The sequence below is a fragment of the Paenibacillus lentimorbus NRRL B-30488 genome, from assembly GCF_000411595.1.
Taxonomy (GTDB): Bacteria; Bacillota; Bacilli; order Bacillales; family Bacillaceae; genus Bacillus; species Bacillus velezensis.
Genome location: NZ_ANAT01000032.1, coordinates 57672 through 115342, shown reverse-complemented (window position 1 = coordinate 115342; position 57671 = coordinate 57672). Strand labels below are relative to the sequence as shown.

The 57671-nt window shown below is 45.3% G+C and carries 49 protein-coding genes and 7 pseudogenes (2 of these 56 cut by a window edge); 39 read left to right on the top strand and 17 right to left on the bottom strand.

What is annotated here, in order from left to right:
* From tcyC to bsdA, 4 genes and pseudogenes are all read right to left on the bottom strand, one after another.
* Nucleotides 1-525: pseudogene (tcyC, locus tag D368_RS16490) on the bottom strand (cystine ABC transporter ATP-binding protein TcyC); it reaches 218 nt to the left of the window's first position.
* Between the two features lie 12 nt (nt 526-537).
* A complete protein-coding gene (locus D368_RS16485; protein ID WP_003156375.1) occupies nt 538-1242 on the bottom strand; it encodes an amino acid ABC transporter permease in 705 nt (234 codons plus the stop codon).
* Nucleotides 1229-2027 (bottom strand): annotated as a pseudogene (gene tcyA / locus D368_RS16480) (cystine ABC transporter substrate-binding lipoprotein TcyA). The gene D368_RS16485 and the pseudogene tcyA overlap by 14 nt, the downstream one beginning before the upstream one ends.
* Nucleotides 2028-2154: 127 nt before the next feature.
* Nucleotides 2155-3027, bottom strand: coding sequence for a transcriptional regulator BsdA (gene bsdA, locus D368_RS16475; protein ID WP_077721781.1), 873 nt, complete (start codon nt 3025-3027; stop codon nt 2155-2157).
* A 91-nt stretch (nt 3028-3118) separates the two neighbouring features.
* Here bsdA and D368_RS16470 point away from each other — a divergent pair, with 91 nt between their 5' ends.
* Genes D368_RS16470 through D368_RS16455 form a run of 4 tightly spaced genes read left to right on the top strand, consistent with a single transcriptional unit; the run spans nt 3119 to nt 5863 of the window.
* Entirely contained in the window at nt 3119-3733 is a 615-nt protein-coding gene (locus D368_RS16470; RefSeq protein ID WP_088005476.1) for a non-oxidative hydroxyarylic acid decarboxylases subunit B, read from the top strand.
* Nucleotides 3734-3735: 2 nt separating this feature from the next.
* Nucleotides 3736-5157, top strand: a complete 1422-nt coding sequence (gene bsdC / locus D368_RS16465) for a phenolic acid decarboxylase BsdC (protein WP_063174350.1) — start codon at nt 3736-3738, stop codon at nt 5155-5157.
* A gap of 17 nt (nt 5158-5174) precedes the next feature.
* Nucleotides 5175-5402 carry a non-oxidative hydroxyarylic acid decarboxylases subunit D gene (locus D368_RS16460; RefSeq protein WP_003156368.1) on the top strand — a complete coding sequence of 76 codons (228 nt, stop codon included), beginning with the start codon at nt 5175-5177 and terminating at the stop codon, nt 5400-5402.
* Entirely contained in the window at nt 5402-5863 is a 462-nt protein-coding gene (locus D368_RS16455) for a hypothetical protein (RefSeq protein WP_058906559.1), read from the top strand. The genes D368_RS16460 and D368_RS16455 overlap by 1 nt, the downstream gene beginning before the upstream one ends.
* Nucleotides 5864-5903: 40 nt before the next feature.
* Here D368_RS16455 and D368_RS16450 read toward each other — a convergent pair whose 3' ends face one another.
* Nucleotides 5904-7382 (bottom strand): peptide MFS transporter, encoded by a 1479-nt coding sequence (locus tag D368_RS16450; RefSeq protein WP_003156366.1) that lies wholly within the window; start codon nt 7380-7382, stop codon nt 5904-5906.
* Nucleotides 7383-7660: 278 nt separating this feature from the next.
* On the opposite strand from D368_RS16450, the gene D368_RS16445 reads away from it, so the two are divergent.
* On the top strand, nt 7661-9406 hold the full coding sequence (locus tag D368_RS16445; RefSeq protein WP_029974321.1) for a right-handed parallel beta-helix repeat-containing protein: 1746 nt from the start codon (nt 7661-7663) through the stop codon (nt 9404-9406).
* A 92-nt stretch (nt 9407-9498) separates the two neighbouring features.
* On the opposite strand, the gene D368_RS16440 is transcribed toward D368_RS16445, so the two are convergent.
* Complete coding sequence (locus tag D368_RS16440) at nt 9499-9720, bottom strand: YczF family membrane protein (protein ID WP_063174352.1); 222 nt, start codon at nt 9718-9720, stop codon at nt 9499-9501.
* A 121-nt stretch (nt 9721-9841) separates the two neighbouring features.
* Between D368_RS16440 and gerKA the strand changes: the two genes are divergently transcribed.
* From gerKA to D368_RS16390, 10 genes and pseudogenes are all read left to right on the top strand, one after another.
* Complete coding sequence (gene gerKA, locus D368_RS16435; RefSeq protein WP_025853770.1) at nt 9842-11482, top strand: spore germination protein GerKA; 1641 nt, start codon at nt 9842-9844, stop codon at nt 11480-11482.
* On the top strand, nt 11469-12695 hold the full coding sequence (locus D368_RS16430) for a Ger(x)C family spore germination protein (protein WP_063174353.1): 1227 nt from the start codon (nt 11469-11471) through the stop codon (nt 12693-12695). The genes gerKA and D368_RS16430 overlap by 14 nt, the downstream gene beginning before the upstream one ends.
* Before the next feature lie 24 nt (nt 12696-12719).
* Entirely contained in the window at nt 12720-13838 is a 1119-nt protein-coding gene (gerKB, locus tag D368_RS16425) for an endospore germination permease GerKB (RefSeq protein ID WP_025853768.1), read from the top strand.
* A 168-nt stretch (nt 13839-14006) separates the two neighbouring features.
* Complete coding sequence (locus tag D368_RS16420) at nt 14007-15332, top strand: LLM class flavin-dependent oxidoreductase (protein ID WP_101562693.1); 1326 nt, start codon at nt 14007-14009, stop codon at nt 15330-15332.
* A gap of 13 nt (nt 15333-15345) precedes the next feature.
* Nucleotides 15346-15831: pseudogene (locus D368_RS16415) on the top strand (GNAT family N-acetyltransferase); the annotation flags it as partial.
* Nucleotides 15832-15864: 33 nt separating this feature from the next.
* A complete protein-coding gene (locus tag D368_RS16410) occupies nt 15865-16656 on the top strand; it encodes an amino acid ABC transporter substrate-binding protein (protein ID WP_025853766.1) in 792 nt (263 codons plus the stop codon).
* Nucleotides 16657-16678: 22 nt separating this feature from the next.
* On the top strand, nt 16679-17353 hold the full coding sequence (locus tag D368_RS16405) for an amino acid ABC transporter permease (protein WP_003156350.1): 675 nt from the start codon (nt 16679-16681) through the stop codon (nt 17351-17353).
* Nucleotides 17354-17366: 13 nt separating this feature from the next.
* A complete protein-coding gene (locus D368_RS16400; protein WP_003156349.1) occupies nt 17367-18116 on the top strand; it encodes an amino acid ABC transporter ATP-binding protein in 750 nt (249 codons plus the stop codon).
* A 17-nt stretch (nt 18117-18133) separates the two neighbouring features.
* Nucleotides 18134-19285: a M20 peptidase aminoacylase family protein gene (locus D368_RS16395; protein ID WP_101562694.1), complete on the top strand. Its 1152-nt coding sequence runs from the start codon at nt 18134-18136 to the stop codon at nt 19283-19285.
* Complete coding sequence (locus D368_RS16390; protein WP_101562695.1) at nt 19282-20628, top strand: MmgE/PrpD family protein; 1347 nt, start codon at nt 19282-19284, stop codon at nt 20626-20628. Before D368_RS16395 ends, D368_RS16390 begins: the two co-directional genes overlap by 4 nt.
* Before the next feature lie 103 nt (nt 20629-20731).
* Here D368_RS16390 and D368_RS16385 read toward each other — a convergent pair whose 3' ends face one another.
* Together D368_RS16385 and D368_RS16380 are read right to left on the bottom strand one after the other, a co-directional pair.
* Nucleotides 20732-21415, bottom strand: a complete 684-nt coding sequence (locus tag D368_RS16385) for an ABC transporter ATP-binding protein (RefSeq protein WP_070081357.1) — start codon at nt 21413-21415, stop codon at nt 20732-20734.
* A 14-nt stretch (nt 21416-21429) separates the two neighbouring features.
* Nucleotides 21430-22865 (bottom strand): annotated as a pseudogene (locus D368_RS16380) (ABC transporter permease).
* Between the two features lie 212 nt (nt 22866-23077).
* Here D368_RS16380 and yclJ point away from each other — a divergent pair.
* From yclJ to phrC, 5 genes and pseudogenes are all read left to right on the top strand, one after another.
* Nucleotides 23078-23761 carry a two-component system response regulator YclJ gene (yclJ, locus tag D368_RS16375; RefSeq protein WP_007410267.1) on the top strand — a complete coding sequence of 228 codons (684 nt, stop codon included), beginning with the start codon at nt 23078-23080 and terminating at the stop codon, nt 23759-23761.
* A complete protein-coding gene (gene yclK / locus D368_RS16370) occupies nt 23751-25181 on the top strand; it encodes a two-component system sensor histidine kinase YclK (RefSeq protein WP_128574986.1) in 1431 nt (476 codons plus the stop codon). Before yclJ ends, yclK begins: the two co-directional genes overlap by 11 nt.
* A complete protein-coding gene (locus tag D368_RS20295; protein WP_003156337.1) occupies nt 25168-25290 on the top strand; it encodes a hypothetical protein in 123 nt (40 codons plus the stop codon). The genes yclK and D368_RS20295 overlap by 14 nt, the downstream gene beginning before the upstream one ends.
* Before the next feature lie 43 nt (nt 25291-25333).
* A pseudogene (locus D368_RS16365) lies at nt 25334-26480 on the top strand (response regulator aspartate phosphatase).
* Nucleotides 26464-26583 (top strand): phosphatase RapC inhibitor PhrC, encoded by a 120-nt coding sequence (gene phrC, locus D368_RS16360; protein WP_003156334.1) that lies wholly within the window; start codon nt 26464-26466, stop codon nt 26581-26583. The pseudogene D368_RS16365 and the gene phrC overlap by 17 nt, the downstream one beginning before the upstream one ends.
* A gap of 150 nt (nt 26584-26733) precedes the next feature.
* On the opposite strand, the gene D368_RS16355 is transcribed toward phrC, so the two are convergent.
* Both D368_RS16355 and D368_RS16350 read right to left on the bottom strand, forming a co-directional pair.
* A complete protein-coding gene (locus D368_RS16355; protein ID WP_369719092.1) occupies nt 26734-26844 on the bottom strand; it encodes a YjcZ family sporulation protein in 111 nt (36 codons plus the stop codon).
* 79 nt (nt 26845-26923) lie between these two features.
* On the bottom strand, nt 26924-28288 hold the full coding sequence (locus D368_RS16350; protein WP_101562697.1) for an aspartate kinase: 1365 nt from the start codon (nt 28286-28288) through the stop codon (nt 26924-26926).
* 414 nt (nt 28289-28702) lie between these two features.
* Here D368_RS16350 and D368_RS16345 point away from each other — a divergent pair, with 414 nt between their 5' ends.
* The 14 genes from D368_RS16345 to D368_RS16280 all read left to right on the top strand — a co-directional run bounded on the left by D368_RS16345 (nt 28703) and on the right by D368_RS16280 (nt 44639).
* Nucleotides 28703-29656 (top strand): ABC transporter permease, encoded by a 954-nt coding sequence (locus D368_RS16345; RefSeq protein WP_003156332.1) that lies wholly within the window; start codon nt 28703-28705, stop codon nt 29654-29656.
* On the top strand, nt 29646-30593 hold the full coding sequence (locus D368_RS16340) for an iron chelate uptake ABC transporter family permease subunit (protein WP_007410274.1): 948 nt from the start codon (nt 29646-29648) through the stop codon (nt 30591-30593). Before D368_RS16345 ends, D368_RS16340 begins: the two co-directional genes overlap by 11 nt.
* A complete protein-coding gene (locus tag D368_RS16335; protein ID WP_071392129.1) occupies nt 30587-31345 on the top strand; it encodes an iron ABC transporter ATP-binding protein in 759 nt (252 codons plus the stop codon). Before D368_RS16340 ends, D368_RS16335 begins: the two co-directional genes overlap by 7 nt.
* Before the next feature lie 21 nt (nt 31346-31366).
* Nucleotides 31367-32311 carry a siderophore ABC transporter substrate-binding protein gene (locus D368_RS16330; RefSeq protein ID WP_003156329.1) on the top strand — a complete coding sequence of 315 codons (945 nt, stop codon included), beginning with the start codon at nt 31367-31369 and terminating at the stop codon, nt 32309-32311.
* Between the two features lie 1351 nt (nt 32312-33662).
* On the top strand, nt 33663-34514 hold the full coding sequence (locus D368_RS16325) for a multinuclear nonheme iron-dependent oxidase (protein WP_101562699.1): 852 nt from the start codon (nt 33663-33665) through the stop codon (nt 34512-34514).
* Entirely contained in the window at nt 34514-35038 is a 525-nt protein-coding gene (locus D368_RS16320; RefSeq protein WP_128574985.1) for a hypothetical protein, read from the top strand. The genes D368_RS16325 and D368_RS16320 overlap by 1 nt, the downstream gene beginning before the upstream one ends.
* A 527-nt stretch (nt 35039-35565) precedes the next feature.
* Nucleotides 35566-36012, top strand: a complete 447-nt coding sequence (locus D368_RS16315) for a gluzincin family metallopeptidase (protein ID WP_128574984.1) — start codon at nt 35566-35568, stop codon at nt 36010-36012.
* A gap of 400 nt (nt 36013-36412) precedes the next feature.
* Nucleotides 36413-37360 (top strand): M3 family metallopeptidase, encoded by a 948-nt coding sequence (locus D368_RS16310; RefSeq protein WP_486129279.1) that lies wholly within the window; start codon nt 36413-36415, stop codon nt 37358-37360.
* 48 nt (nt 37361-37408) lie between these two features.
* Nucleotides 37409-38662, top strand: a complete 1254-nt coding sequence (locus D368_RS16305) for an MFS transporter (RefSeq protein ID WP_101562702.1) — start codon at nt 37409-37411, stop codon at nt 38660-38662.
* Between the two features lie 31 nt (nt 38663-38693).
* Nucleotides 38694-39374 carry a class I SAM-dependent methyltransferase gene (locus tag D368_RS16300; RefSeq protein ID WP_101562703.1) on the top strand — a complete coding sequence of 227 codons (681 nt, stop codon included), beginning with the start codon at nt 38694-38696 and terminating at the stop codon, nt 39372-39374.
* 38 nt (nt 39375-39412) lie between these two features.
* A complete protein-coding gene (gene asnB / locus D368_RS16295; RefSeq protein ID WP_101562704.1) occupies nt 39413-41170 on the top strand; it encodes an asparagine synthase (glutamine-hydrolyzing) in 1758 nt (585 codons plus the stop codon).
* 4 nt (nt 41171-41174) lie between these two features.
* Entirely contained in the window at nt 41175-42068 is an 894-nt protein-coding gene (locus D368_RS16290) for a PrpF domain-containing protein (RefSeq protein ID WP_128574982.1), read from the top strand.
* An 83-nt stretch (nt 42069-42151) separates the two neighbouring features.
* Nucleotides 42152-43330: an acyl-CoA dehydrogenase family protein gene (locus D368_RS16285; protein WP_101562706.1), complete on the top strand. Its 1179-nt coding sequence runs from the start codon at nt 42152-42154 to the stop codon at nt 43328-43330.
* Between the two features lie 4 nt (nt 43331-43334).
* Nucleotides 43335-44639 carry a dihydroorotase gene (locus D368_RS16280; RefSeq protein WP_128574981.1) on the top strand — a complete coding sequence of 435 codons (1305 nt, stop codon included), beginning with the start codon at nt 43335-43337 and terminating at the stop codon, nt 44637-44639.
* Between the two features lie 620 nt (nt 44640-45259).
* On the opposite strand, the gene D368_RS16275 is transcribed toward D368_RS16280, so the two are convergent.
* The 4 genes and pseudogenes from D368_RS16275 to D368_RS16260 form a co-directional block, all read right to left on the bottom strand.
* Nucleotides 45260-46684, bottom strand: coding sequence for an MDR family MFS transporter (locus D368_RS16275; RefSeq protein ID WP_015388705.1), 1425 nt, complete (start codon nt 46682-46684; stop codon nt 45260-45262).
* Between the two features lie 17 nt (nt 46685-46701).
* Complete coding sequence (locus tag D368_RS16270; RefSeq protein ID WP_071392128.1) at nt 46702-47577, bottom strand: TetR/AcrR family transcriptional regulator; 876 nt, start codon at nt 47575-47577, stop codon at nt 46702-46704.
* A gap of 160 nt (nt 47578-47737) precedes the next feature.
* Nucleotides 47738-48483, bottom strand: a pseudogene (locus D368_RS16265) (NADPH-dependent oxidoreductase).
* Between the two features lie 16 nt (nt 48484-48499).
* Nucleotides 48500-48787 carry a putative quinol monooxygenase gene (locus D368_RS16260; protein WP_025649995.1) on the bottom strand — a complete coding sequence of 96 codons (288 nt, stop codon included), beginning with the start codon at nt 48785-48787 and terminating at the stop codon, nt 48500-48502.
* Nucleotides 48788-48928: 141 nt separating this feature from the next.
* Here D368_RS16260 and D368_RS16255 point away from each other — a divergent pair, with 141 nt between their 5' ends.
* Nucleotides 48929-49243: an ArsR/SmtB family transcription factor gene (locus D368_RS16255; RefSeq protein WP_025649994.1), complete on the top strand. Its 315-nt coding sequence runs from the start codon at nt 48929-48931 to the stop codon at nt 49241-49243.
* 26 nt (nt 49244-49269) lie between these two features.
* On the opposite strand, the gene gabR is transcribed toward D368_RS16255, so the two are convergent.
* Nucleotides 49270-50679, bottom strand: a complete 1410-nt coding sequence (gene gabR, locus D368_RS16250) for a MocR-like transcriptional regulator GabR (RefSeq protein ID WP_128574980.1) — start codon at nt 50677-50679, stop codon at nt 49270-49272.
* 107 nt (nt 50680-50786) lie between these two features.
* Here gabR and gabT point away from each other — a divergent pair, with 107 nt between their 5' ends.
* From gabT to gdh, 4 genes are all read left to right on the top strand, one after another.
* A complete protein-coding gene (gabT, locus tag D368_RS16245) occupies nt 50787-52094 on the top strand; it encodes a 4-aminobutyrate--2-oxoglutarate transaminase (protein WP_128574979.1) in 1308 nt (435 codons plus the stop codon).
* Between the two features lie 106 nt (nt 52095-52200).
* A complete protein-coding gene (gene gabD / locus D368_RS16240) occupies nt 52201-53589 on the top strand; it encodes a succinate-semialdehyde dehydrogenase (protein ID WP_007410282.1) in 1389 nt (462 codons plus the stop codon).
* Between the two features lie 154 nt (nt 53590-53743).
* The gene (locus D368_RS16235) at nt 53744-54607 is read left to right on the top strand and encodes a RhaT/GlcU family sugar-proton symporter (protein WP_063174364.1); all 864 of its coding nucleotides are present in this window, start codon (nt 53744-53746) and stop codon (nt 54605-54607) included.
* A 20-nt stretch (nt 54608-54627) separates the two neighbouring features.
* Complete coding sequence (gene gdh / locus D368_RS16230; RefSeq protein ID WP_070081367.1) at nt 54628-55413, top strand: glucose 1-dehydrogenase; 786 nt, start codon at nt 54628-54630, stop codon at nt 55411-55413.
* Between the two features lie 45 nt (nt 55414-55458).
* Here the strand turns inward: gdh and D368_RS16225 are convergent, their stop codons facing one another.
* Entirely contained in the window at nt 55459-56070 is a 612-nt protein-coding gene (locus D368_RS16225) for a YcnI family copper-binding membrane protein (RefSeq protein ID WP_012116813.1), read from the bottom strand.
* A 12-nt stretch (nt 56071-56082) separates the two neighbouring features.
* Nucleotides 56083-57671, bottom strand: a pseudogene (locus D368_RS16220) (copper resistance CopC/CopD family protein) (it continues 39 nt past the right edge of the window).

Sequence of the window (57671 nt, the reverse complement as noted above, 5' to 3'; positions counted from 1 at the left end):
CCAGCTCCGGATCAAGTGCTGACGTCGGTTCGTCAAACAGCATCAGCTCGGGCTGAATCGCAAGCGCGCGGGCGATGCCGACCCGCTGCTGCTGACCGCCGGAAAGCTGGAACGGATATAAATCCATTTTGTCTTTCAGTCCGACTTTTTCCAGAAGCTCCATCGCTTCTTTTCTGACTTGCTCCTTGTCGCGCTTTTGCACTTGAACGGGTCCTTCCATGACGTTTTCAAGCGCCGTGCGGTGAGGAAACAGATGATACGCCTGGAAGACCATGCCTGATTTGCGGCGGAGGCGGAGAATATCAGCCTGCTTCACTTTTTTAGAGAAATCTATTGAAAAATCGGAGAATGCCAGCTCGCCGCGATTGGGGATCTCAAGCGCGTTCAGACAGCGCAGAAGCGTCGTTTTTCCAGAACCGGACGGTCCCAGAATGGCGATGACTTTCCCTTTTTCTATCTCCATATCTATCTTTTTAAAATTTCATTCTGTCCGAATGATTTATTTAATCCTTTGACGGAAAGCATATCGAAACCTCCTTATTTGGCCACATAACGGTCGAGACGCCGTTCGATCACATGCTGTACGATTGACAGCAAGAAGCAGATGATCCAATAAATAAAGGCGGCTTCAATATAGATGACCAAGATTTGATCAAGGTTTTGCGCGCCGATTTCCTGCGCTTTTCTGAACAGCTCCGCGACGAGAATCTGTGACGCGAGAGATGTATCCTTGATCAGGCTGATAAATGTATTTGATAATGGCGGAATGGACACGCGAAACGCCTGCGGCAGGATCACGCGGAACAATGTCTTGCGATAGGTCATGCCGATCGTATAACCGGCTTCCCATTGCCCTTTCGGCACGGATGAAATAGATGCCCGGATGATTTCAGAAGCATAGGCGCCCACGTTTAATGAAAACGCGATGACTGCGCTTGGGAAAGGGTCCAGCGTAATATTAAATGTCGGGAACAGATAAAAAATGATGAACAATTGAACGAGAAGAGGAGTGCCGCGCACCGCTGATACGTATACGCTGAACACCCATCTCAATGGTTTCATATTTGACATTCTGGCGAGCGCCGTAATCAGCGCGATGATCATTCCGAAAATAAAGGAAAGAATGGTAAGGGGAATCGAATAATAGATTCCCCCGGAAAGAATCGGCCAGAATGACTGCTGCACCAAATCCCACGGAATGGCTGTTGCAATCACGGGTTCCGGCATGTTACTTAGAAACATCTTCGCCGAACCATTTTTTTAGCTATTTTAGAAAGAGTCCCGTCCTCTTTCATTTCTTTTAACGCTTTGTTGACGTGAGTCACAAGTTCGCCGCTTCCTTTTCGGAATGCGAAATACGTCTGCTGCGGCTGGCCTGCTTCAAACGCGATTTTCACGTTTTTATTGCCGGACGTTTTTAAGTAGTTCAGTACGGCAAGCTTATCGTTATAAGTCAGATCAGCGCGGCCCTGCTGAATGAGCTGAAGGGATTGCGCCATGCCTTCAACGCCTTCAATTTTCGCGCCGGCTTCTTTCGCTAATTTATTGTAATTGCTTGTTAATGACTGAGCCGCTGTTTTTCCTTTGACATCAGCCTCTTTCGCAATCGTGCTGTCTTTTTTCGTCACGACGACTGCATTTGACGTTGTGTATTTATCAGAAAAATCATATTGGTTCTCACGGCCTGTTTTGCCGACTTGGTTGGCGACGACGTCAAACCGTTTCGCGTTTAAACCGGCAAACATGCTGTCCCATTGTGTTTCTTTAAAGTCAGCTTTCAGACCGAGGCGTTTCGCGACTTCTTGAATCACTTCAACATCATATCCGGTCAGTTTGTCAGTCTTTTTATCATGGAAGGTAAACGGTTCGTACGTTCCTTCTGTACCGACGGTCAGTACGCCTTTTTTCTTGACAGAAGCCCAAAGATCGCCGTCTTTTGACTTAGATCCGCTGTCCTGTGAGTTTCCGCAGGCTGCAAGCATTGCGATGCTGACCATCATGAACAAAGCGAATAATGCTTTTTTCATCTTCTTTATTCCCCACTTTTCTGAGTAGTTTTATTGAGAAAAAATAGCTCCCAATTGTAAAGGATAACTTTTTTTAGTATGAGTCAAGTAATTGGTTTTCATAAGCGGGAATTCATCGTGTTCCGGATCAAAATAATTCCAAAAACTGTCTGACAGGCTTCGGCAGGTAGCTGTCTTTTCTCCAGATGACGGCCGGTGTCATGACAAACGGGTTGTCTTCGATGATAACCGTTTTGACATGCGAGCGCATATGGACGGGAATCATCGTCAAAGGCAGAATCGTGGCACCGAATCCTGATGATACGAGGCTCAAGAGCGTCGCGGAGTCATGGCATTCACAAACAACCTGGAGATCGAGACCGTACTGTTCACAAACTTGGAGGACTTGGTCATACACACCTCTTCCATTGACGGTGCGCAAAAGGATCAGAGGCAAAGAGGCGATGTCACTCAGTTTAATCGTTTCTCCGCACAGTCGTTTTGAATGCTCGGACAGTACCAATACACACGGAATGTCTTCAAGCTCCTTCGATTCAATGCCGTCGTTTTTAATCAAGGTGGTGGTGACGGCGGCGTCAATCTGCCGGGTTTCCAGAAGCTCGAGCAGTGAGACGGGCTCATCTTCCCAAATGTTAAAGGTGAGATGCGGAAACCGCTCTTTCATCTGTGACACTTTCTCAAGCATGAGCGCTGCGCAGTAAATGGTTGACCCGACGGCAAGTGTCCCGGCCACCTCCTCCTTCAGCTCTTGTACCTCGATTATAGCGTCCTCAAACTTATGAAGAATCTCTTTCGCTCTTTTCAAAAAGACATTTCCTTCATATGTGAGGGTCATTTGTTTCTTTTTATTGCGGTCAAACAGAATGACGCCCAATTCTTCTTCGAGCTGTTTCAGCTGTCTGCTTAAAGGCGGCTGTGCCATATGAAGCTTTTTGGCGGCCGTCGTGATTTTCTGCTCTTGGGCAATGGTGATGAAATAACGTAATTGCCGGATATCCATGAGAACGCGCTCCTTTCTATTATACCTTTAAAGTATGATACATAGATTTAACGAATATTTTTCATATGGATATATCAGGAGTATGATGGATTTGACACCACATTTCAAGCGTAAAGGAGGGGTCAATATGAAGCTCGTCATCGGAATGACCGGGGCAACGGGGGCCATATTCGGGATCAGGCTTTTAGAATATTTAAAAGCCGCGGAGATCGAAACCCATCTTGTCGTTTCTCCTTGGGCAAATGTCACCATTACACATGAAACCGATTATACGTTAAAAGATGTCGAGAAACTCGCATCCTATACGTATTCTCACAAAGACCAGGCAGCGGCGATTTCAAGCGGCTCGTTTGAAACGGACGGGATGATCATCGCTCCGTGCAGCATGAAATCACTGGCAAGCATCCGCACCGGAATGGCTGACAATCTGCTGACAAGGGCGGCTGACGTCATCCTGAAGGAGCGGAAAAAACTTGTGCTGCTGACAAGAGAAACGCCGCTCAGCCAAATTCATTTAGAAAATATGCTAGCGCTTACAAAAATGGGTTCCGTCATTCTTCCGCCGATGCCGGCATTTTATAACAAGCCGGCTGACATGGATGAATTGATAGACCATATTGTGTTCCGGACGCTCGATCAGTTCGGCATCCGTCTGCCGGAAGCGAAACGGTGGTACGGAATTGAAAAACAAAAAGGAGGAATCTGATAATGGCCTATCAGGATTTTAGGGAATTTCTCGCCGCTCTTGAAAAAGAAGGGCAGCTCTTAACCGTCAACGAAGAGGTAAAACCGGAGCCGGACCTGGGCGCCGCCGCGCGTGCAGCCAGCAATCTCGGGGATAAAACCCCTGCGCTTTTGTTTAACAATATTTACGGACATCACGATGCTCAGGTGGCTCTGAATGTCATCGGCTCGTGGCCAAATCACGCGATGATGCTCGGCATGCCGAAAGATACGCCTGTAAAAGAACAATTCTTTGAGTTTGCCAAACGGTACGATGCATTTCCGGTGCCGGTCAAACGGGAAGATACCGCGCCGTTTCATGAAAATGAAATAACGGAAGATATCAATCTTTTTGACATCCTTCCGCTATTCAGAATCAACCAGGGGGACGGCGGCTACTATTTGGATAAAGCGTGCGTCATTTCCCGCGATCTTGAAGATCCGGACAATTTCGGCAAGCAGAATGTCGGCATTTACAGAATGCAGGTAAAGGGAAAAGACCGCCTCGGCATTCAGCCCGTGCCTCAGCATGATATTGCGATTCATCTTCGCCAAGCTGAAGAACGCGGCGTGAATCTTCCCGTTACGATCGCGCTCGGCTGTGAGCCGGTGATTACGACGGCTGCATCAACTCCGCTGTTATACGATCAATCCGAGTATGAAATGGCCGGCGCGATTCAAGGGGAGCCCTACAGAATCGTTAAATCTAAATTGTCTGATTTAGACATCCCTTGGGGCGCTGAAGTCGTTCTGGAAGGAGAGATCCTTGCGGGAGAACGGGAATACGAAGGACCTTTCGGTGAGTTCACGGGCCATTATTCAGGCGGCCGCAGCATGCCGGTCATCAAAATCAAACGGGTATATCATAGAAACAATCCGATTTTTGAACATTTATACTTAGGCATGCCGTGGACGGAGTGCGACTATATGATCGGTATTAATACGTGCGTGCCGCTTTACCAGCAGCTCAAGGAAGCTTATCCGAACGAAATCGTCGCCGTGAATGCGATGTATACGCACGGGCTGATCGCCATTATTTCCACGAAAACGCGCTACGGCGGATTTGCCAAGGCGGTCGGCATGCGCGCCCTGACGACGCCGCACGGACTCGGCTACTGCAAAATGGTCATTGTCGTGGATGAGGATGTCGATCCGTTTAACCTGCCGCAAGTCATGTGGGCGCTCTCAACGAAAATGCATCCGAAACACGATGCAGTCATCATTCCTGATCTGTCCGTCCTTCCGCTTGACCCGGGGTCTGATCCGGCAGGGATGACACACAAAATGATTCTTGACGCCACGACGCCTGTCGCGCCGGAAACAAGAGGCCATTATTCGCAGCCGCTTGATTCCCCGCTGACAACGAAAGAGTGGGAACAAAAACTGATGGACTTAATGAATCAATAAGAAAGGATGAGTTTACTATGAAAACATGCCCGCGCTGTGAATCCCAAAAAGGAGAAACCGTCAGCCAATCGCCGGTCAAAGGCGCTTGGGAAATATACCAATGCCAAACCTGCTTTTTCACATGGAGATCCTGTGAACCGGAAAGCATCACGAATCCGGCGGCATTCAACCCGGCATTTAAAATCGATCCGAAAGAAACAGAGACGGCCACACATGTTCCCGCTGTCCCGGAAAGAAAAGCGTAATGCTGACGGAGCACTTGCCGGAGGCGCTTTACGCGCTTTTAGACGGAACGGAGCTTGAAAAAAAGCAGCACGACGCATTTGTGCTCCAATCCGTGACAAAAGAAGGCCGTCCGCACGCGGCCATGATCAGCGCCGGTGAAATCGCGGCCGTGAGCAGAACAAATCTCCGGCTCGCCTTATGGAAAAACACGACGACCGTAAAAAGCCTTCTGCATTCGGGACAAGCTCTTTTCATCGCCTGGCACGGTGGAGCCGCATATTACGTCACATTGGAATGTAAGGCGCTTCCGCCGCTGAAAGAGGCGAAACACGAGCGGGAACGGTTCAGCTGCCGCGTGATCACCGTCAAGGAAGATCGGGCGAAATACGCGGATCTGACATCCGGACCGGCCATCCAGCTCCACGAACCGGAAGATGTCCTGAAGAGATGGAGAGAAACACTTGAGGAGTTAAAACGATAGACGCAAAAAAAGCCTGCGGACGATTCCGCAGGCTTTTCTTTTATTGTACGCCTTTCATCGCCCGTTTAATGACGGGAGACAGAAGAATTAAAATAATACCGAGAATGATCGAAACAAGACCGATTGAGCCGAAGTAGGCCGCTTCAGAAATCTTATCAAACAAACCGACTACTTTTGCGTTCAGGGCTTGACCGCAGGCGTTTGTTAAAAACCACATACTCATCGTCTGCGCTGAGAAAGCTGCAGGCGCAAGTTTCGTTGTGACGGATAAACCGACCGGTGAAAGGCAAAGCTCACCAAGCACAACCAAAAGGAAGCTGAGCACAAGCCAAAGCGGGCTCACAAGCTCGCCGCTTCCGCCCATAACCGGAAGCACCATGACTAAAAATGATAATCCGGCAAGGATAATGCCGATCGCGAATTTAATCGGTGTTGAAGGCTGGCGTTTGCCGAGCTTCATCCAGATCCACGCGAACACCGGCGCGAAAATAACGATGAATAACGGGTTCAGAGACTGGAACCATGAAGACTCAAGATGCATGCCCGCAAAGGAAAGTCTCGTGCGCTGATCCGCATATAAAGCTAGAATCGTCGCGCCCTGCTCCTGAATCGCCCAGAACATTGCCGCTGCAATAAACAGCGGAACATAAGCCGCAAGCCGTGATTTTTCCGTTTTCGTCGCTTTTTTGCTTGTGAACATCACGATAAAGTAAATAACCGGAATGACAATGCCGAGGATACTGACGGTGTCAATCACACGCTGGATCGTCAGCCAGCCGGTTTGAATCAGAACGATAATAACGGCTGCTGCGATGACCACTCCGATTCCCGTGCCGATCACTGATGATTTAGAAATCGGATTCGGTACATTGGAGCCTGCTTTGCCGAGGTATTTCTTTCTCGTAAGAGCGAAAACAATCAGTCCGAGGAACATACCGGCCGCGGCGCATCCGAAGCCTAAGTGGTAGTTGTACTTCTGTCCGAGTGTTCCGACAATTAGCGGCGCAAGCAATCCGCCGAGGTTGATCCCCATGTAAAAGATGCTGAAACCTGAGTCGCGGCGCTCGTCTTCCTTCGTATATAAATCTCCGACAACGCTGGATACGTTTGGTTTAAGCAGGCCGGTTCCGATAATGATCAGAGCCATGCTGGTAAAAAACGCCGCCGTGCTGCCGGGGAAGGCAAGAGCGATGTGCCCGAACATAATTAAAATTCCGCCGTAAAATACGGTGTTTGCCGTGCCGAATACCCGGTCGGCCAGCCATCCGCCGATGACGCTCGACATGTATACGAGAGACCCGTATATGGACATGATGGCAACTGCGGTCGTTTTATCAAAGCCGAGACCGCCATGAGCGACTTCCGTGTATAAATAGTAAAGCAATATGGCTCTCATACCATAGTAGGAGAAACGCTCCCAAAATTCGGTGAAAAACAGTGTGAACAAGCCGCGGGGATGACCGAAAAAGCCTCGTTGCGGCACAGTTTCTGTTATAGATTCCTTATCAATAGATGCCACCTGAGCCAACCCTTTCTTAAAAAAGTGTATTACAAAAATCATATTCTTATATAATACTTGTGTCAATATAATTTATACTGAATTCAAAAAATTCCAGAATGAAAAGATATTAAAACGTTTAATATAGACGAATTTTCCTGATTCCAATGACTTATTTTGTTATATTATCTGACTAAACTATCTTTATAAACTTTTTTAATAAAATTTAAAGTATGTACAGGCGGAGCGGGATATGGCGGAATAAGATGACAATAAGAGAGGAAGGAGGAGATTATCACTTGCCGAATCGTATATTGGATATTACGGATTGCGGTGTGGCGGCAGACGGAAAAACCGATGTGACGGGCGCCATCAACCAATGCTTGGCCAGGGCCGTCAGCGAAGGCTGTCATACGGTGTTTTTTCCGCCCGGAACGTATAAAATCAACGGCACGCTTGGCGGGGACAGAAGCCAGCCGTTTCGGAACGCCGGGATTAACGTGCCGAGCCATCTCACCATCGTTTTAGATCCGGAATGCACGATTAAAGTGGCGCCGAACAGCTCCTGGGGCTACTCGGCTTTCTATATAGGCAGGCGTGAAAATGTCACCATCACCGGCGGCCGGATCATCGGGGAACGGGATGAACACACGTATACCAATGTCCCTTTGCGGTCGACCCATGAATGGGGGTTTGGAATCTGTATTGAAGGCAGCAGCAATGTGCTGATCGAAAATGTGAAGATTTCGGATTTTACGGGAGACGGCATAATTGTCAGCCCGCTCGGGTTAAAAACAAACAGTGATTACGAAACTTCAGAACAGGTGACCATCCGCCGCTGTGAGATCAGGCAGTCAAGGCGGAACAACATTTCAATCACCGGCTGCAATACCGTTACAGTGGAAGAATGCGTGATTGAAGACGCCGGGCAAGGGAACGGAACGGCTCCGAAATTCGGAATCGATATTGAATCGTACGGAGAAGGCGATATTGATTATGAAGAAGCTCTTCATATTACGGTCCGCAACAACTTCTTTTCCGGAAACGCCGCAAGCTCAGTCACCAATTTTAACGGATATAATGTGTTAATTGAAGGAAATCATTCCGATAACACAATCAGCTACGGGTATGGGGCACATACCGTCATTTCGGGGAATGTCTTCTTTCGGTCAGACGGCGGCTCAAGGACCGCAGTCGCCGGACAAGGTGTGTCACAAGGACAGGACAGCAGCAATGCCGTCATTTCCAACAATCTGATTACCGGGTTTTCCACCGGAATAGATGTAAGGGGAAAAAGCGTCCTCGTCACTCACAACAAAATCAATCAATTTGAAAATACGGGCATTTCCGTCTATCAGGCAGAAGATGTGACCGTTGACGGCAATGTCATTGAAAACGGACGTTCCGAAACGAGACGAAGCACGGGGATGCGGGCGACGCTGTCGGAAAACGCCGTCTTTACGAATAACACTCTGAATCAGGTGACAGACGGAATCACCATGTCGGCCGGCAGTATCATTGTAAAGCAAAATGTGCTGAAATCGTTCAGCCGGGGCATATGGGTCACAGGCGGAAATGCCGTTATTGAAGGAAATACGCTCCTTCCGAATGCGTATCAGGGCGCCGCGGAGTCCTATGCCGTATCGGTGACAAATGACGCCAGGGCTGTCATCAAAGGCAATCTCTTTAAGAACTATAAAAACTATCCCGTATTCAGTTCAACATCCTCGGGAACCTCTGTCATCAGCAACCGCTTTGAATCATCACCGCTTATCGTTACCGTGTATCTGAACTCAGGCACGCATGAAGTCATAGACAATACGCTCACGATCAACCGAACAGCGGGCAGCCCGATCGGCATCTATCTGAACGGAGCCTCCAATTCCCTCGTTTCGGGCAATACCATCAACAACCTTTCCGCCGCTTCTGCTTCCGCCATCCAAACCAGCTCCTCCGCAAGTACTAAAATCATCGGCAACCGCATTATCAAAGGCGTCATTGTGAAGCACGCGACAGATACGGAAAGCGGAAATATCGTCATCTGAGAACAATCTGCGCCGGAAAAATAAAAAGAACACATGAACTCCGAGAGAAGGAGGGATGTGTTCTTTTTTGACACAATACAGCCGTGCGCCTGTCAGGCATCTTTTTTACCTGATTTATATAAAGCGATCATTTCTCTGATTAAAAAGAGGGCGAATAAAAACAGCATCAGCCATTCTGAGAAGGTGGTCAATTTAAAAGCGGACAGGTTGTTTTGGACCGCTCCATAGAAACTGAAACCTTGCAGCATATCCATCGTTACTGAAATGATCAGACAGGCAGTCAGCAAAAAAAATGAAACCCCCAATATTTTCATGCGCATCACTCTCCCTTTTTATCCTTTTCGATTACGCAGAACTTATACAGACTTTCCGCCGTGCATAATCTTTTGCCGTACAGGAAGAATATGAAAAAAACGAGGAAAGGTTTTTTGAGATATGCCGCCATTTTTTAAGCAGAGGAAACAAAAAAAAGCCGATCAAAACGACCGTGACAATGAAGGCAGAAAAGAAGCGGACAGCCAGCCGGACAAAGAGCGGGATGAGCCGATCTCCCTCAGCTTAAAGCAAAATATGAAGAAGCTGTCTGAGAGGTTCGGCAACAGTGCCGATGTCGTCATCCGCCGGCTGAAAATCGGAAAAGAAGAGCTTCCGGCCGCAATTGTGTATATCGCCGGTTTGGTAGACGAACAGCTTGTCAGTCAATCCCTTCTGGAGGATTTAATCGACATCCCGTCCGTTCAGCCGGAACAAGCGGTCTGCCTGATATACGATAAAACGCTTGCGATCGGCGGGGTGAAAGAGGAAGAAAAATGGAAAAGCCTTTATGCCGGGCTGGTGGCGGGCAGCACGCTCATTTTTGTCGACGGGGCTGACAAGGCGCTGATCGCCAGCACGGAAGGGGGCGAGCACCGGTCCATTCAAGAGCCGAGCACTCAGGTCTCTTTTCGCGGCCCGCGGCAGGGATTCACTGAATCTCTGCAAACCAATATTTCCATGATCCGCAGGTATGTAAAAACGCCTGATGTATGGGTTGAAAAAATGGAGATCGGACACGAAACGAATACGGATGTCGCGCTGATGTATATTAACGGAATTTGCGATAAAAAGCTGATTAAGGAAGTCCGCAAGCGGCTGAAGCACATTGACATCGACAGCATTCTGGAATCCGGCTACATTGAACAGCTCATTGAAGACGCGCCGTTTTCTGTGTTCCCCACCGTATATCATACGGAGCGGCCGGACGTCGTGGCGGGGAATCTGCTGGAAGGACGATTTGCGATTATCGTGGACGGAACGCCGTTCGTTCTCATCGCGCCGGCTTTATTTATTCAATTTTTTCAATCCGTTGAGGATTATTATTCACGATTTGATATCGCCACAAGCATCAGGGTGCTGCGGGTTTTGATTTTCTTCATTTCACTGGTGGCGCCGGGGATTTATGTGGCGGCGACGACCTTTCACCAGGAAATGATTCCGACGCAGCTGCTGATTGTCATCGCTGCTCAGCGGGAGACGGTGCCGTTCCCGGCCGTGATTGAAGCGCTGACGATGGAAGTGGCCTTTGAGATTCTCAGGGAGGCGGGTGTCCGGCTTCCGAGAGTTGTCGGCTCCGCCGTTTCCATAGTCGGAGCGCTTGTCATCGGCCAGGCCGCCGTACAGGCCGGCATCGTCTCCCCCGCCATGGTTATCGTCGTCGCGCTGACGGCGATTGCCAGCTTTGCGACCCCGGCTTTTGACATGGCGATATCCGCGCGGCTGATCCGGTTTCTCTTTATTCTGTCAGCGGCGGTCATGGGATTTTACGGGCTGATTCTGGGCATTATCATGATGTTCGTCCATCTGTGCGGCCTGCGTTCATTCGGTTTTCCGTATATGTCCCCGCTCGCTCCTTTGACTCCGGGCGGGCTGAAGGATTCCATCCTCCGCGCTCCGTTATGGGCGGATGAAAAAAGGCCGGAACTGCTCGTGCAGGAAAACAACAGGCGCGAAGGGGAACATCAAAGACCGAAACCGGAGACATCCAGAGGAATGGTTAATAAAGATGTAGAAGAGGGCGACGGTAATGAAAAGACGTAAATGGATACTTATCCTTTGTACGATGGTTTCCCTTATGTTTGTATCCGGATGCTGGGATAAAAGGGAGCTGACTGATTTGGCTGTGATCTCCGCCATCGGTATTGACCGGACCGAAACGGGAAAATACGTCCTTCACTTGCAAATTATCAATCCGGGAAACGTGGCCGGCGGTCTGCAGGGCGGCGGAGCGGGAGACCGGCCTCCGGTTTCCGTCTATTCGGTGTCCGGAGACAATATGACGGAAGCTTTGAGAAAAGGCTCGATGAAAGTGTCCAGAAGGCTCTATTTTGCGCATACGAATCTCGTGGTGTTCAGTGAAAAACTGGCGAAAGAGGAAGGGCTCAGTTTTATTCTGGACAATCTTGACCGCGACACCGAATTCAGGACGACCGCAACCGTTGTTATCGCGCATAATTCCAAGGCTGAAGACATTATAAAAGTGCTGACGCCGATTGATAAAATCCCTTCCAATAAAGTGAACAAGACGCTCAGCTTCACGCAGGAACAATACGGCAGAGTCATTAAAACCAGCCTTCAGGACGTTCTGATTGATCTCGCTTCTCCGACCGGGTCGCCGTTTATACCGGGTTATGAAATGCACGGAGATGAAAAAGCCGGCCCTACGATGGAAAATACGCAGACGACTGAACCGAAAGCAGTGCTGTCAGCGGACGGACTGGCGGTGTTCAAAAAGGATGGGAGGCTGGATTACTGGATTGAGGATGACGACAGTGTGGGGGCTGTATGGCTGCTCAATAGGATCAAGCATACGTTCATCAATGCGGATTGGAAGAACGTGAAGCATGCAATCAGTCTGCAGGTCACCCGCCAGAATACAAAGGTGACGGCCACTTTTCCGAACGGAAAACCGCATATTCACGTGCATGCTCAGGTCGAGGGGCTGGTGGACGCTGTCAGATACCCTTTCCATCTGTCTGATCCGCAAGTGCTGATGACGATGCAAAAGGCGCTCAGCGTGCAGCTTGACAAAGATATCACCAAATCAATTGAAGATATAAAAGCCCGTAAGAATGACTTCGTCGGCTTCGGAGACCTGATCTATCGGAAGCATCCGGACAAATGGAAAAAGTTCAAAGGGAAGTGGGAGGAAGAATATTTCCCCAATCTCCCCGTAGATGTCAAAACGGAAGTCATTATCAGAAGAACGGGCTTGCGGAATAATCCTCTCTCAGACAAGCTTGAGCATGATTGATGTGAGGGGAAAGGAGCGAAGCGTATGGAAAATGCGAAAATCGGCACGCGTCAGCTGTTTATTATGATCATTTTGTTTGAATTGGGCAGTTCGTTATTGATCCCGCCGGGCACGATGGCTGGGCGGGATGCGTGGCTGTCCGTGCTTCTCGGGTGCGTTACCGGCCTCGGACTTTTCTACGTTTATCAGGCCCTGTATCAATTTTTTCCTGAGTCTTCACCGAGAGATTACATGAACGAACTGATCGGCAGACATCTGAGCTGGGCGGTCTCGCTTCTTTATATTCTCTATTTTTCTTATATCGCGGCCCGCGTATTGCGGGATTTTGGCGAAATGCTTGTCACCTTCGCCTACCAGGACACGCCGCTTTTAATTGTGAATGCCATGCTGATGATCGCCGCGATATTTGCGGTCAGAAAGGGAATTGAAGTGATAGCGAGGGCCGGCGAGCTGCTGTTTGGCATTATGTATTTTCTGACAGCTGTCGGGCTGATCCTCATTATCAGCTCAGGCACGATCAACCTCAGATTTCTCCAGCCCGTTTTAGCGGAGGGTGCAGGAACGGTCATTTATTCCGTGTTTAAACAGACGATGTTCATCCCGTTCGGTGAATTAATCGTGTTTGTCATGATTTTCCCTTATTTAAAAGATCGGAAAAAGGTGAAGAAAACCGGATTTCTGGCGATTATCATCAGCGGGCTGTTTTTGGCGATGTCAGTGGCGATTAATATTTGTGTGCTGGACGTCAACTTAATGCTCCGCTCTCAATTTCCGCTGCTGAGCACCATACAGACGATTAAAGTGGAAGAGTTTTTAGACCGGCTGGATGTCTTTTTCATGCTCGTGCTCGTCATCGGCGGTTTTTTCAAAGTCAGCCTTTTTACATATGCGGTTGTCGTGGGCGTGTCCACGCTGTTTAAAGAAAAAAACCCGTCCCAGCTGGCCTTTCCGGTCGGATTGGGGGTGCTGATTCTCTCCATCAGCATCGCAAGCAATTTTTCGGAACACATGAATGAAGGCTTAAACATTGTGCCGATCTATATTCATCTTCCGTTTCAAGTGCTGTTCCCCGTTTTGCTGCTTATCATTGCTGTTATTAAGAAAAAGGTCAAAGGGACCGTCTATACAGTTTCGAAGAAATAACCCGGCCGGTGCGCCGGGTTATTTTAAAAATCATGATTTTTGTCTTAATGCATTGACAAACTTGCGTGACAATTGTACATTTTGATTTATTCTTATAAAATTACTAGGAAATATAGGTTTAGTGGTGTTAATATTTTCTGAACCGTATTTCAGAATAGAAGGAGATCCATCATGACAAAGAAAAAAGAAATCAAACTCGGTGTGTTTCTCGCGGGCACCGGCCATCATGTCGCTTCTTGGAGACATCCTCAGGCACCGGCGGACGCGAGCATGAATTTGGATTATTTCAAAGAACTGGCGAAAACGGCTGAGCGTGGGAAATTGGACATGCTGTTTTTGGCGGACAGTTTATCAATAGACGGCAAATCACATCCGAATGTGCTGACGCGCTTTGAGCCGTTTACGCTGCTGTCGGCGCTCGCTCAGGTCACATCCCGCATCGGTCTGGCGGCGACCGCGTCTACCACATACAGCGAACCGTTCCATATCGCGAGACAATTTGCATCGCTTGATCATCTTTCCAACGGCCGCGCGGGCTGGAATGTCGTCACATCTTCGATTGAATCGACCGCGCTTAATTTCAGCGGCGAAAAGCATCTTGAGCACCGTCTCAGATATCAGCGCGCGGAAGAATTCGTGGAAGTCGTCAAAGGATTATGGGATTCGTGGGAGGAAGACGCCTTTATCCGTGACAAAGAGTCAGGAGCATTTTTCGATAAAGACAAAATGCATGAATTGAACCATAAAGGAACATATTTCTCCGTGAGAGGGCCGTTAAATGTCGCCCGCACACCTCAAGGGCGCCCGGTCATTATTCAGGCCGGATCATCAGGAGACGGAAAAGCGCTGGCCGCCAAAACGGCGGAGGTCATTTTCACCGCGCAAAATCATTTGGAGTCCGCGCAGGAATTCTATCAATCTATTAAAGAACAAGCGGCTTCTTTCGGCCGTGATCCTGAAAAAATTGCGATCATGCCGGGGATCTTTCCCGTTATCGCCGATACCGAAGAAGAAGCGCAGGCAAAATATGAAGAGCTCCAAGACCTCATCATTCCGTCTGTCGGCCTGAACATTCTGCAAAACTATCTGGGCGGCGTCGACCTTTCCGCCTGCCCGCTTGACGGCCCGCTGCCTGAATTGGATGCGGATGCGTCGAATGCCGTTAAAAGCCGGTTCAAGCTCGTTCAGGAGATGGCCAAACGCGATAACATGACCATCCGCGAGCTGTACAAATATGTGGCGGGTTCAAGAGGCCATCATATCTTTGTCGGAACGCCAGAACAGCTTGCCGATAAGATGGAAGAATGGGTCGGAAAACAAGCTTGTGACGGCTTCAACATCATGCCTCCGCTTTTGCCTGAAGGTCTCACTCTTTTTGTAGACAAAGTGATTCCGATTTTACAAGAACGGGGCGTGTTCAGAAAAGAGTATGAAGGAACGACGCTGAGAGAACATTTCGGACTGGAAAAACCGGCAAACCGATATGCCGACTAAAGGAGGGCTCATCATGTCAAGACAATACCGGCTCGCAACGGAGGCAGACGCTGATGAGCTGCTTTCACTGACACTGAGGGCGTATGAACCGATCCGCAAGCTCGGCATCAACTTTGCCGCTGCCACGGCGGATAAAGAACTCGTATTAACTAACATACAAAAAAACGCCTGTTACGTTTTGGAGGAAGACGGACGGATTCTGGCGACGATTTCTCTGCGGATGCCGTGGGGGCCGAATCCCGGGCCGTACGGTGTCCCTCATATTTGGTGGTTCGCCGTCGATCCTGAAACCGGAAAAAAAGGGACGGGCTCAGACATGCTGGAGTGGCTGGAGAACACAGTGCTCCGCGATACATTAAAAGCGCCTTTCGTGTCACTGGGCACAGCGGACAAGCATCCGTGGCTGATCGGCATGTACGAGCGGAAAGGCTACGTCCGCGCAGGCGAAAAGGATTTAGGAAAAGGCCACATCACCATCTATTTAAAAAACAATTGCAGGATTAACATTTTAATAGGAAAAGGCGGGATTTCAATGAAGAAGAAAACATGGGCTTTGCTGCTGTCTGCCGCGCTTTTGGCGGTCTTAACAGCATGCGGAAACGGAAAAGAAAGCGAAGGCGGCGATAACGTGCTGCATGTCGGCGCCACGGGACAAAGCTATCCGTTCGCATATAAAGAAAACGGCAAGCTGACAGGCTTTGACGTGGATGTCATGGAAGCCGTTGCGAAAAAAATCAACATGAAACTGGACTGGAAGCTGCTTGAATTCAGCGGACTGATGGGCGAGCTCCAGACCGGCAAACTCGACACCATTTCAAACCAGGTTGCTGTCACGGACGAACGCAAGAAGACGTATAACTTCACAGAACCGTATTCGTATGCGGGCACTCAAATCGTCGTCAAAAACGATAACAAAGACATCAAATCAGTCAATGATCTGAAAGGAAAAACAGTGGCGGCCGTTCTGGGCTCAAACCACGCGAAAAACCTTGAGAGCAAGGACCCGGATAAAAAAATCAACATAAAAACATATGAAACACAAGAAGGTACGCTGAAAGACGTGGCTTACGGACGGGTTGACGCCTATGTAAACAGCCGCAGCGTCCTGATCGCCCAGATCAAAAAGACCGGTCTGCCTCTGAAATTAGCAGGAGACCCGATTGTCTATGAAAAAGTCGCTTTCCCGTTTGCGAAAGATGCGGCTCACGATAAAATCCGCAAAAAAGTAAACAAAGCCATTGAAGACCTGCGGAAAGACGGCACGCTGAAAAAGCTGTCTGAAAAGTACTTTAACGAAGATATCACAAAGGAAGCAAAGCATTAAGAAACGGCGGTGAAATTCGAGAATGAACAGCATTGATTGGGGATTTATGTTTTCAGCTTTTCCCGCGTTAATTGAAGCCTTGCCGATCACATTACTAATGGCCGTCGCGGCCATGGTATTTGCCGTGATCGGCGGCCTTATATTAGCGCTTATCACAAAAAATCGTATTCCTGTGCTTCACCAGCTGTCAAAGGTGTATATTTCATTTTTCCGGGGCGTGCCGACGCTCGTGCAGCTTTTCTTAATTTATTACGGCCTGCCTCAGCTCTTTCCCGGAATGAGCAAGATGACGGCGTTAACTGCGGCGATTATCGGGCTAAGCCTGAAAAATGCCGCCTACTTGGCTGAAATCTTCCGCGCTGCGCTCAACTCAGTCGATGAGGGGCAGCTTGAAGCCTGTCTGTCTGTCGGAATGACAAAATCCCAGGCGTACAGACGGATCATTTTCCCGCAAGCCGTCAGAAACGCGCTTCCCGCGACGGGAAATACATTTATCGGCCTGTTAAAAGAAACATCGCTCGCCTTTACATTAGGAGTGATGGAGATGTTCGCCCAAGGAAAAATGTACGCATCAGGCAACCTCAAATATTTTGAGACGTATTTAGCCGTCGCGGTCATGTACTGGATTCTTACGATTATTTACAGTGTGCTGCAGGATCTGCTCGAACGGGCGATCAGCAAGCCTTATCGCACATAGGAGGAGGCTCAGGATGATACAAGTCAGACATATTCGAAAAGCATTTAAAGACCTTACCGTACTTGACGGGATCGATCTTGAGATCAAAAGCGGCGAAGTCACGGCCATCATCGGCCCGTCAGGCTCGGGAAAATCAACGCTCCTCCGCTGTCTGAATCTGCTGGAGCGCCCGGATGACGGCATCATTGAAATCGGCGATGCAAAGCTGAATGCAGCGTCCTATTCGCGCAAAGACGTACACAAGCTTCGCCAGCAGACGGCGATGGTGTTTCAGAATTACAACCTGTTCAAAAACAAAACCGCCCTGCAAAATGTGACAGAGGCGCTGATCACCGCGCAAAAGAAACCGAAAAAAGAAGCGGAACAGATCGGTATGGACCTGCTGCGGCAAGTCGGTTTAGAACACAAAGCGGACAGCTACCCGATTACGATGTCAGGCGGGCAGCAGCAGCGGATCGGGATTGCGAGAGCCTTGGCCGTTGATCCTCACGCGATTTTACTGGATGAACCGACTTCAGCCCTTGACCCTGAGCTTGTAGCCGGGGTGCTCCAAGTCATCAAATCAATCGCCGAAAAACAGACAACCATGATCATCGTCACGCATGAGATGGCTTTTGCGCGTGAAGTAGCCGACAAAGTTATTTTTATGGCGGACGGACGCATCATCGAACAGGGAACGCCGGAGGAGCTGTTTGACAATCCGCAGAACGAACGGACGAAAAAATTCATTAAGCAAGTGGGAGAGCCTGCCGAACTTGTCTAAGAAGGGAAGAAGAAGAAATGGCAAATGAAACGTATGAATCATTAAACAAACGTTTAATCAATATCCGCCGCGACCTTCATGAACACCCTGAGCTGTCAGGCGAGGAATTCGAAACGACGAATAAAATCCGCCGCTGGCTGGAGGAAGAAGGAATCACGGTTCTTGATGTGCCGAAACTTCAAACCGGAGTGATCGCTGAAATCAAAGGAGATAAAAGCGGCCCCGTCATCGCCGTCAGAGCGGACATCGACGCACTGCCGATCGAAGAGAAAACAAACCTTCCGTTTGCTTCGCGAAACAGCGGCGTGATGCACGCATGCGGCCATGATTTCCATACGGCATCTATTCTCGGCACGGCTTTCTTATTAAATGAGAGAAAGCATGAGCTGAAAGGAACGGTGCGGTTTATTTTTCAGCCCGCGGAAGAAATCGCCGCCGGAGCAAGACAGGTCTTTGAAGCCGGCGCGCTTGACGGTGTATCGGCGATATTCGGCATGCATAACAAACCTGACCTCCCCGTCGGCACGGTCGGTCTGAAAGAAGGCCCGCTGATGGCGAGTGTCGACCGCTTTGAAATCACCGTGAAAGGAAAAGGCGGCCACGCCGGAATCCCCGACAACAGCATTGACCCGATTCAGGCGGCAGGACAGATCATCGGCGGCCTGCAATCGGTTGTCAGCAGAAACATCAGCTCGCTTCACAATGCAGTCGTCAGCATCACAAGAGTTCAAGGCGGCAGCTCTTGGAATGTCATCCCGGACCATGTTGAAATGGAAGGCACCGTCCGGACGTTTCAAAAGGAAGCGCGTGACGCTGTTCCGAAACATATGAAGCGGGTTGCCGAAGGAATCGCGGCCGGATTCGGGGCAGAGGCTGACTTCCGCTGGTTTCCTTACCTGCCGTCAGTGATGAACGACGCCCGTTTCATACAGGCGGCGGAACAAACGGCTGAAGATCTCGGGCTTCAAACCGTTCGGGCAGAACAGTCGCCCGGCGGCGAAGACTTCGCGTTATATCAAGAAAAAATCCCCGGCTTCTTCGTCTGGATGGGAACAAACGGAACAGAAGAATGGCACCATCCCGCCTTCACACTCGACGAAAAAGCGCTCCCGAAAGCGGCTGAGTTTTTCGCCCGGCTTGCCGTCAATGTATTGGAGCAGACGGAATGAATACGGAAAATCTGACGGCCGGACTTGCTCAGGCCGTCATGTCGTCTGTACCGGAAACATCCGCCGAAGCGATGAAAGAAGCGCGCAAAGGACTGCTTGATTTTACAGCGGCGGCTTTTGCGGGGAGACGGGATAAAGGAGTTGAAAAGCTGGTAAAACTGGCCGAAGAAGAAGGCGGGGTGCCGATAGCGCCGCTTATCGGCAGAAATCAAAAAACCACGCCGTCCCAATCCGCGCTCATTAACGGATTCATCGCACATGCGCTTGATTTTGACGATGTTCATTCTGATGTAAGAGGACATCCGAGCGCGGTCATCCTTCCGGCTTTGATTGCAGCCGCATCAGCCGGCCGGATAGACAAGAGCCGTTTTCTCGGCGCTTATGTGACGGGAATCGAAGTGATGGCGCGGCTCGGCGAGTCAGCTGGAAGGCATCATTACGAGAAAGGCTGGCACAATACAGGAACGTTAGGTGCCATTGCGGCCGCATGCGCCGTCGGATTCGCGGAGAATCTGAATCAAACCCAATTGCAGAAAGCAATCGGGTTTGCGGCTGCCCGTTCCGGAGGCATGAGAGTGCAATTCGGGACAGAAATGAAGCCGCTCCACGCCGGACTGGCCGCCCAAGCCGGGTTGTTCGCCGTAAAGCTTGCAAAGGCCGGTTTCGGCGGCTCAGCTCATGCGCTTGACGGGGAGAAAGGTTTTTTCGGACTGTACGGCGATCTTGAACGGGCAGAAACCCTGCTTGTAAACGGGTGGGGAAACCCTTGGCGGATTGTGAGTCCGGGACTTTGGTTTAAGGTTTATCCGTTTTGCTCGGCGGCCCATCATGCGGCGGACGCCATTCTCAAGCTGAAGGCCGAACATGGTCTCACTTTCGGCCAAACGGAACGGATTGACGTGATTTATCCGCCGGGAGGGGACGCCGCATTGACAGAACGGCGTCCGAAAACAGGCGAAGCGGGACGGTTCAGCGTAGAATATGTGATCACCTTGGCTTTGCACGGTAAGGATTTTTCAGTTGAACATTTCACATCCGAGCCGATCCCGGAATCCCTTCAAAAAGGATTTGAGCGGATTCACCGCAGCTGCGATGACCAAATTCAGCCGGCTGACAACGCCGTTCCGAAGGGCCGTTTTACAATTGTACGGGTCACGGCTTCCGGCGGTCATATCTATGAAGCACGTATCGACTGTCCGAAGGGAGCGCCGGGAAACGGTCTTTCTGAAAAAGACATTCAAGACAAGCTCCGGCTCGCTTTGCCGGGGGAAGAGGAAAAGGCGGAAGAATTGATCAAAGCAGCCGGACAATCAAATATGGACCGTTATTTACAGCTGATATAAATAAAAAGAGCGAGGGGATGCAGCCCACGCTCTTTTTACGTTCACTTCTATTGAATAGGGGGATATAGGGTGCGCCCCCGTCTGCGCTGGCAGGGGCGCGGTATCAGGAAACGGCCGTGCCGTTTTCTTTGGCCGTGAAACTTCCTCTTGATAAGCGGATGTTGATATCAGACACTTTGGCAATTTGTTCGTCGTGCGTAACCATGATGACGCATTTGCCGTCTTTATGCGCCAGATCCTGAAAGAGCCGGACGATTTCCTTTGACGTATCCTCGTCGAGATTTCCCGTCGGCTCGTCCGCGCAAATCAAATCCGTGTCACAGCAGAAAGCCCGCGCAATTGAAACGCGCTGCTGCTGTCCGCCGCTTAATGTCAGCACCCGCTGACGGGCCTGCTGTTCGGTGATGCCGACTTTATCCAGCATGCTGAGCGCGGACGCATCTTTGTTGTTCTCCTTAGATCCGGTAATCTCCATCGCGGTTGTGACGTTCTGGAGCGCCGTCATATACGGGATCAGATGATAAGATTGAAAGACGATAGAGACATATTGATTTCTGAATTTGGTTAATCCGATTTTGGAGATGTCTTCTCCGTTATAAAGGATGCTTCCCTCTTTAGGTGTGTCAAGGCCGCCCGCCAGAGACAGAAACGTGGTTTTTCCCGTCCCGGAGGCGCCGGCAATTGTATAAAACTTCCCTTTTTCAAAGCTGATCGTTATATCCTGAAACAGCGGCTGGGATTTATCTTGGTACCAGTAGCCGGTCTGTTGAAAGGTTAATAGGCTCATTATGCTGCCTCCTCTTATTCCTGCTTGGTCAGGATCGTTTTAGGGTGAAGCCGCATGACTGATACAGACGGCAGTAATGTGGCGATGACGGCAATTGCGACGCCGATCCCGCCGAGAATCAGAAGGTCATTCAGCGAAACGTTTACCTGCATTGTACTGATGACATCTGCACCGGATGAATGCTGACCGAACATGCCGCCTCCCCGCGGCATTTCTCCTCCGCCCCAGCCGCTTGTTTGCTGCTGTGAATCATCGGCTGAGCTGACCTGCTGGGAAAGAAGCTGATTTCCGAGCTGATTCGCCACAAGGCTGCCCGTGACGGATGCGATCCCGATGGCGATAACCGCGACAATCAGAATTTCCGTTAAGAATTGTCCGATGAGCTTCCAGCGCTTTTCGCCGATCGCCATCAAGACACCCATTTCATACTTGCGTTCCCTGATCGACATCATCACGATCAATCCGAGAATGACCGCGCCCGCGATGGATACAAGGTACACCACGTTTTTAGAAAATGACGCGACATTTTCAATCGGGCCGACCATTTGCTGATACACCTGATCATTTGTCGTCAGCGTGTAGGTTTTATCATCTATAGATGTTTTTTTCGCAGCCGCAACGAATGAGCCAATATATTTTGCATCATCCATATAATAAACGGCTGAGCTGATTTTGTTTTTGTTATCAGACCCTTTTAACGCCGCAGCTGCGGTGTAAGGCGTATAGATTTTATTGTCAGGGTTTAAGAATGAAAAATGCTCTGCCTGATCGTCTCCTGATGATGTTGTTTTATAAATTCCCACAATTTTAAGCTTTGTACTCACAGAATCATCCGCTGCTGAGGAAACTGTAATGGAGCCTCCGACCTTCAGCTTGTTTTGATCTGCCAGCGTTTCATTGATCACGGCGACTTTTGCGTCCGCATCTGTTTTTGTGATGGCGCGGCCGTCAGTGATTTTTGAGCTCCCGCCTGTGAAATCATCAAGCAGCGCCGTAGAGAGCACGCCTTCGACCGAAATGTCCGCTGAAATCATCTGTCTTCCGCCGCCTTGAAAACGGCTTCCGCCGGAACTGTTATCGGCTGATTCGCCTGAGCTTTTTATCGCGTCAAAGCTTTCTGCGTTTGCTGACGCTGTCGTGAGGAAGTTGTAATTTTTAACGTGCTGTAAAGATGTAAGTTTCTTGGCATCCGAGACGGAAATCGGCGCTGATTCAAACGTCCTCTTTTCACCGTCTTTTTGCTGCTGCGACATTTGCTTTTGGCGGTCAGCCTGGAGTGTGACGCTCCCGCCGAGCTGCTGCCTTGCCAGTTCGCTTGATTTCTTTGCCGCTGACTGGATCGTAAGACCGGACAGGACAAAAATGCAAATCACTGAAAACACAACCAGCTGCAAAAACGTTTTTCCCTTTTTGCCTTCATGCTCCAAAAGGCTCTTTTTATAAAGTTCATGTCTGTTCCTCCGTGTGGGTGTCAGATCTTGTAAAACCAGCCTTCTTTAGGATCGGTTATCCGATATGTATATAGTAGGAGAAATGTATGAAAAAAATATGAACAAACTATTTCCGGGTGATGAAATAAAAACTAACAATTGTGAAACCCGAAAATATCCGGGTAAAATGGTGCTATTATAAGTAAAAGCGTCAAGATAAGCGGAGGAACCAATGAAGATATTAATGATAGAAGACAATATAAGCGTATGCACCATGACGGAAATGTTCTTTTTTAAAGAAGGATTTGAAGCAGAATTTGTCCATGACGGAGTGGAAGGCTATCAGCGGTTCACGGAAGAGGACTGGGATTTGGTCATTCTGGATATTATGCTTCCATCTATGGACGGAGTGACGATCTGTCGGAAAATAAGAGAGACGAGCAGTGTGCCGATTATTATGCTGACCGCAAAGGACACGGAGTCAGATCAGGTGATCGGGTTTGAAATGGGGGCCGACGACTATGTCACCAAGCCGTTCAGCCCGCTGACGCTAGTAGCGCGGATTAAAGCGGTGATCAGAAGATATCGGGCGACGGGGCAGGCCGTAAAAAGCGACGACTTGATCGAAACGGCGTGTTTTTCAATCAATAAGAAGACGCGGGAAGTGTTTCTGCACGGAAAGCCTGTCGAGAATCTGACGCCGAAGGAATTCGATCTGCTCTTTTATCTCGCACAAAATCCGCGCCAGGTCTTTTCGAGAGAGCAGCTGCTTGAGCAGGTGTGGGGCTATCAATTTTACGGCGATGAACGTACGGTTGATGTTCATATTAAACGGCTGCGCAAAAAACTGTCCAGTGAGGAAAAACCGTTTTTATACACGGTGTGGGGGGTAGGATACAAATTTGATGAGGATTAAATACTTATATCAGCTGCTGTTAAGCCATGTCAGCATTTTGATTTTGGCCTTTTTCATCATCATTTCCCTGTTTTCGCATTTTGTGAAAGATTTTGCGTATCAAAATAAAGTGGATGAGCTGTCTTCTTACGCCCGGCAGATCACAAGTGAGCTGAACGGACGCGATCTTGATCTGCGCCGCCTGTATCCGTATCAGGATATGTTAAAAACGCGCGAGACCAGGTTTATTATTTTTGATGAACATCAGCGGCCGTACTTTTTTCCTGACGATATGCCCCCGCGCGAGAAGCTGAAAAGTAAAGAGTGGCACTTGCTGAAGCAAGGGAAAACCGTTCAGATCAGAGCGGAGATGAACCGTTTTAATACGGAAGGCTTGGAAGTATCGCTTGTCGCAAAACCGCTGTTTATCAACGATCAATTTAAAGGCGCGGTGCTGCTCGTGTCTCCCGTCAGAGGGGTCGAGGAGATGATCAGCCAGGTCAACCGCTATATGATTTACGCGATCATCAGCACCCTTATCATCACGATTCTGCTGAGCTGGCTTTTATCTAAATTTCACGTCAAGCGGATTCAGACATTGCGGGATGCGACCGGAAAAGTGGCGTCCGGTGATTACGATATTTCGCTCAAGAACAGCGGCGGCGATGAAATCGGCATGCTGGCGTCCGATTTCAACACCATGGCCAAAAATCTGAAGCAATCGAGAGAGCAGATTGACCGCCTGGAAAAACGGAGGCGCCAATTTATCGCCGATGTCTCCCATGAGCTGAGAACGCCTTTGACGACCATTAACGGACTTGTGGAGGGGCTTAACAGCAACACCATCCCGGAAAAAGATAAAGAGAAATGCTTCTCTCTGATCAGCGAAGAAACGAAGCGGATGCTCAGGCTCGTGAAAGAAAACCTGGATTATGAAAAAATCAGATCCCAGCAAATCAAACTGGACAAGCTCAGTCTGCCGCTCATCGAGGTGTTTGAAATTATTAAAGAGCATCTCAATCAGCAGGCGGAGGAAAAACAAAATCAGCTGCGGATTCAGGCGGAGGACGGCGTCAAAGTGTTCGCCGATTATGACAGGCTGATCCAGATTCTCGTCAATATCACGAAAAACAGCATTCAATTTACGCAAAACGGAGACATCACGCTGCGCGGGTATGAAGGCTATAAAGAAACGGTGATTGAGATCGAAGACACCGGAATCGGCATCTCCAAAGAGGAAATTGAGCATATATGGGAGCGGTTTTATAAGGCGGACGTGTCCCGGACGAATACGGCATACGGCGAATACGGACTCGGCCTGTCCATCGTCAGGCAGCTCGTCGAAATGCACAAGGGCACGATAGATATTGACAGCGAAAAAGGAAAAGGCACGACCTTTACAATCCGCCTTCCGCTGAATACGAAACATGAATCATCTTGAAACCGGCAGTCCCGTCTGGCTGCCGGCTGTTTTATCTTCACTCGGAAAATTGCGCTCTGCCGAAACAAAGTTTGCGTGTTTTTCGGGATGGAAAGACACGGAAACGTGATAAAATAACTGGTAAACAGGTCTTGGATGGGGAGGGTGAAGGAATGAAGAGCGGGTTAATTCCTTCTTCAGCAGTCGGGCAGAAAATTAACGAGTGGTATCGATACATCAGAACATTCAGCGTGCCGGATGCGGAGATCTTGAAGGCCGAGATCAAACAAGAGCTTGACCGTATGGAGCCTGATTCAAACTTAGTGCTTTATTATTCCCTCATGGAATTTCGCCATCAGCTGATGCTGGACTACTTGGAGCCGCTGGAAAAACTGAAGATAGAAGACCAGCCGACCCTGTCGGAAATTCTTGATAACATTGATAACAGCCAGGCCGGCCTCAAAGGGCTTCTCGATTATTACGTCAACTTTTTCAAAGGCATGTTTGAATTTGATAAAAGAGAATTTATCTCAGCGATTACGTATTATAAACAAGCTGAGAAAAAACTGGCCTTCGTATCGGACCACGTGGAACGGGCGGAGTTTTATTTTAAAGTGGCCGAAGCTTATTATCATATGAAACAAACGTATTTTCTTTGATACATATAAAAAACGCTTATGAAATTTACGTAGAGCAGGACACATATAACGTCCGGATCATTCAATGCCATTTTGTATTCGGCGTCAATTTAATGGATGAAAGGCGCTTTGAACAGGCGGCCAAACATTTTCAGCACGCTCTGCAAATGGCCGAAAAAGAACAAAAAGCGCAGCTTGTCGGGAGGGCGCTGTATAACCTCGGACTGTGCTACTACAATCAGGACCGCATCGGCGAAGCGATTCCGTACTTTGAACGGGCGGTTGATACATTTGAATCACAAAGAATCGTCAATTCTCTTCCTCAAGCATATTTTCTAATCACACTCATTTACTTTAAACTCGGAAAAAAGAAAAAGCGTCGGAATATCACAAGCGGGGATATGAATATGCTAAAGAAACAGACGATCCCGTTTACACGGTAAAATTCGAATGGCTGCAGGCTCTGTATCAGGCGAAACCGGATGAGGAAAAAATCAGCGCATGTTTCCGTTACCTGGAAGATAAAAATTTATACGCCGATATAGAGGATTTAGCACTAGAAGCAGCTAAATATTACTATGAACAAAATTGCTTTAAGATTTCTTCTGACTATTTTCTGAAAGTCGAAGAGGCAAGGAAACAAATACAAAGGAGTGAGGGTTTGTATGAAATTGAAATCTAAATGGTTTGTTATTTGTTTAGCAGCCGCCGCGATTTTTACAGTGACAGGTGCAGGCCAGACAGATCAGGCTGAATTCCATGTAGCTGAAAGAGGAATGACGTGAGAAGAAAATAACCTGAACAAAGGAAAAGACTGCCCGGGAATGTTCCCGGCAGTCTTTTTTTTTGCGGGGCCGGACTTGGACAGCGGCGGAAAACAAAAGAAAACGCCGCAGGTCAAAACCCGCAGCGTCCTCATATAGACGGAGTGATGCTTAGAAACCGCCAACATAGGCAGTACCTACAATAACCAACAGGATAAATAAAACAACGATCAAAGCGAAAGAGCTGATTCCAGAATATCCTGACATGAGCTTCACCTCCATATTGTCTATACCATACAATATGTAAAAGAAGCTGCTTTGTAAGGGATATTAGTGGACAAGAGAAAAAAGAGGCGGTGTCCTATGAGAGTAAGACTCCGGCGAAAAACTCGTCATACAGCGCCCGCACCGCGTGTTTTTCCTGTTCTTCTTTCACCCCGAACATCATGCTGACTTCCGATGACCCCTGATTGATCATCTCGATGTTGACGCCGGCTTCGGACAGTGCTTTGGATGCCCTGGCGGTTGTGCCGACATTATGGCGCATCGCTTCCCCGACGACCATAATCAGCGCCAGATTGTGCCTGACTGTGACTTCATCTGCTTGAAGTTCCTGCTTCAGACGGGTGACGAGCCTGTGTTCCAGTTCTGAGTCCATCTGATTGTGCCGAAGGATGATCGTGATGTCGTCAATGCCGGATGGAACGTGTTCATACGTCAATCCTTCTTCCTCCAAAATGTGAAGGGCTTTGCGGCCGAAACCGATTTCCCGGTTCATTAAATATTTGCTTATGTAAATGCTGCAAAAGCCCGTGTCGCTTGCGATGCCGATGACTGGCCCGTTCGTATTGTCACGGCTGCTGACGACGCGCGTTCCTTTCGCATCCGGATTATTCGTATTCTTAATCTGAACGGGGATGCCGGCCCGAAATGCGGGAATCAGCGCTTCATCATGAAAAACGGAAAACCCGGCATAGGAGAGCTCACGCATTTCCCGATACGTCAGTTCGTTAATTTCTTTCGGATGCCGCACGATTGACGGGTTGACGGAATAGACGGCGTCCACATCAGTAAAGTTTTCGTACAGGTCGGCTTTTAAGCCGCTGGCGAGAATGGAGCCGGTAATATCAGAACCGCTCCGGGAAAACGTCACAATCTCATGCTCCTTCGTGTAACCGAAAAATCCCGGAAAAATGATCAAGCCTTCACGGTTTCTCAGACGGTACAAATGATCATAAGATTCAGGGAGCACCTGCGCGCTTCCGGGTTCATTCGTCACAAACAGCCCCGCTTCTTTCGGACTTACGTATTCCGCTTTCACGCCCTGCCGGCGGAAGTAGGCTGCGATCAGCTTCGCGTTGTTGTCCTCGCCGCTCGCTTTCACCGCATCCATATATTGTTCGGGATTGGTTTTGCTGCTGTTTAAGAGAGCGAATAGGTCACTGCGGATTCTTTCTATAATAGAGAAATCCAGGTTCAGATCACGCGCGATGGCGGCGTACCGTTCAATGACCGGTTCGGCAAGCTCAGGCGCTGCACCTTTTTGCAAATAATGCTCCGCACAGCTGATTAACAGATCCGTCACCTTTGTATCGTCCGAGAAGCGTTTTCCCGGCGCCGATACGACGACGGCTTTCCGCGAGGGGTCAGCCGTCACGATTTGAAACACTTTCTCAAGCTGGGCTCCTGACGCAAGAGAGCTGCCTCCGAATTTTACAACTTTCATGATTTACATCCCCTAATATTTAAATTTTCTCACAAATTTAATTTTTATTATCTCTCTTTCAAACATGTAAATCAAGGATTTTTTCTACGCAGGGAGAACATTTGTATTTTCGTGGAGGAATTTTACCGCAGTTTGTCAGATTTGTTTCCCTCAAGCGTGTCATCATGTGCAAAAAATGATAAGCAGCCAAATGAAGGTTATAGAAAATCCTGCAAATTCTTGATAGACTGATTGTAAGACAATTTAGTGTACGGCCCGCGGATGACCGCTTTTGAAAGCAAAACTGTATTGACTGCGCTTGGAAAGATGATAAGATTATAGTTGTCGTTGATAATGATAATCATTACGAGTGGGGATATATGGGAGTTGTTTGGCAATCAGTCATACCGTTTGTGATGGGTGCAGGGAGGCAGCATGAAGCTACGTTACTTACTTTTGCTACTGGCGGTTTTGGCGTGTACTTCTATATTTATCGGTGTAGAAGATTTGTCGCCGCTGGATATTTTTCATTTAAATAAAGAACAGGCAGGTACATTGTTTGACAGCCGGCTGCCGCGTTTGGTGAGCATTATCATCGCCGGCATGAGCCTGAGCATCTGCGGATTAATCATGCAGCAGATCAGCCGGAATAAATTTGTATCGCCGACGACTGCGGGAACGATGGACTGGGCAAGGCTCGGAATTTTGATTTCATTAATGCTTTTTACGTCAGCGAGTCCGCTTGTGAAAATGTCTATCGCTTTTATTTTCGCGTTGGCGGGAAATTTCCTTTTCATGAAAATCCTCGAGAGAATCAAGTTCAATGATGCGATTTTTATTCCTCTCGTCGGTTTAATGCTTGGGAATATCGTCAGCTCAATCGCCACGTTTATCGCATATAAATACGACCTGATCCAAAACCTGTCATCTTGGCTGCAGGGAGATTTCTCACTGGTTGTCAAAGGCAGGTATGAGCTTTTATATCTGAGTATCCCGCTGGTGATCATCGCTTATGTCTATGCGGATAAATTTACGGTGGCGGGAATGGGAGAGAGCTTTTCCGTCAATCTCGGCCTGAAATACAAACGCGTCGTCAATATCGGTCTGATTATCGTGTCTCTCATCGCTTCACTGGTGATCCTGACCGTCGGGATGCTGCCGTTTCTCGGTTTGATCATTCCCAATATGGTGTCGATTTACAAAGGGGACAACCTGAGGAGCAGCCTGCCTCACACCGCTCTCTTGGGCGCTGTTTTTGTGCTGTTTTGCGACATTTTGGGAAGGGTGATCATCTTCCCGTACGAAATTTCCATCGGCCTGATGGTCGGTGTTATCGGCAGCGGCATCTTCCTGTATATGCTGTTAAGGAGAAAAGCATATGAGTCATAATAAAAAAATTACGCTGCTGGCGGCGCTCGCCATGATATGTATCGGATTCTTTCTGTTCTACGGACTGGGCAATTGGGAATACTCCCTGCCGAGACGATGCTTCAAAGTGCTTGCCATGATGCTCACCGGAGGAGCGATCGCGTTTTCAACGGTCATCTTCCAGACGATTACAAATAACCGCATACTGACACCGGGCATTTTAGGCCTTGATTCCCTGTATATGCTCATTCAGACCGTCATCGTGTTCCTGTTCGGTTCAATGAATATCGTCATGATGAACAAAAATCTTAATTTCGTCATCTCCGTCGGGCTGATGGTGCTCTTGTCACTCGTTTTGTATCAGCTCATGTTTAAAGGCGAGGGGCGGAACGTGTTTTTCCTTCTGCTTGTCGGCGTCGTGTTCGGCACGCTGTTCAACAGTCTGTCATCCTTTATGCAGATGCTGATTGATCCGAATGAGTTCCAGGTTGTTCAGGACAAAATGTTTGCCAGCTTTAACAATATTAACACCGATCTTTTAGGATTTGCCGGTGCTGTCTTTCTTCTGACAGGCATTTATGTCTGGCGGTTCACGCGGTTTTTTGACGTGCTGTCGCTCGGCAGGGAGCACGCCGTCAACCTTGGGATTGATTACGATAAGCTTGTGAAACAGATGCTCATCGTCGTCGCCATTCTTGTGTCTGTCTCTACAGCTCTTGTCGGGCCGATTATGTTTTTAGGACTGCTTGTCGTCAATCTGGCGAGAGAGTTTTTAAAAACCTACAGGCACACGTATTTAATCGCGGGTTCCGTCCTGATCAGCATCGTCGCGCTCGTCGGGGGCCAGTTCGTCGTGGAGAAAGTGTTCACGTTTTCCACGACGCTGAGCGTCATCATTAATTTTGCCGGCGGGATTTATTTTATCTATCTGCTGTTAAAGGAGAATAAATCATGGTAGAGGTCAAAAATGTAAGCAAACAATACGGAGGGAAAGTCGTCCTTGAGAAAACGTCTCTATCCATCCAAAAGGGCAGGCTCACCTCGTTTATCGGTCCGAACGGCGCGGGAAAAAGCACGCTGCTGTCTATCATGAGCCGGCTGATTAAGACGGATTCCGGAGAAATCACGGTCGACGGGCAAGAGATCGGGTCCTGTAAAAGCAACGATCTGGCGAAAAAAATCAGCATCCTGAAGCAGACGAACCAAATCAATATCAGACTGACAATTAAAGACCTGGTCAGCTTCGGCAGATTTCCGTATTCCCAGGGGAAACTGACGGATGAAGATTGGGTGCATATCAATCAGGCCCTCAGTTATATGAAGCTGGATGACTTAAAGGATAAATACCTCGATCAGCTCAGCGGAGGCCAGTGTCAGAGGGCGTTTATCGCGATGATCATCGCTCAGGATACGGACTATATTTTTCTCGATGAGCCGCTGAACAATTTAGATATGAAGCATTCCGTTGAAATGATGAAGCTGTTGAAGCGGCTTGTGGAAGACTTCGGAAAAACGGTCGTCGTAGTGATTCACGATATCAACTTCGCATCCGTCTATTCAGACCATATTGTCGCACTGAAAAACGGCCGGATCGTCAAAGAAGGGCCGGCGGAGGAGATCATTGAAACCTCCGTGCTTGAAGATATTTATGATATGACCATCCCGATTCAAGAGATTGACAGTCAGCGGATCGGTGTGTACTTTTCTTAAAAACCAGATGAGGTGAAAGTCATGAAAAAATTCGCATTGCTATTCATTGCGCTAGTTACGATTTTTGTTGTTTCTGCATGCGGAAACGGGGACAAAACATCAGGCAAATCAAAAGAAACAATCACAATCAAAGATGATCTGAACAAAGAAGGAGTCAAAGTGCCGAAGAATCCGAAAAAAGTCGTCGTATTCAACTTCGGAATGCTGGATACGATGGATGAACTCGGTTTACAGGATCACGTGGCGGGACTTCCGAAACAAAACCTTCCAAAATATTTATCTTCATATAATAGTGATAAATACGCCAATACCGGCGGTTTAAAAGAACCGGATTTTGAAAAAGTCGCGGATATTGATCCGGATTTAATCATTATCGCCCACAGACAATCTGATTCTTATAAAGAGTTCTCGAAAATCGCGCCGACGATTTATCTTGATGATGACTATACAAACTACGTTGACAGATTCAAGCAAAACACCGAAGTGATCGGCAAAATCTTTAACAAAGAAAATGAAGTGAAAGATAAGCTTGCGAAAATTGACAAATCCATTGCCGATCTGAAGAAAAAGACAAGCAGCACGGATAAAAACGGATTAGTGGTGATGGCGAACGACGGCAAAATCAGCGCGTTCGGATCTAAATCAAGATACGGCTTCATTCATGATGTGTTCGGCGTCAAACCGGCTGACAAAAACATCGAAGCCTCACTGCACGGACAAAGCATTTCCTATGAATATATCGCCAAAACAAACCCTGATTACATGTTTGTCGTTGACCGCGGAACAGCGATCGGCACAAAATCTTCAACAAAACAAGTTGTTGAAAATGATTATGTAAAATCGGTGAAAGCCGTGAAAAACAACCATGTTGTCTACCTTGATTCAGCTACATGGTATTTATCAGGAGGCGGCCTGGAATCCATGGCGCAAATGGTGAAAGAAGTAAAAGACGGAATCGAGAAGTAAATTAAATTTTTATCTTTTTAAAAGGCTTGAGGCTGTCGGACTGCCCTGATCTGAGAGCATCTTTAAACAGCCAGCTGCCGACAGAAGATCGGCGACTGGCTGTTTTGTTGTAGAATTAATATTCAATAGTTACTCTGCAATGACTGTCGTAATGTTGAGATAGAATATTCAAACTTACTGATTTACTGGTTAATGAAATTATATAAAAGAATCAGTTAGAGGCTATTGGAATGCTAACTTCGACTGTTTTCTGATACTCTTGAGTTGGAATTTTTACATGTGTCAGGAATTAACCTTCCTACAGAATAGGCAGCGACCGTTAAAATAAGGAGTGGTTTCACAGTTAGTTCAATCTTTATGAAAAGAAACCTGTCTTGTTACAGTCCTAATCAGCAGGAATTTAAATAATATCGTAGGTATCTCATTCCTCTGTCTTTGTGAACACTACAAAAAGTCTTAATTAAGGGGCAACATTGAAACTCACGTGTTTAGCTCAATGTTCCTTTTTTTGGCTGCCTGTTTGTTGGTTTTTTCTGATAATCATGCTTAATCAAGAGATACCAAGATCCCGATACATGTTGTTGGCATCAATTCAGTTCCTCTTACTAATTCTGCGACTGTAGACGGTACTGTTCCCTCTCCCCATACTTCATACTTTTTTAGAACTTCAGTTTAACCTTTCCGAAGTTATTTCAGATTTCAGTTCCTTTGTTTGTAAATTATCCAAAAGGTATACTAGCTTATCCATCTGATAAGAGTGGATAGGAGCCCACGGATGCTTAATTATTTCATCCATGTTTTGAAATTTTCATGCTTGAATTTTAATTTGATTTTTAATCTTTTTAACAGGCGTGCTGATCGGCCATTCTTGTTGAATTTCTTTAAAGCATCATTGATCATTCTTATTTCATGAAAAATGCTACCAAAATTGTTTTAAATTCTCCGTTTTCAACTAGACGGCATTTTATTTGAGGAAAGCTTCAGGTGCATAATAGAGAAGATTTTTCTTAGTTATGGAAAAAATAAATGTTATTAAAGGCTAAAGGAGAGAAAAGAGAAAGATCAGACTTTTTAAGTTCAAGAATAATTATTAATAGTCCTGTTAAAAGGATAAGACGAGACCTTCAGAAGAAAGCATTAAATTAAACATAAAAGGTTTTTTTCTCTAACTAACTCTGCATATACAAAAAAATGTAGAATAATGTAGTTTTTTGTAAAAATATGAAAAAAAATGTAGTAATAAAAATGTTTAAAAGTGTTAAAATGTGTTATATAATCCAACTAAAGGGTTTTAATGGATTTTTAATTTTGTGAAATTTATTTACAGGAAGTATTGGGAGGCCTGTTTAGAATGAATTACCCGCATTTAGGAGTAGGTATGCTTGTCCATAATTCTGAAGTTTACATGGATTATCTTGAAAAATTGGGGGATGTATCCGAAGTCTATGAATTGTTACTTATTCAATACTTAAATGAACCAGATGAGTTAAACAAAATGGTTGATCGACTAGGGAAGCCTATTATTGCTCATACTACAAGGTTTTCTTTCGGAACAGATACACCTATGGATAGTAAGCTGTTAAATAGTATGAATGATATGATGCTCAGATGTAAAGCAAAATGGTGCGGGGATCACTTATGTTTTACAGGTGTTCCAGGCTTGGCAGCTGGTGGTTTACTTCCTCCTATTGGGAATGAGGAGTCTATTGATATCTTTGTTCGTAATATTCTTGAAGCTAAAAAGGTAATCAATACTCCGCTCCTGATTGAGAATGTTGTAGAGTATTTTCAGGCAGGAACAATAACACATGCGGAGATCCTGAAAGAAGTAGTTGAGAGGGCGGATATTGGAATAGTGCTCAGTATGGAGAATATCAGCAGTTCAAAAATGTATTCCGATTGTGATTATTACGAGTTTATTGACACTATTCCTTCTGACCGGATTGTTCAAATTCACTGTACCATAGGTAACAGTCAGCAACAAAAAGAGATGAAATCTGATATATTTGGCACGGTTTATGATAAACAGTTGATGCAGTATAAGGCTTTGGAGTATCTATCCAAAAAAAGCGGTGTACAACCAAAAGCGTTTATATGGGAGCTAGAAACTGAAACTGATTCTCATCCAGAAGTTGAAGAATTGCGTGAACGGATGAATTGGGCTAAATCATTGTTTTTCAAGAACAAAGAGGTGGTCTCGTAATGAGTACACTACAATTGCAAACCTTTCTAACTTGTTATATCAGGAATAATTCTTTACGGGAAAGAATGAAATCACAATCAACTGAGAATATTCTTTATGAATATGATCTATCAAAAGAAGAGTTAAAATTAATAGAGACCCTAGACTTTACTCAACTTAATCGGACTGCTGATCATTTGGAAGAGGAACGAAAAGGAAAGAGATGTGCTGATTTTTCGGAGTTTACTTCAGTCTTGCAGCAAGCAAATCTATTTGATTCATTCTTCAGCTCATTTACGCAGTCTTATACCGATGGGTTTCTCACATCAGAAATAGAGGCAGAACGCTTTTTAGAGCATGCTCATAAGTATATTAGTGATAATAGTTTACCCGATATTCTTGCAGATCTTGCCACATATTCATATCAAGTATTTAGAATATCTCAAGTTGAGATACAGGATGTATATAATAAAAATAAACTCAACTGGAATAAGCCTCTCTTTCTTAAACGACCATTTAGTAAAAAACTTTTTCTTATAACTTAATGGAAATTATTGATAACGAAAATATTAAAAAAATAGAAGATATAGAAACTATTCAAAAAAAGAGACAACATACTTATTTCAAAAAGATTACTCAAATTTGATTAGTTCAAATATTTTCGAAGTAGATGATTCTGTTTTCTTCAGACTAGTGGAGCAGAACTTAACTGGTTACGAAATTCTGAATAGGGCAAATTCCATTAATGAGAAGAGTAAATGGAGAGATTTAATTTCTGAGTTATATGATTTGGACATAGTCGGAACTACGGATTGAAAGTATTACTTGAAAGGGGGTGAAATCATGAAAAAAGTACAAGTGCGTAAAAATGACGGAAAAGTCGAAAAAAACAGCAATAATGGTAAGCAATAATCTGTAATAACAAAGAAATATGCGGGGGCTGTCCCCCGCATATTTTGTTTAGAATAACATTATGAAAAAAATAATGGTATATTTCAAGAGTTTTAAGGTATTTTACTGCTTATTTTAGTAGTTAATCGTGGGCCACAAAGGTAAGTGAAAGGGTAGTGCTATGACTAATCAATTAAATAAGTATAGCTTAACATGGGATTTGGATGCTTTCTTCTTAGGAGGAAGCTTATCTGAGGATTTTAAAATCTATATGAATCATATTAAAACTGATATAAAGAAATTTGAACTTCTAGTAAGTTCTTCTGAACTAAAAGAAAGTAGAGATCTCACAATTTGGAGAAATATTCTTGATATCTGGCAAGATTTATCATGTCGTTTAGGAGAAGCAGAGGCTTATATTAGTTGTTTGATTGCTCAGGATATGAGAGATAAAGAAGCCCGAAATCTAAAAATGAATTTTTCAGTAATTGAATCAGCTTTCAATGCAGCACTAGAAAAGCTAGATCAATTATTTCTGGAAATGAAAAAGTCTGATTGGGAAAAAATGATGAATGATGATTATTTTAAGCAAGTTTCTTTTCCTTTGAAGGAGAGAAGAGAAAAATAAAAGAGCTTTCATCTTTAGATAAAGAGAATCTAATCAAGGAACTGGCTATTGACGGCTATCATGCTTGGGGAGATTTGTATAGCAATATAATTAGTAAAATAACAATACCTTATACGATAAACGGAAGCAGCAAGCTTCTATCTGTTGGACAGGCAATGAATATATTAGACAGCTCTGATCGATCCATTCGCCAACAAATATTTCATTTATTAAATGATATTTGGGAGAGAGAGGAGGATCTTATAGGATCTATTCTAAATCATTTATGTGGATTCCGTCTTAATGTATATAATCAGCGGGGATGGTCAAATCCTGTTAAAGAATCATTGATTAATAATAGAATTTCTGAGGAAACCCTATTAACAATGTGGGATGTAATTAACAAAAATAAAAAGGTCTAATTCAATTTTTAGAACGCAAGGCGAAAATTATAGGAGTGGACAAGTTGGCTTGGTATGATGTATTTGCACCACTTGGTAAAACCAAAAGCCAAATGAGTTATGAAGATGCTGTAGACACCATAGTTAAAAAATTAGGGGAATTCGACATGGATTTATCAGTTTTTGCGGAAAAAGTGTTTCAAGAAAAATGGATAGAGGCTGAGGATCGTCCCGGAAAACGATCTGGAGCATTTTGTATATATTTTTCTGACAGTGCTCAATCACGTATTTTCACGACGTTTTCTGGTAGTTCATCGATTGTTAGTGTGCTTGCCCATGAAATAGGTCATGCATACCACCAATATACTATGCGTGACTTACCTAAATTGGTGCAAAACTGTGGATTATGCTTATCAGAAACAGCTTCAATGCTGACTGAACTTATTGTTACAGACTCCACAATTTGTGAAACTGTGAGTAAGGAACAAAAAATCTTACTTTTAGAAGAAAAAATAAGGCAGGCAGTATCTTGTTTGCTTGGTATACAAGCTCGCTTTCTTTTTGAGACAAGACTTAATAACGAGCGGAAAAAAGGGATAGTCAGTGCAAAACGGCTCAAAGAGCTAACTGTTCAGGCACAGCAGGATGCCTTTAGTGATTGTCTCTCTGAATACCACCCTTGGCTGTGGGCTTCTAGACTTCATTATTATATTACAGAAGTGCCTTTTTATAATTACCCATATACATTTGGATATTTATTCAGTATTGGGATTTATAAGAGATATTCAGAGAATAAAATAAATTTTTCGAATCAATTTATTGAATTGTTGAAGAGTACAGGAAGTATGACTGCGGAAGAGTTGGCTTTAAAATATTTAGGCGTTGATCTAACAGGCCCTGAGTTTTGGCAGGATGCAATCGAATTAATCAAGGATGATATCAATAACTTTCTAGAATTAACAGAATAGAAAAACAATGTAATAATTTCGAGGTTAACGTTAAAGGTGTGGTAATAAATGGATGAAAAAGGCTTGTTTAAAAAGAATTTAAATTTCCGATATATTTGGTTTGCGCAATCGGGCAGCACTTTAGGTGACTGGTTCAATCAGGTAGCTATCACACAAACAGTGCTAATGTTAACTAATTCTCCCGCAGCAGTAGGTATGTTATTGCTTTGTCGTTCTTTACCAGTTGTTTTTTTAGGACCTATTTTAAGTCCGCTCGTTGACAAATGGCCAAAAAAAGTAATCATGATTGCTACGGATATCCTCAGAGCTTTGCTTGTTTTAAGTTTTATAGGGGCTATTGTCTATAATAACGTATATGTGTTATATATTAATTCATTTTTGTTTGGTGTAATTAGTGTCTTATTTAATCCGACAAAACAAGCGTTGTTGCCACTAATTGTTAACAGAAAGGATTTGCCAGAAGCAAATGCATTTATGTCTAGTACAGATGCAATAGTTAATATCATTGGGGCTGTTTTAGGTGGTATTGTATCCACTGTATTTAGTCCAATAACGTGTTTTCTGGTTAATTCCTTGTCATTTCTTTGGTCGGCTTATTACGTTTTTAAAATAAAATATCAAGAAAATAAGAAATCTGATATTCAAAATCAGCCCTATATACAACTTTTAAAAGAAGGATTATTGGAAAGCAACCAGAACATCTTGATCCGTTATGTAATCTTAATTGGATTAACATGGGGATTGGTTGGTGGAGGATATTATATTCTAATTCCTTTTTTAGGTAACAACATTTACCATTTAGGTGCTGTAGGTATAGGCGCTTTATATGCTATAGACGGACTGGGTATTTTGTTAGGTACTTATATTGTAAAGAAAATAATTAAAAATAATTTTAAACGTGCACTATTTTCTTTTGGAATATCTTACTCAGTTCAATCCATGCTGTTTGTGCTTTTAACACACTCCACAGTGTTCTACTTAGGAAGTCTATTTTTATTTTTAATGAGAGTATGTGGGGGGGTCATTATTCCTCTAAGTAATTATTTTGTGCAAATGGGGACAACCGATGAGATCAGGGGAAGGGTCTTTTCATTATATAATTCAACCTATATGGGTGTAATGCAAATTTCATACTTTATTAGTGGTTATGCTTATGAGAAATATAGTGTGCCTATTGTCGGAGCAATAGGAGGCATGGTATCCATGTTATGCGGATTGATATGGTTATTACAAGTAATGAAGGGGAAATTTGAAGGATACCGGGAAAATAATAGGACTAGCCAAAAATTTATTGATTATTAAATTAACTCGAACTAATTTAGGAGGGGTAAATTTGAAACCTGATTATGTTGATAATCTCGAGGAAATGGAAAAGTTCTTTGATGAAAAAGCGAAAGATTGGGATGAATACGCGAAACACGATCCTTATAATCATTATTTTAAAGCTATTTCTTCTCATGTAAGTGAAACAAAAGAAAAGATTAGAATATTAGAACTTGGTTGCGGTACCGGGTTAACATTACACTCCATTTTAGATAAAGCCCCAAATGCAATAATAACTTGTATTGATTTATCAGAGAATATGCTGGAGGTGCTGAGTAAAAAATTTTCCGAGTATAGCTCACAAATTCAAATAAGACATGGATCGTTTTTTGAATTCCCATTTGGTAAAGAACAATTTAACTATATAATTTCTTCTCAAACATTTCACCACTTTACACCTAACACAAAAAAAGCATTATATGAAAAAATCTACTTATCTTTAGAAAGGGGCGGAAAGTATATTGAAGGGGACTTTTTAGTATCAATAGAAGAGGAGAAAGAGTCACTTAACGAGTACTATAAGTATGTAGCACCTCTTGAAGAAAAGGAAGAGGGAAAATATCATTTCAACATACCGTTAGCCTTAGAGACTCAAAAGCAATTACTATCGGATTCCGGATTTAAATGGGAAAACGATATATATTATGAAGACGAAACTGAATTAGCTGTATATACGGGATTAAAGGAATAGTATAAATGTCATAGACATAAAATAAAGAGGTGAAATTTATGTGTGGGATTTTTGGTTTTTTAAATAACTTTCATGGTGATAAACAAGATCTAATTACAAAACAGCATAATCTTATTAAGCATCGAGGTCCGGACGATTTTAAATATTTTATGAATTCAATAATAACTATGGGGTCAGTACGTCTGAGTATAACAGATATTGATAATGGGTCGCAACCCTTTCAGGATGATATGAAACAGGTTACATGCTTTTATAATGGAGAGATCTATAATTATAAAGAGCTTAAGAATGAATTAGAGGAAAAGGGATATCGCTTTAATACGAATTGTGATGGTGAGGTAATTCCGAGTTTATATTTAGAGTATGGAGAGAAATTTTTTGAAAAGCTGGATGGTATGTATTCTATATGTTTATTTGATAAAAAAAGTGAAGTCTTATTATTAGCTGTAGACCCGTATAGTATTAAATCGATCTATTATTATACAGATGGAGAACACTTTGCTTTTTCTTCAGAAATAAAGGCATTATCCGCTCTCCCGTTTACAAAATTTGAAATAGATGAGAAATTGATTTTTCAATACCTTTTCTACAAGGCTATTTTTCCACCTGAAACGATTTTCAAAAATATCTTCAAATTAAGACCAGGAACCTTTTTGAAGGTTACAAATGGGGTTTTAAGAGAAAACGAATACCATAAAAGCAAGCTTGATAGTCCCTCTCAAGAATCGTTGGAAGAAGCATTGGATAAAGCTCTAAATAAATCAATAAATGAAATGATACCAGAAGAAGTCAGTTATGGTTGCTTGTTAAGCGGTGGCCTTGATTCAAGTATTATAGTTTCTTATTTACATAAAAATAGATATAGTAACTTTAATATTTATAGTATTGGGTATTCAGGCCAGTTAGAAGATGATGAGCGAAAGTTTGCACAGAATCTTACTAAAAAATTAGGATTAACTTTGAATGAAGTTATTCTAAAGCCAGAAGAAATTCCCCTTTTGTTAAATAAGGTTATTTACAGTTTAGAAGAACCAATACAAGATCCTATTACAATACCAACATATAAAGTTATAAAAGAAGCAAGCAAAAAAAATCGAGTACTGCTAACAGGAGACGGGTCAGACGAATTATTTGGAGGTTATTCACGGTATAAATCTATGTTAAAAAATGGATTAAGTGGATATCGTGATTCTATAGGTACTATGACTAAAAGTCAATTTATGAATTTTTTTAAATTAAATCATTGGTTTAATGATGGGTACTCAATATTAAAAAATGATACAAAGTTAGAAGACCTAATGGAATTGGAACAAGTGACCAGACTCCCAGCATATCATTTAGTCAGATTAGATAAACTATCTATGTCCCATAGTATTGAAGCGAGAGTTCCTTTTCTTAGAAATAATATCGCCAATTTGGCTAGACTATCTAGAAAGTTTAAAGATTTTATTACATTAGATAACGAAAAGATTTTTTTGAAAAATGCTGTTCGAAATACAGTTCCAAAAAATATTGTTTCAAGACGGAAAAAGCCTTTCACATTACCTATAAACATATGGATTAAAAATGAGCTTTTTGATTTTGTTGAGTCAATTTTATCTTCCGGTAATGCTTATCATTTATCCTTCTGTGATAAAAAGTCAATCGATCTTCTCTTAAAAGAGCATAGAGAAGGGCTAATAGATCATTCTCATATCATATGGAGCTTAGTAATATTAGAAAATTTTATTCAGTTTACAAAAGATTTAAATTTGAATAAAGCTGCTATTGAAAAAGGAACAATTCTTCTGAGGTGACATAATGGTATTGTTGAAAATCAGTAATAAAATTATTAAGGGTATAGTAAAAAGTGGAGAGAGCCTTATATGCGTTTTAATGGTAGATAAATTGTTGATAAAGGAGAAGTTGGTACAAAATAGTTATGAGTACTGTAACCAAATCATTGAACATTTAGGTGGAAAGGTAAATAAAGTAGCTATTATCTACCCTAGCTTAAAGAAAGATTTAGATTGTGAATGTTTATTTCTTCAATATATACCTCAGTTAAACTCATTTGATATTAGTGGAAATTGCGGTAATGCTATAGTGGCTGCTGCAGTTTATTATATGAATAAAAAGCAAACAAGGAATATTGAAGCTTTAATAGTTGAAAATATTAATACAAATAAACGAATTAAAGTCATGCTTCAAAATTTTGCAGAAGATTTTTTTGAAGTGGAAGTCACTTTTTTTGATCCTGAAGGATCTATAACATCAACTTCGCTTCCAACTGGTAATATAATTGATAAAATTCATGTGAATAATAAAGAATATTTAGCCAGTATTGTTGATACAGGCAACCCTTATATATTTATTGAACGGAGTCAGCTGGATTTAAGTATATCGGAATTCAAAGATCCAAATCTAAAAATTTATAGAGAGTTTGAATTAATAAGGCATAAGGCCAAGTGTTTAATTGGTTTAAATGAAAATTCAGTATTCCCAAAGTTTTCAATTGTCAATAAAGTGGCTATGAACAATTCTATTGAAGCAAGAATGATTTCTGTTCCAACATGGCATAAGGCTTTTGCATTAACTGGGCTGGCCTGTTTAATTAAGGCGGTATTAATATCAGGTAGTGTTGTCAACCAGAATATTTCAATCGATGATGCTAGTAAAGAGATTACAGTTTATTTTATCAACAAAAAAAAATGAAAGTGAAATATCAATGCATTAATCAAAATATTTCAACAATTTGTATTTCACAAACAGTTAAGGTTCTTAAAGGAGGATTTTAAATGGATGTATTGACAGTTGGAACGAATAAACACTTTATTCAATTTAAAGATTGGATTGACAATGAAATTAAGTTGCTAACTCCCGATTTTCTAGAGTATGGAGCATTGATTGATAAACATTGTAAATTTCCAATTGAATTAATAGACGTATTACAACGTAAAGGGTTATTTAAGATTATTATTCCTACTGAATATGGGGGTTTAGGAGGCAGTATTGCCGATGTAGTTTATGCTATTGAATCAATTGCAAGTTTGTGTGCTTCTACAGCCACAATTATGATGTTTCATTATCAAGTGGTGAAGAGAGTGATTGAGTATGGAACCGAAAGGCAAAAAAGAAAATACTTACCACTACTGGCTACTGAGAAATTGGGAGCTTCCTCTTGGACAGAGCCTAATTCTGGTGCTAATAAACATGGGTTATCTGCTTCAATCATAGATGATGGTGATTACTATATTTTGGATGGAAGAAAGAGTTTCTGTACTGGCGCAGGGAAAGCAGGGGTATACACAGTTTTAGTAAAAAGCCAAATGGGAAAAGAAGCGGATATGGAAAACAATAAGAAAGCTTTCGGTCTTACAAACCAATCATTTATAATTATTGAATCTGATGACAAAGGTTTGAGATTTGGTGAAAGTTGGAATGGTATGGGCTTAAAAGGCACTAGTACTGGTGAATTAACATTTGACCAATGCAGAGTACCTAAAAGTCGTTTATTGGGTCATGTGGGAAGTGGAACCGAGATATTTAAATCAAATAGAGACTCTGCAATTCATCCGGGCATTATCGGTCTAGGATTAGCTAGGGCAGTATTTAAGATAGTTTTAGAATATTCTTTAAAAAGAAACTTAACACAATATCAGTCTGTACGATTTCAATTAGTCGAAATGAAAATAAATATTGAGGCTATTCAGTCTGTCATATATAAAGCTGCTTACCTAGCAGATTCAAATGAATTAGATAAAGCGGGTTATTATGCGATGCAATCAAAAGTACTTGCATCACAAAATTCTTTTAATACAATTAATTCTGCTATGCAAATATTTGGTGGAAGAGGCTATCTTAATGAAAATAAAGTTGAAAGATTTCTTAGAGACTCTAGAGCCATTTCTTTAATGGGACCTGTAAGTGAACTTTGTAAAGAGTTAATATTTCAAGATATAAATAGACTGGGGTAAACGTATGAAAAAAATTCTATTTAAAAATGCAAAAATAGTATCACATGAAAAAATATATGAAGGTAATATTATTGTTCAAAATGGTAAAATAATTGATATTGAAATAAATGATGTTAATTTACTTTTAGAGGGTTTTGAAATTATTGATCTTAAAGGCAGCTATGTATTACCAGGGTTAATCGATTCTCATGTTCATTTAAGAGAACCTGGTTTGGCTTATAAGGAGGATATCTTTAGTGGCACATTGGCTGCCCTTAGTGGGGGAATTACCACCATTTGTGATATGCCAAACACCGTTCCTCCTACCGATACCATAAAGAAATTAATCGAAAAGGATCAACTGTTTAAAAAAAGTACTCACGTTGATTATTTTTTTCATTTCCTGGGTACAGAAGATAATTTAGACCAAATAAAAAAGTTATCCAAAAGTATGGTTGTATCTGTTAAAATTTTCATGGCAGGGCATCATACAGCTAAAAACATAGTAACCAATCAATCAACTATTATTAAGATAATGGAAATTTTAAATTCAAAGGGGATTCCGCTGACGGTTCACGCTGAGGATCACTCAATGATAAATTATAGTAACGAATCTGACATTGAAAGTTATACGAATAGCAGATCTCCGTTAATTGCAGTTAGTGCAATAAAAAAAATAATACAATCATGTGAAATAACCGGATGTAAAGTACACATTTTACATGTCAGTTCAAAAAAAGAAGTAGAATTAATTAGAAAAGCTAAAGATAGGGGACTACCTATTACGTTTGAAGCCATACCACCACATTTATATTTTAATTATTTAGATTATTATAAAAATGGAAACTTAATTAAATTAAGTCCGCCTCTCAGAACTGAAAATGATAGGAAGTTCCTTCTAAATGCTTTGGTTAACAAAACTATTGATACAGTAGGATCAGATCATGCTCCGCATACTTTGTTTGAGAAGGAACGATTGTTTCCTGATGCACCGCCTGGGATGCCGGGAGTCCAAGAGATGTTTGTAATATTATTTACTCTTTTAATTGAGATGAATGTATGCATGGAAGATGCACTTAAACTTTGTGTTTATTACCTTGGTTTTATGCCTTCAAAAATCTTCGATATTCCAAATAAGGGGGTTATTTCTAAAGGGTATGATGCCGATATAATTGTTTTTAATCCTTATATAGAAAGACAGGGGTTTGATGAGTTATTTACTAAGAATAAATGGACACCATATTCTAAAAAGAAAATATATGGTGAAGTTCTAAAAGTATATTTAAAAGGTATAAATGTGTATGAGGTAGAAAAAGAGATACTCAAGTAAAGTAAATGAGTATGATTTAATAGGAAAATGCAGACGTTTTGAACAACTGGCGGGCAAACAGTATCCTTCTGAAAGGGCACTGAAGGCGGGAAATAGGTACGTTGTGCCGTAATTATAGATTCTGATAGGGCAACCGTAAAATCACTGCTTTATTGAGACAAGAAATGTCTATTAACTTTAAAACCGAACTGTGCTTGGCAATGCCGAGTGAAAGTAAAAAATGGAGACAAATGAGGCAACCTTATTATATATCCGATGAAAATTGATTTTCAGGCAGGCAAACCTTTTCAAAAGCTTGAGGCAGATATTACGTGCTTACCTCTTGAAAATAAACGGTTGTATCTTTTTCAAGTATACAAGGTTAACCCTATCGACGGCCATCGTAGAGCAAACTGTCAAACCTATATTCACTATTATAAACATACCCTGTTAAAAGCGAAACTAAACAACCCCAGCTGCTGGTAACATACCAAGAACAGCTGGCTGCTTAAGATGTTTGATCTTTATTTCATAATCAGGAGGCGGCCTGGAATCCATGGCGCAAATGGTGAAAGAAGTAAAAGACGGAATCGAGAAGTAAAAAAGAACCCGGTCACATACGTGATCGGGTTCTTTTTGGTTTACCGCGTAACGGCCTGCTGCTGCTCGGGCTGACGCGGTTTTTTCTTCAATGTAAAAGATAGGAGGAAGCCGGCCAGCGCGATGCAGGCGGCTACGACAAATGCCGCATTCATGCCGTGCAGGGCAGCGTTTGCCGGAGTTGACGCATTGGCGTGCGCGGCCTGGCTGCTCATCACGGAAACGAGCAGCGCCGTACCGATAGAACCGCCGACTTGGCGGACGGTATTGTTCATGGCTGTGCCGTGCGGAATTAAGTGGCGCGGCAGGGCATTGATTCCCGCTGTCGTCACCGGCATCATAATCATGGCTGTTCCCAAAAGCCGCGCGGTATAAACGACGACAATCCAAATGAGAGACGTCGAGTCCGTCAGATTCATAAACGGCAGGGACGTGAGCAGGATGATGAAGAATCCGGTCATCGCAAGGCCTTTTCCGCCGATTCTGTCAAACACCCGGCCGATAAACGGAGACATCATCCCCATCACAATCGCGCCCGGCAAAAGCATTAATCCGGTATCAAACGCGGATACGCCCCGGACCTTTTGCGTGTAAAGCGGGAGAATGGTTTCCGTTCCGATCAGCAGCGCGAAAACAAGCGTTCCGAGCAGGGTGGTCAGGCTGAAAATCCCGAAAGAAAACACACGGAATTCCAGCATCGGTTTTTTGAGCTTCATCTGTCTTGCGATAAAGAAAATCAGCGCGGCCGCTCCGACAAGCAGCGAAGTCAGCACTTCAGTACTGGTCCATCCTGAGGAACCGGCGCTTGAGAAGCCGTAAAGCAGCCCGCCGAATCCGAGGGTCGATAAGATCACGGATAAAATATCAATCTGTGTTTCTCGTAATGTCGTGACGTTTTTCATCAGAATAATCGCTAAAAGCAAATCGATGACTGCGATCGGGAAGATGATGTAAAACAAAGACCGCCAAGAGAATGCTTCAACCGCCCATCCGGAAAGCGTCGGGCCGATCGCCGGCGCGAACGAAATAACCAAGCCGACCATACCCATGGCGCGGCCGCGCTTTTCCATCGGGAAAATCGTGAGAAATACCGTCTGCATGAGCGGAAGCATAATTCCGGCGCCGGCCGCCTGAATAATCCGGGCCGTTAAGAGCACCGGAAAGTTCGGGGCGAATGCGCCGACAATGGTGCCCGCCGTGAAAATACTCATAGCGGAAATCAGGAGGGTGCGGCTCGTAAATTTCTCTATTAAAAATGCGGTAATCGGAATCAAAATCCCGTTTGTCAGCATAAACGATGTTGTCAGCCATTGCGCTTTGTTGGCGTCTATATTGAAGTCATTCATAATGTGGGGCAGCGCCGTGATAAGCAGTGTCTGGTTCAAAATGGCGACGAACGCTCCCGCCAAAAGAATCCCGACAATGACAGAGCGGTTGTATGGTGCAGTTTTAATACTCTTATTCAAGCTGATTCCTTCTTTCTTTATAGTTTGAGCAATGTTTTAACGGCTGCAAGCGGCTGGTGCAGCGGTCCGGCCTGCTCCAAATAACCGATGAGCGCTTTTATAAGAAAATCCCGCGGCTGTTTGTCCGCTGATTCTTTCTCCAGCATAACCGCCGCGGAAGCGAGTCCTGCGGCATCATATTTTTCCTCCGGAAGGGCTGAGACAGCTTCTTTCAGTTCCTTCAGGCTTTCAGCCAGCAATACGGTTTTGTCTTTCGGCTCAAATGAGGAAGCGGAGGCGGTATAAAGGTCAATCATCTCCTGAGGCAAAGCCGTTTCGGTTTTCCTGTTTTCGACGATGAGATTGAGATGGCGGATGATAAAGTCCGTGAGCGGCTCCAGAGCGAGCGGTTCTTTTTCCAGCTTAATCAGCGTGATGCATTCTCTCAGGAGCCCCTGCAGGACGATCACCAGCTCCCATACATAAGGAATAATGTCTTCGCCGTACGTCTGAATCAGTGAATCGCGATGCCAGCAGATAAAGGTGGAGCGGGCCCTGTGAATATGCCGTTTTACCCGCTCATTAATGGAAGAGGGGCTTCCGTACATCAGCATATTAAAAAACTGCTGATTGCGCCTGAAGCCTTCAAGCTCAGCCATCAGTTTTTTGGCAAACCGTTCCTCAGGGGAGAGGCTCGTTTCTTCATTCAATAATGAAGCGGCCGCTACCATCTGTTTCTGGTTATAATCGAGCAGCTCCAGGAGCAGGTCTTCCTTTGATTCAAACAGCTTATATAAAGATGCTTTGGAGACTTTGCACTCCTCTGCGATCGCCTGCATCGAAACCGACGAAAAGCTTTTCCCGGAAAAAAGCTTTCTTGCCGCCAGCAGAATATCCGTTTTCTTATCATTCATAAGCCCAGATTCCTTCTTTCGTCACAATAGAAAACCCATCGGTTCACAGAAAACCAATGAGTATATGATGAAAATATTAACAAAAATTTTCACATAGTGTCAACGCTTTTGTTTGAGAAATAGAAAAAACCTGCCGGAGTGTTCCGGCAGGCTGATACGTTTATTTATCCGTCTTAAATCCTTGTTTTTCAAGCATTTCACGAATGTGAGGATAATAAACCTGCTTATAGTAGGAAGTGATGCCTTGTGACCAGTTTCTTGTTTCCTGTCCGTCGGTGCGTTTTTTCATGTATTCGGACATCTGCTTGTCATAGGCCTCGATATGGGTTCTTAAATCTTCTTCTTGATACGTTTCATGATGCAGAACGGCTGCTTGCGGCAGACGCGGTTTTTTCGCGGAGCGGTCTGCCGGATGGCCGATGACGAGACCGGAAACCGGGAAAACGTATTTCGGAAGTTTCAGCAATTCAATGAGTTCGTCAGGCTTGCCGCGCACGGCGCCGATCGGCACAGTGCCGAGTCCCATTGATTCAGCCGCAGCCGTTGCCGTACCCAGCGCAATCCCGACATCTACGGCTCCGACTAGAACGGACTCTAAACCGTTCGTGATCTCAAGCGGTGTATCATTATATTCTTCAAGCGCAATTTTGGCGCGGTTAAAATCAGCGCAGAATAAAAGGAAAACAGGCGCTTGGTCAATCCACGGCTGGCCGCCGGCCAATTCGGATATTTTTTCTTCCGCTCCTTATCTTTCACCGCAATAACGGTAAATTGCTGGCCGTTAATGGAAGTCGGCGCTGCCTGAGTTGCTTGGATGATAAGATCCAGCTGATCATCCGATACGGGTTCATCTGTGTAGCTGCGGATGGAACGGTGGTCTGTTAATATTTGAAGGACTTCGTTCATGTCATTCATCCTTTCGTTACTCTGGCAGTTCTGTGCGGACGACGTCAAGCGGCGCACTCAGCACTTCTTTTGCTTTTGCCACGAATCCTTGGAAATGGTCAGTTGCGTTGTGGAATTTCATCGCTTCTTCATCTTTCCATTGCTCAAGCATAACGAATGTATTTTCCTCACCGACTTTTTCGAAAAGGTCGTATTGCACATTTCCTTCTTCCGCGCGTGAATGCTGAACAAGTGATTGCGCTTCTCCTAAAAATTCCTCGCGTTTATCCGCTTTTACTTTCATGTAAGCCTGTAAGACGATCATTGTTATTCCTCCTGATTGGGTTTATTTGTTATAGTTCGAATATTATCGAACTAACTGTAACATGTTTCGCAGTGAATGGTAAAGGAAAAACCCTCACCGCCTAAATTGTCACCCGCCGCTTTTATGTGTTACATTTGACTTATGAACATTCCAAACCATCCTGAAACCGACCGCTTACAGCTGACAAAGGTTCTTCATGCTCTGAGTGATCCGCTCCGCTTAGAGCTGGTCAAACAATTGGCGGAAACAACAGAAAAAACGTGCGGAACCTGCGCTGATGTCCGGGTCGCTAAATCAACGCTGTCCCATCACTTCAAAGTGCTGCGGGAAGCGGGGATCGCCCAAGTGCGCATAGACGGGAAGCACCGTTATTATTCCCTGCGCAAAGATGATTTACAAGCGGCGTTTCCCGGCCTGCTGGAGGCGATTTTGCAGACAGAACAGGACCGCTGGTAAATAAGTCCCCGAATTCCGGGGGTTTTTTATGCGCCGAAAACCGCCCGGTAAAGCCTGAGGACGCCTTCTTGAATATCGCTCTCCTTCAGGCGGGCGAACCCCAGAATGAGCTGCGGCTTATTTGAATCGCCTCCCGTTTTCAGACGGAACCGGCTCATCGCAAACAGATCGAGCTGTTCTGCATCCGCCCGTGCCAATATCACTTTTTCTGAACGGGCGCAGTCAAACTCAGTGACAAAATGAAGCCCCGCATTGGCGCCCTTTACACTGATTCTTTCTCCGAATGTTTCTTCCAAAGCCGAAATGAGGCGTTCCCGCATGTTCTTATAATGCTGCTTCATCTTTTTAATATGTTTCTGATATTCACCTGAGTCGATAAATTCTTTCAGCGCGAGCTGGGCAAGCGTGCTGCACGTATGCAGGTCATACGTTCTCTCTTTGAACGTCCGCAAAAGCCCGGGCGGCAGAACCATATAGGTGATGCGCAGACCTGGGAAAAGGGATTTTGAAAAGGTCCCCATGTAGATGACATTTTGAAACCGGTCAAGGCTTTGAAGCGCCGGTATCGTATCGGCGTCATATTTAAATTCACTGTCATAATCATCTTCAATGATGAAGCGGCCGTTCTGTTCGGCGGCCCAGTTTAAAAGCTGAATCCGCCGGGAAGCGGGCATGATCACGCCTGAGGGGAATTGATGGGAAGGCGTGGTGATCAATACACAGGGCCGGCGTTTTTCGATTTCGGCCATGGACATGCCTTTTTCATCAAGGCTGATCGTCGCAACCTTTTTCCCGAGGCTTTGCAGCAGCCGGTACATCCTCATATATCCCGGGTTCTCCATGGCGTACAGCGCGTCTTTTGGCAGCAGTTCCGTCAGCAGCTGCATCAGCATTTGCGTGCCCGCCCCGAGCACGATTTGTTCCGGGCGGCATGTAACGCCCCTTGTCAGGGAAATAAGCCGCGAAATGGTTTCACGGACTTCATATAAGCCTTGCGGATGGACGAGGTCTCCGAGTGTATGAAATGAACGGGCGGCTGCTTTATGCTCACAGCGGAACCAGCTTTTCAGGGGAAAATGCGCCGTATCCACGCTCATATGAGAAAACGAAATCCAGCCGCTCTTATCCGGCTCCCGCTCTTTTAAATCTTCAGGCAATGAGAGCGAAGGCGTTTCTTCATGATAAACCGTATCAATTTCCTCCACGAAAAAGCCTTTTCTTTCGACTGCATATAAATAACCTTCCGAAAGCAGCTGCTGATAAGCTGAATTCACTGAATTCACGCTGACCTTCAGCGTCTCGGCAAGCTCCCGTTTAGACGGCACCTTTGTATGAGGCATCAGGCTGCGTTTCAAAACGGCCGCTTTTATGTGCTGATAGATCTGCTGATAGATATAATCCGCCGTTTCCGAATGATCAATGGAAATCGTCAGCATCCAGACCCTGCTCCTTTCTGATACCATAGAAAAATTGATTTTGGTACTTTTCATCATACCAAAAAGAAGTCAGAATGATAAGAAAACAATGCAGGGGGATGGAATCTATGAGTCGAACAGCATCATCGGAAGTGACAACAGCCCAGTGGCAGCAAAAACGGGATCAATTCGTTTCCAAGGGGGTCGGCAACGGAAACCGCAGCATGGCGGTAAAAGGGGAAGGGGCGCTTTTGTACGATTTGGACGGCAGACGATTCATTGATTTTGCCGGAGCGATCGGAACGCTGAATGTCGGCCATTCTCATCCGAAAGTGGTGGAGGCCGTGAAGAAACAGGCGGAGGATCTGATTCACCCGGGATTTAACGTCATGATGTATCCGTCTTATATTGAGCTGGCCGAAAAACTTTGCGCCATTGCGCCGGGAGATCATGCGAAAAAAGCGATTTTTCTCAATTCGGGGGCGGAAGCGGTGGAAAACGCCGTGAAAATCGCCAGAAAATATACGAAGCGCCAGGCTGTCGTGTCATTTACAAGAGGGTTCCACGGCCGCACGAACATGACGATGAGCATGACGAGCAAGGTGAAGCCTTATAAATTCGGTTTCGGCCCGTTTGCCTCAGAGGTGTATCAGGCGCCGTTTCCTTACTATTATCAAAAGCCGGCCGGCATGAGCGACGAGCAGTATGACGACTTTATCATCAGCGCTTTTGAGGATTTCTTTATCGCCGCAGTTGCACCGGAAACCGTCGCCTGTGTCGTAATGGAGCCGGTTCAGGGAGAAGGCGGCTTCATCATTCCTTCAAAACGTTTCGTGCAGCACGTCGCCGCTTTTTGTAAAAAACACGGTATCGTTTTTGTAGCGGATGAGATTCAGACCGGTTTTGCCAGAACGGGAACGTATTTTGCGATTGAACATTTCGAAGCCGTTCCGGATTTGATCACCGTATCCAAATCACTTGCGGCCGGATTGCCGCTGAGCGGCGTCATCGGCCGGGCGGAAATGCTTGATGCCGCCGCGCCGGGGGAACTCGGTGGCACATATGCGGGAAGCCCGCTCGGCTGTGCGGCTGCGCTCGCGGTCTTGGATATTATTGAAGAAGAAGGGCTGAATCAGCGTTCCGAAGAGATCGGCCGGATCATCGAGCATCAAGCGCTCGAGTGGAAAAAAGAGCATGCCTGCATCGGAGAAGTGCGCAGACTCGGCGCGATGGCGGCCATCGAAATTGTCAAAGATCCGCACACGCGGGAACCGGATAAAGCAAAAGCCGCGGCGATCGCTAAAACGGCGAACGAGAACGGACTGCTGCTGCTGACGGCCGGCATTAACGGCAACATTATCAGATTCCTGACGCCGCTTGTGGTGACGGATGAGCAGCTCAAAGAAGGCCTTTCCATTATCGAAGCAGCTCTGTGAGTTCAATTATTGGAATGCCGCCGGATGTGTCTGCTATCATGAAAGTGTGAGACTACATCAACAAGTATTCAATGGTTTTACTATAGGAAAGAAAGGAATGTTCAATATGCCAGAACAATTAACAGTGTACAACCCGGCAACGGGAGAGGCGATCGAAAGCATCCCCCAGCAGACGGCCGAAGATGTTGAAAAAGCGATTGAACGTTCACATCAAGCGTTTCAATCATGGTCCAAAACATCAGCGGGAGAACGTGCCTCACTTTTGAGAAAATGGTATGAGCTGATTGTTGAAAATAAAGAAGAACTTGCGGAATTAATTACGAAAGAAAACGGCAAACCGTACGAAGAAGCGGTCGGAGAAGTTTTATACGGCGCCGGCTATATTGAATGGTTCGCCGAAGAAGCAAAACGGATTTACGGCAGAACCGTACCTGCGCCGACAACGGGCAAACGGATTGTCGTCACCCGTCAGGCGGTCGGCCCGGTAGCCGCGATCACGCCGTGGAATTTCCCGAATGCGATGATTACAAGAAAAGCCGCGCCCGCTTTGGCGGCAGGCTGTACGTTCATCATCAAACCGGCGGAGGATACGCCGCTTTCCGCTTACGCCCTTGCGCGTCTCGCATATGAAGCGGGAATTCCGAAGGACGTGCTGCAAGTGGTGATCGGTGACGGAGCCGAAATCGGAAACGTCTTCACCAGCAGCCCGAAAATCCGCAAAATTACTTTCACCGGCTCAACGCCTGTCGGCAAAATTCTGATGAAAAACAGCGCCGACACCGTAAAACATATGTCAATGGAGCTTGGCGGACATGCGCCGCTGATCGTGGATGAAGACGCTGATCTTGATCTGGCGGTAGCCCAAACAATGGCCTCTAAATTCAGAAATGCCGGCCAAACCTGCGTCTGTGCGAACCGTCTGATCGTACACGAATCCGTGAAAGACGAGTTTGCGAAAAAACTGAGTGAAGAAGCTGCGAAACTCAAAGTCGGAAACGGTCTTGAAAAAGGCGTAAACGTCGGCCCTGTCATCAACAAAAAAGGCTTTGATAAAATCGTCGGGCAAATTAATGACGCCGTGGAAAAAGGCGCAAAAGTGCTGACGGGCGGAACGTATGACCAAAACGATGAAAAAGGATGCTATTTCGTGACGCCGACCGTGCTTTCAAATGTAGACACATCCATGAACATCATGCATGAAGAAACTTTCGGCCCGGTTGCGCCGATCGTTACGTTCTCAGATATTGATGAAGCGATCAAGCTTGCGAACGATACGCCGTTCGGGCTTGCGGCTTATTTCTTCACAGAAAACTACCGCCGCGGCATCTATATTTCTGAACAGCTTGAATACGGCATCATCGGCTGGAATGACGGCGGTCCGTCCGCGGTTCAAGCGCCGTTCGGAGGAATGAAAGAAAGCGGCATCGGCCGTGAAGGCGGTACGGAAGGCATTGAACCGTACCTGGAAACCAAATACATGTCTATCGGACTTTAATGAGCCGAAAAGAAAGCCCCGCTTCTAAGCGGGGCTGTTTTTATTGAGCGGTCTGCCGGTGAATATCGCCGGCAGGCTTTTTTGATCTTGCGGGAATAATCGGTTCGATTCCAGACAAAATAACAGCAAATACGATTGAAAGAAGGTCGCCATCATGGATATATTACTGGCTCTTCTCCCGGCTTTATTTTGGGGGAGCATCGTGTTATTTAACGTCAAATTAGGCGGCGGGCCTTACAGCCAGACGCTGGGAACGACAATCGGGGCGCTCATCGTTTCGTTTGTGCTGTATCTGTTTGTCCATCCGGTGCTGTCCGGGCGCATTTTTATTGTCGGCATCATCTCGGGGCTGTTTTGGTCGCTCGGCCAAAGCAATCAGCTTAAAAGCATACAGCTGATGGGCGTTTCAAAAACGATGCCGATATCAACGGGAATGCAGCTCGTCTCGACTTCTTTGTTCGGTGTGATCGTATTTAAAGAATGGTCAACCCCGATCGCGATTACGCTGGGTATTCTCGCCCTTATTTTTATCATCATCGGGATTGTGCTCACATCTTTAGAAGATAAAAAGGGGCGGGCGGACGGAGAACCGGGAAACTTAAAAAAAGGCATTGTCATCCTGCTGATCTCCACGCTCGGCTATTTGGTCTATGTCGTCGTCGCCCGGCTGTTCGGTGTATCCGGATGGTCAGCGCTTCTGCCGCAGGCGATCGGGATGGTCATCGGCGGACTGCTCCTGACGTACAAGCATAAACCGTTTAATAAGTACGCCATCAAGAACATTCTGCCGGGAATCATCTGGGCGCTCGGGAACATGTTTCTGTTCATCTCACAGCCGCGCGTCGGAGTTGCGACAAGTTTTTCCCTCTCTCAAATGGGGATCGTCATCAGCACGCTCGGCGGAATCTTCATTCTTCGTGAGAGCAAAACGAAGCGTCAGCTGGTCGCCATTGCCATCGGGATTATCCTGATCATTGTAGCCGCGGTATTCTTAGGCGTTGCGAAATCAAATTCATAACATATGCAGGAGGTTTGAACATGTACACGGATTTAAAAGGAAAAGTCGTTGCCATTACGGGAGCTTCATCAGGATTAGGAAAAGCGATGGCGATCCGTTTCGGACAAGAGCAGGCGAAAGTCGTCATTAACTACTATAGTAATGAAAAAGACGCCCAAACCGTTAAAGAAGAGATTCAAAAAGCGGGAGGCGAAGCGGTCATCGTTCAAGGAGACGTCACAAAAGAAGAAGATGTCAAAAACATCGTGCAGACCGCAGTGAAGGAATTCGGCACATTGGATGTCATGATCAATAACGCCGGCATGGAAAATCCGGTTCAGTCGCATGAAATGCCGCTTAAAGACTGGAACAAAGTCATCAATACCAATCTGACCGGCGCTTTCTTAGGAAGCCGCGAAGCCATTAAATATTACGTAGAGAATGATATTCAAGGAAACGTCATTAACATGTCAAGCGTACATGAAATGATTCCGTGGCCGCTGTTTGTTCACTACGCGGCGAGTAAAGGCGGTATCAAATTGATGACGGAAACGCTGGCGCTTGAGTACGCGCCGAAGCGCATCCGTGTCAACAATATCGGACCGGGCGCCATCAATACGCCGATCAACGCGGAAAAATTTGCGGATCCCGTTCAGAGAAAAGATGTGGAAAGCATGATTCCGATGGGATATATCGGTGAGCCGGAAGAAATCGCGGCTGTCGCCGTCTGGCTTGCTTCAAAGGAATCAAGCTATGTGACCGGCATTACGCTGTTTGCTGACGGGGGAATGACCAAATATCCGTCTTTCCAGGCAGGCCGCGGATAAGAAAAAAAGCGATCGCAGGCTCTTTAGAGCCGGATCGCTTTTTGCTTACGCGCGTTTTTTCTTTACAAGCGCAGCGATGGAAAGGATAATCGCCGCAGCTGACAGAACGATGGCCGCAATATCAAGCGCTGATACGCCGGATTTGCTTTCTTCGTTTGACTGTTCAGCTCCGTGCGCATCCGTCACGCTCGCCGATTTCGTGATTTTCGTAATCGAGTGAGGCGTGTCGGCTTTCTCATCACCCGTCCATTCTACAATGCTGCCGTCTTTGTAATATTGGTAAGCGTCCCAAGCGGCATCTCCGCTCTTTTCAGGATTTTTCGCAACGAATGTGAACTGCTGGAATTGGCCGGGCTGAATGCCGCCGTCCTTTGCTTCCCAAGTGACGGAGACCGCTTTGTCATCATGTTTGGATACGGATGTTTTCCAGCCCGGAATCGGCTGATACTGCTGAAATTCAACGCCGGCGGGCATTTTCAGCACGACTTTCGTTGTCGGCTCATTCTTTTCCACAGGCACTTTCATCGTGTATGTTTCCCAAGAACCGGCCGCGGATTCCGCGGGTTTGACTGAGACGTGGGCGCTTGCTGCCGCCGTAAAACCGACGAGTGACAGGGTCACGGCGGATATGAATAATAAAGCCTTTTTTTTCAACATGAGATACACTCCTTAGTTTGTCGTTGAGAATATTTGGTTGATTTCATTAAAATCGTTTGTCAGCCCGTGGACTTTGATCTTCCAGTTTCCCTTTTCGGTGATGGACAGGTTGGCGGCTTCGAATGTGCCTTCCTTCGTCTTCTTCAAATCAAAGGTGCTTTCATGCTGTTTGCCGCTGAAGCCCGTCTGGTAAACAGTGACCGTAAATTGCTGAATGTCTTTTACTAAGCTGCCGTTATGATCGGTGACAATGACTTGAAATTCATTTTTACCCGGCTGGTTCGGCGTAATGTGCAAGGACAGGGTCTCCCCGTTTCCGATCGTTTCTGAGCCGTTAAAAGGCAATGGCGCGGGCGGAGGCGGACTGGGCAGGCTTGTGAAGACGGCGGTTGTGAATAACACCGCAATGCCTAGTGCCCATTCGGCCTTTATCGTTGCGCTGATGCTCCTTTTTCTGCTGAACTTCGTCATCCATACGTGAACGGCGCCGAGCGCAAGCATGATGACAAACAGTCCGATTTTCAAAAGGAGCGTCTTGCCGTAAGCGGTGTGAAAGAGTGAATCAAACGAGCGGATAATGAAAAATCCGTTCAGCACACCTGAAAATAACAGCACGCCGACAGAGGCGAACGCCCAAGGAGAAAACCGTCTGACCGTTTCCCAAGCGATGGTTTTATCGGTTTTTCTCCACTCTGATGAAAGAAGCAGCACAAGAGCGGCTATACCGCCCATCCATACAGACGCGGCCGATAAATGGAGAAAGTCCATCGCGATGCCGACCGCTTTTTCGTCGATAACGGCCGCATGCCCGGCGAATGCTTTTGCCAAAAGCGAAGCGAAGAAGAGCAACAGCGGCGCCGTCCAGTACGCAAATGACCGGAATGTTTTCTTCTTCAGCAGCGGGATCATCGACAGGGCGAGCAGGATAAATAAGCTGATCTGGATCATCCAGACGTACCCGCCTGCCGTTTTCAGAAGCGTTTCTTTTACATAGTCCGGCTGAAACGCGGCGCTCCAAGCGCCGCCCGCGTTTTCTTTCGTCTGGATCGGGAGCTGGCACACGAGCGCGAGCCCCGTTAAACATAAAGAAATCACGAGCAGCTTTACAGTTCGTTTTGATTTTGATGAATCTTTATTATTTCTGTACCAAAACAGATGGAAAAAAGCCGTGCCGATAAACAGGGAGAGAGCGGTGTACAAAATACCGCGGTCGATGGCCGCTTCGGGATGAAGCGCCGCTTGCGATGATGTCTGCTCCTGAAGTTGACCGCCGGCTTTTCCGATACTGAAAGGGATGACGCCGGATACCGGATGTCCGTCGGCCGATACCGCGTTCCATTCCGCTCTGTAAATATCATGCGGCAGATTTTTTTTCAATGCCGCGGTCATGATGCGGGCATTATTTTTTGAATCACCGTTTTGCCCGCGTCAACCCGTTCGCCGGATGAATTATAGACCTTAATGGAGTGGAAGCCTTCTTCAATCTGTTCATTAAACTCAATTTCAATCTGCTTCGGCGCTTGTTTTAATTCGCTGTTCTCACCCGGATTTGAGTTTGTGATGTAGGCGTGGGCGAAGCTTGTTTTCGGAATCAAAACAAG

Bases quoted from the DNA above. Each gene is read 5' to 3' on its own strand.
- D368_RS16485 (WP_003156375.1), bottom strand. From the start codon at position 1,242: ATGTTTCTAAGTAACATGCCGGAACCCGTGATTGCAACAGCCATTCCG.
- bsdA (WP_077721781.1), bottom strand. From the start codon at position 3,027: ATGGATATCCGGCAATTACGTTATTTCATCACCATTGCCCAAGAGCAG.
- bsdC (WP_063174350.1), top strand. From the start codon at position 3,736: ATGGCCTATCAGGATTTTAGGGAATTTCTCGCCGCTCTTGAAAAAGAA.
- D368_RS16460 (WP_003156368.1), top strand. From the start codon at position 5,175: ATGAAAACATGCCCGCGCTGTGAATCCCAAAAAGGAGAAACCGTCAGC.
- D368_RS16455 (WP_058906559.1), top strand. From the start codon at position 5,402: ATGCTGACGGAGCACTTGCCGGAGGCGCTTTACGCGCTTTTAGACGGA.
- D368_RS16440 (WP_063174352.1), bottom strand. From the start codon at position 9,720: ATGAAAATATTGGGGGTTTCATTTTTTTTGCTGACTGCCTGTCTGATC.
- gerKA (WP_025853770.1), top strand. From the start codon at position 9,842: ATGCCGCCATTTTTTAAGCAGAGGAAACAAAAAAAAGCCGATCAAAAC.
- D368_RS16430 (WP_063174353.1), top strand. From the start codon at position 11,469: ATGAAAAGACGTAAATGGATACTTATCCTTTGTACGATGGTTTCCCTT.
- gerKB (WP_025853768.1), top strand. From the start codon at position 12,720: ATGGAAAATGCGAAAATCGGCACGCGTCAGCTGTTTATTATGATCATT.
- D368_RS16410 (WP_025853766.1), top strand. From the start codon at position 15,865: ATGAAGAAGAAAACATGGGCTTTGCTGCTGTCTGCCGCGCTTTTGGCG.
- D368_RS16405 (WP_003156350.1), top strand. From the start codon at position 16,679: ATGAACAGCATTGATTGGGGATTTATGTTTTCAGCTTTTCCCGCGTTA.
- D368_RS16400 (WP_003156349.1), top strand. From the start codon at position 17,367: ATGATACAAGTCAGACATATTCGAAAAGCATTTAAAGACCTTACCGTA.
- D368_RS16395 (WP_101562694.1), top strand. From the start codon at position 18,134: ATGGCAAATGAAACGTATGAATCATTAAACAAACGTTTAATCAATATC.
- D368_RS16390 (WP_101562695.1), top strand. From the start codon at position 19,282: ATGAATACGGAAAATCTGACGGCCGGACTTGCTCAGGCCGTCATGTCG.
- D368_RS16385 (WP_070081357.1), bottom strand. From the start codon at position 21,415: ATGAGCCTATTAACCTTTCAACAGACCGGCTACTGGTACCAAGATAAA.
- yclJ (WP_007410267.1), top strand. From the start codon at position 23,078: ATGAAGATATTAATGATAGAAGACAATATAAGCGTATGCACCATGACG.
- yclK (WP_128574986.1), top strand. From the start codon at position 23,751: ATGAGGATTAAATACTTATATCAGCTGCTGTTAAGCCATGTCAGCATT.
- D368_RS20295 (WP_003156337.1), top strand. From the start codon at position 25,168: ATGAATCATCTTGAAACCGGCAGTCCCGTCTGGCTGCCGGCTGTTTTA.
- phrC (WP_003156334.1), top strand. From the start codon at position 26,464: ATGAAATTGAAATCTAAATGGTTTGTTATTTGTTTAGCAGCCGCCGCG.
- D368_RS16355 (WP_369719092.1), bottom strand. From the start codon at position 26,844: ATGGAGGTGAAGCTCATGTCAGGATATTCTGGAATCAGCTCTTTCGCT.
- D368_RS16350 (WP_101562697.1), bottom strand. From the start codon at position 28,288: ATGAAAGTTGTAAAATTCGGAGGCAGCTCTCTTGCGTCAGGAGCCCAG.
- D368_RS16345 (WP_003156332.1), top strand. From the start codon at position 28,703: ATGAAGCTACGTTACTTACTTTTGCTACTGGCGGTTTTGGCGTGTACT.
- D368_RS16340 (WP_007410274.1), top strand. From the start codon at position 29,646: ATGAGTCATAATAAAAAAATTACGCTGCTGGCGGCGCTCGCCATGATA.
- D368_RS16335 (WP_071392129.1), top strand. From the start codon at position 30,587: ATGGTAGAGGTCAAAAATGTAAGCAAACAATACGGAGGGAAAGTCGTC.
- D368_RS16330 (WP_003156329.1), top strand. From the start codon at position 31,367: ATGAAAAAATTCGCATTGCTATTCATTGCGCTAGTTACGATTTTTGTT.
- D368_RS16325 (WP_101562699.1), top strand. From the start codon at position 33,663: ATGAATTACCCGCATTTAGGAGTAGGTATGCTTGTCCATAATTCTGAA.
- D368_RS16320 (WP_128574985.1), top strand. From the start codon at position 34,514: ATGAGTACACTACAATTGCAAACCTTTCTAACTTGTTATATCAGGAAT.
- D368_RS16315 (WP_128574984.1), top strand. From the start codon at position 35,566: ATGACTAATCAATTAAATAAGTATAGCTTAACATGGGATTTGGATGCT.
- D368_RS16305 (WP_101562702.1), top strand. From the start codon at position 37,409: ATGGATGAAAAAGGCTTGTTTAAAAAGAATTTAAATTTCCGATATATT.
- asnB (WP_101562704.1), top strand. From the start codon at position 39,413: ATGTGTGGGATTTTTGGTTTTTTAAATAACTTTCATGGTGATAAACAA.
- D368_RS16290 (WP_128574982.1), top strand. From the start codon at position 41,175: ATGGTATTGTTGAAAATCAGTAATAAAATTATTAAGGGTATAGTAAAA.
- D368_RS16285 (WP_101562706.1), top strand. From the start codon at position 42,152: ATGGATGTATTGACAGTTGGAACGAATAAACACTTTATTCAATTTAAA.
- D368_RS16280 (WP_128574981.1), top strand. From the start codon at position 43,335: ATGAAAAAAATTCTATTTAAAAATGCAAAAATAGTATCACATGAAAAA.
- D368_RS16270 (WP_071392128.1), bottom strand. From the start codon at position 47,577: ATGAATGATAAGAAAACGGATATTCTGCTGGCGGCAAGAAAGCTTTTT.
- D368_RS16260 (WP_025649995.1), bottom strand. From the start codon at position 48,787: ATGATCGTCTTACAGGCTTACATGAAAGTAAAAGCGGATAAACGCGAG.
- D368_RS16255 (WP_025649994.1), top strand. From the start codon at position 48,929: ATGAACATTCCAAACCATCCTGAAACCGACCGCTTACAGCTGACAAAG.
- gabR (WP_128574980.1), bottom strand. From the start codon at position 50,679: ATGCTGACGATTTCCATTGATCATTCGGAAACGGCGGATTATATCTAT.
- gabT (WP_128574979.1), top strand. From the start codon at position 50,787: ATGAGTCGAACAGCATCATCGGAAGTGACAACAGCCCAGTGGCAGCAA.
- gabD (WP_007410282.1), top strand. From the start codon at position 52,201: ATGCCAGAACAATTAACAGTGTACAACCCGGCAACGGGAGAGGCGATC.
- D368_RS16235 (WP_063174364.1), top strand. From the start codon at position 53,744: ATGGATATATTACTGGCTCTTCTCCCGGCTTTATTTTGGGGGAGCATC.
- gdh (WP_070081367.1), top strand. From the start codon at position 54,628: ATGTACACGGATTTAAAAGGAAAAGTCGTTGCCATTACGGGAGCTTCA.
- D368_RS16225 (WP_012116813.1), bottom strand. From the start codon at position 56,070: ATGTTGAAAAAAAAGGCTTTATTATTCATATCCGCCGTGACCCTGTCA.